Source organism: Acuticoccus mangrovi, from assembly GCF_016411865.1.
Taxonomy (GTDB): Bacteria; Pseudomonadota; Alphaproteobacteria; order Rhizobiales; family Amorphaceae; genus Acuticoccus; species Acuticoccus mangrovi.
In genome coordinates this window covers 56,699-102,474 of record NZ_JAEKJA010000018.1, presented here as the reverse complement: position 1 = coordinate 102,474, position 45,776 = coordinate 56,699, and the positions used below count along the sequence as shown (strand labels likewise).

Sequence of the window (45,776 nt, the reverse complement as noted above, 5' to 3'; positions counted from 1 at the left end):
GCCGCCTCCCATGCCGATACCAAACTTTGACACGAGAACGGCAAGGAAATGGTTAGGGCCGGAGCCTAAGGCAGAGGCGGGCGAGGCTGCGGTCGATTGCAGTCCTGCCGCGCATTGCCCGCCCTCGACGGCGGGCCTTTGAGAGCACATGTTCGCAGGATGTCGAAAACTGCCGTCCCCACCCGCGAAGAGATCCTGCGCTTCGTCGCCGAGAGCCCCGGCCGCGTCGGCAAGCGCGAGATCGCGCGCGCCTTCAATGTGAAGGGCGACGATCGCGTCGAGCTGAAGACGCTGCTCGCCGAAATGGCCGACGAGGGCCTGCTCGCAAAGTCCGGCAAGCGGCTCAGGAAGCCCGGCGAGCTGCCCCGCGTGACGCTGCTCGCCGTGACCGGCCGCACCGCCGACGGCGACCTCGTGGCCGAGCCCACGAGCTGGGACGAGGACGGGCCGCGCCCCAAGGTGACGCTGATCGGCAAGGGTCCGGCGCCCAGCATGGGCGATCGCCTCCTCGCCCGCATCTCCTACGACGACGACGGGCACCCCGTCGGCAAGGTCATCAAGGTGATCGAGCGGCGGCCGGCGGCGACGCTCGCCGTGCTGGAGCGCATCGGCGGCGTGCCGATGCTCGCGCCGATCTCCAAGAAGGAGCGCGACAGCTACACGATCGACCCGAAGGCGGTGCAGGACATCGCCGACAACACGCTGGTGCGCGTCGAGGTCGACCGCGGCCGCCATGCCCGCATCGTGGAGGTGATCGGCCCGGTGGGCTCCGAGCAGGCGGTGTCGATGCTCGCGATCCACGCCCACGGCATCCCCAACCGCTTTCCCGACAGGGTGCTCGCCGAGGCCGAGGCCGCCGAACCGGCGACCCTCGCCGGCCGTGAGGACTGGCGCGACGTCGCCTTCGTGACCATCGACCCGCCCGACGCCAAGGATCACGACGACGCCGTCTTCGCCGAGCCCGACCCGCACAACGAGGGCGGCCACGTCGTCACCGTCGCCATCGCCGACGTCGCCCACTACGTGACGGCGGGCTCGGCGCTCGACGACGAGGCGCGCCTCAGGGGCAACTCGACCTATTTCCCCGACCGCGTCGTGCCGATGCTGCCGGAGCGCATCTCCAACGACCTCTGCTCGCTGCGCGAGGGCGAGGCGCGGCCGGCGATCGCCATCCGCATGGTGTTCGCGAAGGACGGGCGCAAGACGCGCCACTCCGTCCACCGCGTGCTGATGCGCTCCGCCCGCCGCCTCGCCTATGCCGAGGCGCAGCGGATCGCCGACGGAGCGGAGAGCGACATCGCCCTCCGCATCGCCGATCTCTGGGCCGCCTACGCCTGCCTGAAGCGTGGCCGCGACGCACGCGAGCCGCTGGAGCTCGACCTTCCCGAGCGCAAGATCCTCCTGACGCCGGAGGGCACCGTTTCGCGCGTGACGGTGCCCGAGCGCCTCGAGGCCCACCGCCTCATCGAAGAGTTCATGATCCAGGCGAACGTCGCCGCGGCGGAGACCTGCGAGAAGGCGAAGATCCCCCTCCTCTACCGCATCCACGACGCCCCGGGTCCGGAGAAGGTGGACGCGCTCGCCGAGTTCCTGGCGACGCTCGACATCCGCTTCGCCAAAGGCACCCGCATGCGGCCCGACCACTTCAACTGGATCCTCGACAAGGTGCAAGGCACGCCGCACGCCCAGCTCGTCAACGAGGTGGTGCTGCGCACCCAGAGCCAGGCCGAATATGCGCCGGACAATCTCGGCCATTTCGGCCTCAATCTGCGCCGCTACGCCCACTTCACCTCGCCGATCCGCCGCTATGCCGACCTCGTCGTGCACCGCGCGCTGATCCGGGCCGAAGGGCTCGGCAAGGACGGGCTGAGCGACGAGGAGATCGCCGAGCTGCCGGAGATCGGCGAGGCGATCTCGGCCACCGAGCGACGCTCGATGGTGGCCGAACGCGAGACGCTCGACCGGCTCATCGCGGGATGGCTCGCCGAGCACGTCGGGGCGACCTTCGCCGGGCGCATCGGCGGCGTCACCAAGGCGGGCCTCTTCATCCGCCTCAGCGAGACCGGCGGCGACGGCTTCGTGCCGATTTCCACCCTCGGCGCCGAGTTCATGATATACGACGAAGCCGCCCACGCCCTCGTCGGAGAGCGGACGGGAACCACCTTCCGCCTCGGCGACGACGTGACGGTGCGGCTTCTCGAGGCGGCGCCCTTTTCCGGGGCGCTCCGCTTCGAGATCATCGACCACGAGACGAGCGCCCCTGCGGCCCGTCGCCCCCGGCGCAACCCGCGTCCGGCGCCGCGACGACATCCGGGCGGCGGCCGCCACGCGAAACGGGGACGCAGATGAACGACCGATCCATCGTCACTGCCATGGTGAACGGCTTCAAGGGCCGCTGCCCGCACTGCGGCGAGGGGGCGATGTTCAACGCCTTCCTCAAGGTCAACGACGTCTGCCCCCATTGCGGCGAGGAGCTGCACCATCACCGCGCCGACGACGCGCCGCCCTACATGGTGATGCTGATCGTCGGCCACGTCATCGTCGGGCTGATGCTGTCGATCGAGGTGGCCTTCCACCCTGCGATGTGGCTGCAGGGGGCGATCTTCCTGCCCTTGACGGCGGGGCTCTCGCTCGTGCTTCTCCAGCCCGTCAAGGGCGCCCTCGTCGGGCTGCAATGGGCGAACAGGATGCACGGATTCGGGGCGGAGAGCGAAGCGGGACTATGACGACTGCCGAAGAGTTGACGAAGCGACTGTCGGCGGCGGATCGCGACCGCAGTCATGCCCCGGTCAAGGTGCGCGACGCGGCGAGCCTGATCATCCTCGATCGCGAGGGACCGAGCGTGCTGATGGGCCGGCGCAGCATGAAGCACGCCTTCATGCCGGGGCTCTTCGTGTTCCCGGGCGGCCGGGTGGACCCGGCCGACGCGCGCGTCCCCGTCGCCACCGACTACGTCCCCGCCACCCTCGACAAGCTCACCACCAAGATGAAGGCCGGCCAGGGCGAGGCGCGCGCCCGCGCCCTCGGCATCGCCGCCCTGCGCGAGACCTACGAGGAGACCGGCGTCCTCATCGGCAAGAAGGACGCCGACCGGCTGCCCCAGGGCCCGCTGTGGGACGCCTTCGCAGCGCGCGGCCTCGGCGTGGACCTCTCGCCGCTGCGCTTCGTCCTGCGCGCGGTGACGCCGCCGGGCCGCCCCCGCCGGTTCGACACCCGCTTCTTCGTGGTCGACCGCTCGGCGATCGCCGACATCGACCCGGACCGGGTCGGCGAGGATGCCGAGCTCGAGGAGATCGCCTGGGTGTCCATCGCCGAAGCGAAGACGATGAAGCTGCCGCCGATCACCCTCACCGTGCTCGACGAGCTGCTCCTGAAGCTCGCCGAGACTCACGAGCTGCCGGCCGACGGCGACGTTCCCTATTATCGCTGGCAGCGCACCCACTTCACCCGTGTGACCCTTTAGGCACCCGCTGCCCCCCTCACACCGGCGAAGCTGACGCGAGGGCGCGCGAAGCCTTTGAGGGATCTAGTCTTGGACCCGAAATTGGGTCAAAGACAGCGAGTCGACGATCCTCTGATGCTCGGAGCCATGGACCAGACGTCTTCCCCTTCGCTGGCTACGCCGCGCGGCGCATCCGCCCCCGCGGCCTCCCGGCTCGGTGACGCAGTGGCCGCCGACCGTCCGATGGACGTAGCCGCCCTCGCCGCGGTGATCAGCGGTATCACCGGTGTCGGCCTGTCGCTCAGCCTCAGCCTGCCGCTGTTGTCGATCGTGCTCGAGGACCGGGGCGTCGCCCCTTCGCTGATCGGCCTCAACACGGCCGTCGGCGGCGTCTCCGCGCTGACCGTGCTGCCGTTCGTCGCCGTCATCGCCAAGCGCTTCGGCACGGCGCGGGTGATCATCACCTGCTTCCTGACCGTCGCGGTCACGCTGATGGGCTTCTACTACGTCCACTCCTACGCGCTGTGGTTTCCCCTGCGCTTCGTGTTCACCGCGGCGATGACGCTGATCTTCGCTTTGACCGAGTTCTGGATCAACTCGCTCGCCCCGCCGGCGCGGCGCGGGCTGGTGCTCGGCATCTACGCGACGTTCCTGTCGATCGGCATCTCGGTGGGACCGGTGATCCTCGCCCTCGTCGGGACCCAAGGGGTGCTGCCCTTCCTGATCGGCTCGCTCGCCCTCGTGAGCGCCGCCGCGCCCGTCATCATCGTGCGCACGCGCGAGCCCGCCCTGCCCGACCACGGCGAGCGCAACCTCCTGCGCTTCGTGCGCATGGCGCCGCTCGCCCTCTTCGCCGTCCTGGTGTTCGGCGCGGTGGAGTCGGGCGGCACGGCCATTCTGCCGCTCTACGGCACCGCCATCGGCCTCACCGGCGGGCACGCGGTGGTGCTGGTGTCGGCGATCGCCGCCGGCAACGTGCTGTCGCAGATCCCCATCGGCTACCTCGCCGACCGGGTGAGCCGGCGCCTGCTCCTCGTCGCCTCCGCCGCCATCGGCGCCGCCGGGGCGCTGATGATGCCGCTCGTCGCCGACATCTACTGGCTGCTCCTGGCGCTGCTCTTCATCACCGGCGGCATCGTGGCGGGCCTCTACACCATCGGCCTCACCCATCTCGGCGCCCGCTACACCGGCGCGGAGCTCGCCTCGGCCAACGCCGCCTTCGTGATGATGTACTCGATCGGCATGCTGATCGGCCCGCTCGCCCTCGGCAGCGGGCTGGACTTCTTCCCGCCGCACGGCTTCCCGATCGCCATCGCGCTGATCTTCGGCGCCTACGTGGCGATGGCATGCGTCCGAATCAGCCGGAGCGGGCTTGAGACTTGACTTCCCCCGTCCGGGCCCCCATTGGCAGGGTTTGGATCATTTCCCCACAACGCAGGCCGCCCGCGCGGCCCCGGAGACAGCACCATGGCGAAGGCCACCACCATCAAGATCAAGCTCGTGTCGACCGCCGACACCGGGTACTTCTACGTGACGAAGAAGAACACCCGCACGATGACCGACAAGATGACGAAGACCAAGTACGACCCGGTCGCGAAGAAGCACGTCGAGTTCCGCGAAGCCAAGATCAAGTAATCACGACGACGGCAGAAACGCCTTCACCGTGGAGATGAAACGGTCGATGGAGATGGGCTTCGAGAGATAGGCTTCGCAGCCTGCGGCGCGAATGCGCTCCTCGTCGCCCTTCATCGCAAAAGCGGTCACGGCAATCACCGGGATCGGCGCCAGATCCGGATCGGACTTGATCCGCTCCGTCACTTCCAGGCCGGACATTTCGGGGAGCTGGATGTCCATCACGATCAGGTCGGGTCGCTCGCGCTTGGCGACCTCCAGCGCATCGATCCCATTGCGCGTTTGCAAGATGTCCATCCCGCTCGCTTCGAGCAGGTCGTGGAAGAGCTTCATGTTGAGTTCGTTGTCCTCAACGATGAGCACCCTGTGGCCCATGCCGACTCCCGATCCTATGGCGCCCGTTCGACGCCTCCCCGTGTGTGTGAGGGTCTGAGGATGCCGTCAAGACGTCTCGACGATCTGCCCGACCCGGGCGCCATCGCCATCGCCGCTTTGTCGCATTTTGCGACCGAGCCGAAAACGCTCGATCGCTTCTTCGCCTTGACCGGCCTCGATCCCACGAGCCTGCGCGACGCCGCCGCCTCGCCGAGCTTCATCGCCGGCGTGCTCGACTTCGTGCTGGAGGACGAGAAGGTGCTCCTCGCCATCGCCGCCGCGCAGGAGACGACGCCCGAGGCGATCATGGCGGCCCGCCGGCGCATGGACCGCAAGACCATCGCGGAGGACGACTGGCCGCCCCGCGCGCACGACGACTGGGCGTGAGCCCGACGCTCTGCCGCGACTGCGCCACCCTCCTGGTGGCTCCCCTGCCCGCACGGGGCCGCTGCCCCCGCTGCAACAGCCCCCGCCTCGTCAGCCACCCCGAGCTCGCCCGCCTCACCATCGCCCACGTGGACTGCGACGCCTTCTTCGCGGCCGTGGAGAAGCGCGACGACCCGAGCCTCGCCGACGTGCCGCTGATCGTCGGCGGCGGGCGGCGCGGCGTCGTCTCCACCTGCTGCTACCTCGCCCGCATCCACGGGGTGCGCTCGGCGATGCCGATGTTCAAGGCGCTGAAGCTCTGCCCGGACGCGGTGGTGCTGCGCCCCAACTTCGAGAAATATGTGACGGTCGGGCGCGAGGTGCGCGAGCGCATGCGCGCCCTCACCCCGCTGGTGCAGCCGCTGTCGATCGACGAGGCGTTCCTCGACCTCGCCGGCACCGAGCGCCTGCACGGCGCGCCGCCCGCCGTGGTGATGGCGCGCTTCGCCAAAGCGGTGGAGACGGAGGTCGGCATCACCGTGTCGGTGGGGCTCGCGCCGAACAAGTTCCTCGCCAAGTTCGCCTCCGACGCGGAGAAGCCGCGCGGCTTCACCGTGATCGGTAGCGGCGACGCCGAGGCCCGGCTCGCCGACGAGCCGGTGACGCAGCTCCCGGGCGTCGGCCCCGCCGCGGCGAGCCGCCTCGCGAAGGCGGGCATCACCCACGTCCGCCAGCTGCAGCGCGCCGAGGAGGTGGAGCTGATGCGCCGCTTCGGCGAGACCGGGCAGCGGCTGAAGCGCCTCGCTCACGGCCGCGACGACCGCGCCGTCGACCCCGCGAGCGAGCGCAAGAGCGTCAGCGCGGAGACGACGTTCGAGGAGGACATCGCCGACCGCGCCGAGCTTCTCGCCCTGTTGCGCCATCTCAGCGAGAAGGTGTCGACGCGGCTGAAGGCGGCCGACATCGCCGGGCGGACGGTGACGCTGAAGCTCAAGACGCCGGACTTCCGCACCCACACCCGCGCCCTGTCGCTGCCGGCGCCGACGGCCATGGCCCATCGCATCTTCGCCGCCGGCAAGGCGCTGCTGGCGGGCGAGGCCGACGGCCGCCGCTTCCGCCTCATCGGCATCGGCGTGTCGCACCTCGTCCCCATCGCGACGGCCGACGCGGAGGAGCTGTTCGACCCCGCCCGCGGCCGCCTCGGCAAGGCGGAGAAAGCGATGGACGCGTTGCGCGCCCGCTTCGGCAACGACGCGGTGATCTATGGGCAGACCCTGTCGGACCCGCGCCGCCGCTCCGGCACCCCACCGCGCCGCACCGGCGAGTGAGCGCTCCCGCCGCCGCAACGCAGGCGGATCGCCGACGCGCCGTTTGGCAAGCCTCTATCGCGCCTCGCGGAGGGTGCCATTTGCGCGCAGAGGCATCCCACCACGGTCCACGCAAGCTTATGATGGAATATGTCTGGAGTCAGCTTCGTTCACAGTACGGGAGTAATGGTCTCCCGGCGAACGGTGCGGGAGGGCTCCATGCCGATCATCCGCTTTCTGAAGCCACGGCTCGACTACTGCGCCGCCGGCTTCCTCACCGCGGCGACGCTGGCGTCGGCGCTCGCGACTGTCTGGCATTTCGGCTGACCGGCCGCGACGGCCGCCGGTACCCTTCGGCGTCGTCCGCTCGGTTCGGACCGAACCGAGCGGATCGTTCGTGAGACGTCAGTTGCGCTCCTTGTCGACGAGCGCCTTCTCCTTGATCCACGGCATCATCGCGCGGAGATCGGCACCGACGCTCTCGATCGGGTGCGCGGCGGCTCTCGCCCGGGTCGCCTTGAACGAGGTCTGGCTGACCTTGTTTTCCAGCATCCAGTTGCGCGTGAAGATGCCGCCCTGGATGTCGGCCAGAACCTTCTTCATCTCAGCCTTGGTCTCCGGCGTGATGATGCGCGGCCCGGTCACGTACTCGCCGTATTCGGCGGTGTTCGAGATCGAGTAGTTCATGTTGGCGATGCCGCCCTCATAGATGAGGTCGACGATCAGCTTCACCTCGTGCAGGCACTCGAAATAGGCCATCTCGGGCGCGTAGCCGGCTTCCACCAGCGTCTCGAAGCCGGCGCGGATCAGCTCCACGAGGCCGCCGCACAGCACCACCTGCTCGCCGAAGAGGTCGGTCTCGCACTCTTCCTTGAAGGTGGTCTCGATGATGCCGGCCCGGCCGCCGCCGATCGCCGACGCGTAGGCGAGGCCGAGGTCGTGGGCGTTGCCGGTGGCGTCCTGGGCGATGGCGATGAGGCAGGGCACGCCGCCGCCACGCAGATATTCGGAGCGCACCGTGTGGCCCGGGCCCTTCGGCGCGACCATCAGGACGTCGAGGTCCTTGCGCGGCTCGATGAGGTTGAAGTGGACGTTGAGGCCGTGCGCGAAGAGGAGCGCGGCGCCCTCCTTCATGTTGGCGGCGAGCTGGTCGTTGTAGATGTCGGCCTGCAGTTCGTCCGGCGTCAGCATCATGACGACGTCGGCCCACTTGGCCGCGTCCTCGACGGTCATCACCGTGATGCCTTCCGCCTCGGCCTTCTTGGCCGAGCCCGATCCCGGCCGCAGACCCACCGCGATCTCGGCGACACCCGAGTCGCGCAGGTTCAGCGTGTGGGCGTGACCTTGGCTGCCATAACCGATGACGGCGATCTTCTTGCCTTTGATCAGGCTGATATCGGCGTCGCGATCGTAATAGACGCGCATGCGTGCTCCCTTTGTAGCGGGGTTCGGTGGGAGCTCTCGTGCCTCCCAGTTGCGCTTCGTCATAGACGGTTTGCAACAGGGATGTGAATGGCCCTTGGGCACGTTGGCGCGTCTGCGATCACGATTTGCGTCATCTGAGGCGATGACGCGGGGTCGCAGAGACAGATTGTTGCCGGAAGCGGCGATCCGTCAGGCGGTCGCCGCGACCTCGGCCGCCCCGACATGGGCGCGAAGGGCGTCGAGATATTCAGCCTTCTTGCGCGGCGTCGGCGCTTCCTGGAGCACCTCGGCGGCGATCACCTGAAGCTCGGGTACGCGCACCTTCTTATCCTTGCGCAGCTTCTCCACGAGCCCCACGCCGTCCGCCGGCGAACCGCAGGCACCGAACTCGGCCACGTAGAGACTCACCACCTCGCCGCGCACGCCCATCGGCACGATGATCGCGCCCGCCTCCTCCGCCGCAGCGGGCTCCACGGCGGCCGGTGTCGCCTCGGCGACGGCCATCGGCGCGGCCGGGGCCGGCTCGGCGCGGGGGCTGTCGTGCTCGTGTTTCGGCGCCGCCGCGGCGTCCTCGCGCGGCGGCGATGCGTCGGGGGCCGCGAACCGCAAGAAGGTCTTGGCGACGCTGCTCGTGTACCTCTCAAGGAGATCTGCGATGAACCACATGTCGTCCGCCGTCTCGAAATTGCAGGGAGCGCGCGGGCGACAGGCCGCCCGCCACACCCTCGACGATCCGCGCAAATGGTTAAGAATGTGTTGAGGTTACCAAGTTCAACCGTTGACGGTCACAATTGTGACGACCTCGCCGCTGCCGAAATCGAACCGTTATTGGAATTGATCTTGCGTGACGGCCCGATGCTGGAGAGTGAGAATTCGCACTCGCCGTCAACACCTTGACGGCCGGACGGGCGAAATCGATCAGCCGACCATCGTCCAGGCGATGATCAGCAGCGACAGCGCGCCGATCCACAGGGCGATGGTGGAGGCGACGGAGCCGCGACCGCTGCGCGACAAGAGGGTGACCTGCTCCGGCGACAGCGTGACGCCGCGCTCCAGGCTGTTGCCGAGGTCCTTCGACAGCCGGTCGACGCGGCTCGCGAGGTCGGGCGCCTGCAGCGCCGCGCGGGCGATGGCGGTGAACGAATCCTGCGCCTTGCGCAGCGTGCCGGCGGGACCGAGCTCGCTCGTCATCCAGTCGCGCACCACGGGCTCGGCCGCACGCCACATGTCGAGGTTGGGGTCGAGCGAGCGGGCGACGCCCTCCACCACCACCATCGTCTTCTGCAGCATGATGAGCTGCGGCTGGGTCGACATCTGGAAGAGCTCGGTGATCTCGAAGAGCTGGGTGAGGAGCCGCGCCATGGAGATGTCGGCGGCCGTGGAGTCGCGAATCGGCTCGCCGACGGCCCGCAGCGCCTGGGCGAAGAGGTCGACATCCTGCGATTCCGGCACGTAGCCGGCGCGGAAGTGCGCCTCGGCCACGCGATGGTAGTCGCGCACGATGAAGCCGTAGAGGATCTCGGCGAGAATCTCGCGCTCCTCGCGCGGCAGGCGGCCGGTGATGCCGAAGTCCACCGCCACCAGCGTGCCGTCGGGCTCCACGAAGAGATTGCCCTGGTGCATGTCGGCATGGAAGAAGCCGTCGCGCAGGGCGTGTCGCAGAAAGGTCTGGAGCACATGGCGGCCGAGCTCGGGCAGGTCGAAGCCCGCCTCGCGCAGCTCCCCGACGCGGCTCATCTTGATGCCGTCGATCCACTCCATGGTGAGGACGGTGCGCGCGGTGCGGGACCACTCCACCCGCGGCACGCGGAAGCCGGCGTCCTCGGCGGTGTTCTCGGCCATCTCCGAGATGGCGGCGCCTTCGAGGCGGAAGTCCATTTCGAAGCGGACCGACTCGGCGAGCGTCTGGACCACCGCCAGCGGCCGCAGGCGCCGCGTCGCGGGCACGCGCTTTTCGAGGAAGCGCGCGGTGACGAAGTAGCTTTCGAGATCCCGCTCGAAGCGGCGGGCGACGCCGGGGCGCAGCACCTTGACGGCGACGATGCGATCGCCGTTGGCGTCGGTGATGGTCGCGCGGTAGACCTGCGCGATGGAGGCGGCGGCGACGCAGTCGCCGAACTCGGTGAAGAGCGCCTCCACCGGGCGCCCCAGCGCCTCGGCCACGGCGGCGCGGGCGAGATCGTCGGGGACCGGCGGCACCTGATCCTGCAGCTTGGCGAGCTCGCCCGCCACCTCCTCGCCCACCACGTCGGCGCGGGTGGCGAGGAACTGGCCGAGCTTGATGTAGGACGGCCCGAGCCGGTTGAGCGCGAGCGAGAGACGGGCGGCCATGTCGCGCTTCTGCGCGCTGCGCCGCTCCACGAGACGGACGAGGCGGATGGCGAACTTGGCGGAGGCGGGCGCCTCCTCCAGCGGCACGATGGCGAACACCCCCTCGCGCGCCAGCACGAAGCCGGCGCTGAGCAGGCGCAGGATCGGCGTGATGGGCATCAGATCTTGTAGCCGGAGTGGATTGCCGCGACGCCGCCCGACAGCATGCGCACCTTCACCTCCGAGAAGCCCGCGCGCTCGATCTCGGCGGCGAAGCGGCCGGAATTCGGGAAGGTGCGGATCGATTCCACCAGATAGCGGTAGGGCTCGGCGTCACCCGCGAGTACCCGGCCCATGGCGGGGATCACGTTGAACGAATAGACGTCGTAGATCTTCTCCATCGCCGGCACGTCGACGTGGCTGAACTCCAGGCACATGAAGCGGCCGCCGCGCTTCAGCACGCGGTAGGCCTCGGCGAGGGCGACCTCGCGGCGGGCGACGTTCCGGATGCCGAAGGCGATGGTGTAGGCGTCGGCGGTGCCGGAGGGCATCGGCAGCGCCTCGGCGTTGGCGGCCACGAAATGGCAGGGGGTGCGCGGTCGCAGCCGTCGCGCGTCGCGCTTGGCGCCGACGAGGAGCATCTCCGGGTTGATGTCGCACACCATCACGGTGCCGTTGACCTCGATGCCGCGGGCGATGCGAAAGGCGATGTCCCCGGTGCCGCCGGCGACGTCGATCACGCGGTAGGGTCGCTTGGGCCGCCGCGGCGCGCCGAGCCACGACACCATCGCGTCCTTCCACAGCCGGTGGAGGCCGCCGGACATGGCGTCGTTCATCAGATCGTAGCGGCTCGCCACCGTGTCGAAGACGCGGTTGACGAGACCCTGCTTTTCCTCGATCGGCACTGTCTTGAAACCGAAGGATGTCTCGCTCATGCCGCCGCCTTTCCTCTTCAACGGCGTCACACATAGCGGCAGATTGGAGCCGCGGCCATGTCCTGGTGGGACGCAGCCACACGACGAGAGTGCGGGACGAGACGATGCCTGAGCTTCCCGAAGTCGAGACCGTACGTCGCGGGCTGGCGCCGGCGATGGAGGGAGCGCGGATCGCCGCCGTCCACCTCGCCCGCCCGGACCTGCGCTTCCCCTTCCCCGAGCACTTCGCCGAGCGCCTCACCGGCCGCCGCATCGAGCGGCTCGGTCGTCGCGCCAAATATCTCATCGCCACGCTCGACGACGGCACGGCGCTGATCGCCCATCTCGGCATGTCCGGTGCCTTCCGCGTGGAGGGCGAGACGGTGGGCCAGTTCGTCTATCCGCGCGGCAAGAGCGCGGCGCACGACCACGTGACGATCGATCTCGGGACGTGCCGCATCGTCTACAACGACCCGCGCCGCTTCGGCTTCATGACCCTCGCCGACGCCGCCACGCTCGAGGCGCATCCCTATTTCGCCCATCTCGGGGTGGAGCCGATGCCCGGCGCGCTGACGGCCGACGGGCTGGCCGCCGCCCTCGCCGGCAAGATGACGCCGCTCAAGGCGGCGCTCCTCGACCAGCACATCATCGCCGGGCTCGGCAACATCTATGTATGTGAGGCGTTGTGGCGGGCGCGCCTGTCGCCGCGGCGGATGGCCGGGTCGATCGTGCGGCGCGACGGGACGGCCGGCGATCGCGTCTCCCGCCTGGTGGCCGCGATCCTCGCGGTGATCGAGGAGGCGATCGCCGCCGGCGGCTCCTCGCTGCGCGACTATGTGGCCGCCGACGGCTCGCTCGGCCGCTTCCAGCACACCTTCGCCGTCTATGGCCGCGAGGGCGAACCGTGCGCTCGCAACAGCTGCTCTGGAGTGGTGACCCGCATCGTCCAGTCGGGCCGCTCCACCTTCTTCTGCCCCACCTGCCAGCGCTGAGGGGCCCGTCGGCTCAGTCGATCGAGGCGGCCGCCGGAGCGGGAGAGCCGGTGGTGGCGGTCGCCTCACCGGATTCGCCGAGAGCGAGGGCGAGACAGAGGGCGATCCCGATGGCGAGGCGGAAGATCATGGCGGGCTCCTGGCGTGTTCGCATCGCTGCGTGTTCTTGTCGTTGCGGCGGTCGTTGCCGCCGCGTCGATGAAGCAACGCCGCAGCCCGCGTTCTATTCCGAAAATTCTGCAAACTTTTGCGGGAAAGAGCTTTCGAGCCGCCGCGGATCGGCGCCGGAACGAAAAATGGCCCGGCGAGGAGAGCCGGGCCATTCGATCGGTATCTGAGCGTTCGGTGGGATGGATGCCCGCGGCGGGTTCCGCAGGACCACGGCATGGGACGCACCGTGCCATCGCCGAAGAGAAGATCTTGGAGTGAGAAGGGTTGGGGTTGAAAGGTCGTGAAGTGGTCCGAGTCGTAAAGTCCTGTCGCTCGGGGCGGCCCTGTCTCCTCCGGCCGTCCCATGTGAACAACGCCCCGGCTCCGCGCCTATTCCGCCCCCCTCCGATTTTTTTTCGGCGCCGTCGTCAGTGGCGGAAGTGGCGCATGCCGGTCATCACCATGGCGATGCCGGCGGCGTCGGCGGCGGCGATCACCTCCTCGTCGCGGCGTGAGCCGCCGGGCTGGATCACCGCCGTGACGCCCGCCGCGGCGATGGTCTCGAGACCGTCGGCAAAGGGGAAGAAGGCGTCGGAGGCGGCCACCGCGCCCTTGGTGCGCGTCTCGGCCTCGCCGGCCTCGCGGGCGGCGTCCTCCGCCTTCCAGGCGCCGATGCGGGCGGCGTCGACGCGGCTCATCTGGCCGGCGCCCACCCCCACCGTCGCCCCGCCCTTGGCGTAGACGATGGCGTTGGACTTCACGTGCTTCACCACGCGCCAGGCGAAGCGGAGGTCGGCCCACTCCGCCTCGGTCGGCGCGCGCTTGGTGGCGACCTTCACGTCGCCCGCCTCCAGCGTGCCGGCGTCGATGTCCTGCACCAGGAGGCCGCCGCCGACGGAGCGCACCATGGTGCCCCCCGGCGTCGGCAGCGTGTCGGCGAGGAGGACGCGCACGTTGGGCTTCTTGGCGAGCACGGCGAGCGCCTCGTCGGAGGCGCCGGGGGCGATCACCACCTCGGTGAAGATCGCCGCGATCTTCTCCGCCGTCGCCACGTCGAGCGGGCGCGACAGGGCGACCACGCCGCCGAAGGCCGACACGGGATCGGCGAGGCGGGCGGCCTCGTAGGCCTCGGCCAGCGTTCCGGCGACGGCGATGCCGCAGGGGTTCGCGTGCTTCACCACCACGCAGGCGACGTCGTCGGCGAAGTCGGCGACCGCCGTCCACGCGGCGTCGGCGTCGGCGACGTTGTTGTAGGAGAGCGCCTTGCCCTGGACGACGCGGGCGGCGGCGATGCCCTCGCCACCGGCGGAGCGGTAGAAGTCCGCCCTCTGGTGCGGGTTCTCGCCGTAGCGCATCTCGGCGACGCGCTTGCCGCCGAAGGCCTGCCACACGCGGTGATCGATGGCGGTGTCGTCGGCCGCGGTCACCCCGCCGAGCCACGCCGCGATCGCCGCGTCATAGGCGGAGAGGCGGGCGAACGCCTTCGCCGCGAGCCGGCGGCGCATGGCGAAGGGCACGGCGCCACCGTTCTGCTCGATGGCGTCGGCGACGGCGCCGTAGTCGTCGGTGTCGACCACGATGGCGACGTGGGCGAAATTCTTGGCGGCGGCGCGCGTCATGGACGGGCCGCCGACGTCGATGGTCTCCACGAGATCGGCCTCGCCGAGACCCTTCGCGATGGCGCTCTCGAACGGATAGAGGTTGGAGACGACGAGGCCGATGGGACCGATGCCGGCCTTCTCGATCGCCGCCACGTGGTCGGGCTTGGACAGGTCGGCGAGGAGGCCGCCGTGCACCCCGGGGTGCAGCGTCTTCACCCGCCCGTCGAGCATTTCGGGGAAGCCGGTGAGGCTGGCGACGTCGATCACCGGCAGCCCGGCGTCGGCGAGGGTGCGGGCGGTGCCGCCCGTCGACACCAGCTCGATACCGGCGGCGTGGAGACGCTCGGCGAAGGGCACCAGGCCCTCCTTGTCCGACACGGAAAGAAGGGCGCGGCGCACCGGGTGCGAGGTGGTCATGGCGTGTCCGATTTATTGGCGTTCCCGGCGTCGTTGTCGAGCGGCGCCGCATGGCGTGCGATGTGCCAGCGCACGGTGTCGTCGGTCAACGTGTTGCCGGCCATCACGAGCTGCACGGTGCGCCGAGCCCGACGCGGCCCGCTCAGCACGATACTCTCTTCAACACTGATCGGGGGCCCCTGGTCGAGACCAAAAAGCCATATGGCGCCGTCGGGTAGGCTGAAAAGGGCGCGTTTTCGGGTGCGCTCCACCCGCACCTTCACGTCGGGGTCGAGGTGGAAGCGCACTTCGAAGGGCATGCCTGCCAGTCGCTCGCGGCCCACCAGGCGATCCTCGCCTTCGAGCCACAACCCGTCCTCCGAGAGAGTGAGGCGGCGCTCGTGCAGGAGGCCGAAAGGGCGGCGATAGCCGTCGTGCACGGCGCGGGCGGTGAGCTTCTCCCGCTCCACCTCCACGCTGCGCGGGCCGCGATAGAGGAGCGCCCCCAGCCAGCCGGCGAGCGGCCAGCGTTCCAGGATCCGCGCCGAGGAGGTCTCGGCGACGACGAGGCTCGACTGGGCGGCAGTGGTGCGCGCCGCCCCCTCCCACTCCGGCCGCACCCGGTCGAGCGCGCCGCAATTCACCACGAGGCGATGCGGGCCATGCGAGAACTCGAACGCGAGGGCGCTCGCGTGGGCGTGCAGCGAATGCGCCGGCGGCGGGACGCGCCCGGTGTCGAAGATCACCGCCGAGGCGCCCGCCTCGATGCGCTGAAAGCCCGTGTAGCGGGCGTTGGCGGCCGGCTGGCCGGCGACGTCGTCGTAGGCGAGCACGGCTTCGACCGTCGCGGCGGACACATGGCCGGCACCGTGGAAGTGGGCGAGACCGCCGTCGCCGTGGCGAAAGAAGCGAACCATCGGCATCATGCGGTCGATGGCGTCGCGCAGCGGCGGCGGGGTCGGGAGCTGGCGGCGGGCGAGCGCCTCCGACAGCGGGATCAGTACCTCGAGCACCTTCACCAGCGCCTCGGGACTGCGCGAGGCGTGGCCGCCGTCGGCAAGCACGTTGCCGGGCAACTCGTCCGCCACCACGCCGAGCGCCCAGCGCAGAAGCTTCGCCTGGTCGGCGATCACCGCGCCGGCGATCCCGAGCGTCGCCGCCCCGAGCAGGCGCTGCATGCCCTTCGGCGAGAGCACCACCGCGCGCTCGAGCTGGCGCATATGGCGGGCGATCGCCCGCATGTAGCGCTGGCGGAAGGCGGCCTCGGCGCCATTCAGGAGGAGCGGCGACTGGACGAGCCAGACCGCCAGCCGCTCGGCGACCACCTCCATCTCGTCGGAGACCGGATCGGCCTCGCCGCGGGCGGCGAGCCACTCGTCGAAGAGGGCGCGGGCGTTGGAGTGGGAGAGTTCGGTGGCGTTGGCCTCGAGATGATGGAGCCAGGTGAAGCCGTGCAGCGCGCGCGCCCAGGCCTCCGACGGCGGCCGCATCAGGAAGGGCGAGCCGCCCGAGACGTCCACCACGTCGCCGGCGAGGGCGAACACGCCGGCATAGATGTCGGCGGCGACGGCGGGGTCGGCCTCGGCGAGCGTCTCCGGGGCGAAGAGCACCCGCGCCGGCACGCCCGACACCGGCCGTTTCCAGAGCAGCAGGGCGACGTTCGCGAGAGCCCGCGCGCCGAGGCGCCGCGCGCCGAAGCCGATCAGCGCCGGAAGGGTGGTGACGGTGGGGGATCGGCCGGATTGGGGCAACGGGTTCTCGTCGAGGCTCCTCGGCAGCGGGCGAATCGCATTGGATGACCTATCGCCTCACAATGGATTCGCTGCAACGCCCGATATGCGCCCGCCCATCATCAATGCGACGATGGGATGTCAGCGGCGGCGGAAGCGGGCGGCGAAGAAGCCGTCGAGGCCGGCGAGGTCGGTGCCGGGGATCGTCATCGACGGCAGGGTGCGCATCGCCCCCTCCGGCGTCGCAAAGCTCGCGGCGGGGCCCTCCGTCACGGGGTCGAGGGAGAGCTCGGGCAGCGCCTCGGCCACGAAGGGAAGATGCGCCTCGCCCTCCTCCGGCTCCATGGAGCAGGTGGCGAAGACCAGCGTGCCGCCGGGCGCGACGCAGCGGGCCGCCCGGCGCAAGAGGTCGCGCTGGACGTCGGCGAGCGCCTTGATGTCGGCGGCCGACTTCGACCAGGCGACGTCCGGCTGGCGGCGCATGGTGCCCGTCGCCGAGCACGGCGCATCGAGGAGCACAGCGTCGTAGGTCCCCTCGGCGGCGAGAGCGTCGCCCACCGTCACGCGCACATGCTCGGCAAGGTGGGTGCGGGCGAGGTTCTCGCCGATGCGGGCGGCGCGGTCGGCGTCGAGCTCCAGCGCCGTGACCCGCGCTCCGCGGGCGGCGAGCTGCATCGTCTTGCCGCCGGGAGCGGCGCACATGTCGAGCGCGGTGGCACCGGCGACGTTGCCGAACAGCGTCACGGGGAGCTGGGCGGCGGCGTCCTGCACCCACCAGCCGCCCTCGGCGTAACCTTCGATGGCGGTGACGGCGCCCGCCTTGAGCCGCGCGCCGCCCGTCGGCAGGGCGACGCCCCCTTCGGGCAGGAGGGCGACGGGGTCGGCGAAGGCGATGTCGAGCCCCGGCTCGGCGCGGTGGGCGGCGGCGATCGCCGCCGCCGTCTCGGCGCCGTAGTGGGCGACCCAGCGATGCCACAACCAGCCGGGGGTGTTGGCCTCCACCGGTAGCGCCGCGAGCAGGGCGTCACGCTCGCGGATGAGGCGGCGCAGGACCGCGTTGGCGAGGCCCGCGAAGCCGCCCGTCGCCCCCTCGCCCTTGAGGAGGGCCACGGCGACGTTGACGGCCGCGTGGTCGGCCTGCCGCATGAACAGGATCTGCGCCGCCGACACCCGCAGCACCGCCCGCACCTCGGCCGCCCGCTTGGGCAGCGGCTTCGCGAGCATCTGGGCGAGACACCAGTCGATGTCGCCCCGCCGCCGCACGGTGACGCGGCCGATGGCGCGGGCGAGCGCCTGGTCGCGGTCCGACAGGCGCGCGAGGGGGCCGTGCGCCGCCTCCTCCAGCACCCCGGCGAGCGGCTGATGGCGCTCGCACACCTCCGTTACGATGTGCTGCGCCGCGGAGCGGGCCGCCGCGCCCTCGATGGCGGGACCACGACGGCGTTGGCGCGCAGGGGCCGTCATTGGCAAGGGGTCATCCCCACGGCCCGCGCGGCCGGTTCGAGCGGGGGGCCGCGCCGCGGTTGCCCCACGGTCCGCGCGGCTGACGGGTCGGGAAGGCCGGCGCGAACGTCGCCGGCTGCACGCCGGTCATCTCGGCGGCGAGGTCCTGCAGCGCCGCGATGCGGTTCTGCGTGTTGGGGTGGGTGGAGAAGAGGTTGTCCATCCGTGCGCCCGACAAGGGGTTGATGATGAACATGTGCGCCGTCGCCGGCACCGCCTCGGCCTCCTCGTTGGGCACGGCGCGCCCGCGCTCCAGCTTGGCGAGGGCGGAGGCGAGCCACATCGGATCGCCGCAGATCTCCGCGCCGCGCCGGTCGGCGGCATATTCGCGGGTTCGGCTGATCGCCATCTGCACCAGCATCGCGGCGAGCGGCGCCACGATCACGGTGACGAGCACGCCCACGAAGCCCAGCGGATTGTTGCGGTTGCCGCCGAAGAAGAAGGCGAAGTTCGCCAGCATCGAGATGGCGCCGGCGATCGTGGCGGTGATCGTCATGGTCAGCGTGTCGCGGTTCTGCACGTGGGCGAGCTCGTGCGCCATGACGCCCGCCACCTCCTCCCGCGTCATCGAGCGCAAGAGGCCGCGCGTCGCCGCGACCGCGGCGTTGTCCGGGTTGCGGCCGGTGGCGAAGGCGTTCGGCTGGTCCTCGTCGAGAATATAGACGCGCGGCATCGGCAGCTGCGCCCTGGCAGCGAGCTCACGCACGATCTGATAATATTCCGGTGCGCTCCGCTCGTCGACCTCGCGCGCATTGTGCATGCGCAGAACAAGCTTGTCGGCATTCCAGTAGGAGAACGCGTTCATGCCCAGCGCGATCACGAACGCGATGATCATGCCTTGCTGTCCGCCGATGACGAAACCGACGCCCATAAACAGCGCCGTCAGCCCCGCGAGCAGCAGGGCTGTCCGAAAATAGTTCATCAGCCCTCTCGCCAGTTCAGGTCCTCTCAGACCCTAAAATATTTGCTGCGGCTGGAAATTATCAACGGGCGAGGGCGCGGCATCGACGTCGCAGCGGGTTCAGGCGGCGCGCTCGGCCGCCTCCGTCGGCGCCTCCCAGACGAGCACGACGAACTTGTGGCGGTCGAACACATGGCCGAGCGGGCCGAGCGAAACGGTCTTCACCGGCTTGGCGCCGACGCTCTGGTAGACGCGCATCGCCGCGTCGGCGGTGATCGAGGCTTCGGTGCGCCAGGCGCGCTTGCCGCGGCGGATCACCTCCGAGCCGAGCCAGTGGAGGAGCGAGGTGCCGATGCCCCGCCCGCGCGCCTTGGGGTCGACCTTGAAGCCTTCGAGGTAGAGCTCGTCCGGCCGCCCGCGGCGCAAGGTCGCCTCGGTCAGCCAGTAGCGGGCGGTGCCGCCGATGGACCCGAAATAGTCCCGGTAGCGGGAGGGGTCCGGCCACACCGAGCCTTCCCCGTCCATCCGGTAGGAGATGAGGCCGGCGATCTCGCCCTTGACGAGGGCGACGCAGATGCGATCGGGCCGCAGGCGGTTGCCGAGCACCTTCTCGCGCACCTCCGGCAGTCCCACGATGCGATTGAGCGTCGCGCGCTGCGCCACCGAGTAGGCCGCCGCCTCGGCGGCGAGGTGCTCGGGAACGGGCGAGACGAGCATCCAGTCGTCCCCTTGCTTCACGATGCACTCGGGCGGGATGTCGGGCGTGGCCCTCTCGGACGGGATCGCTTCGGACATGGCATTAACCTTCGAGTGCGATGGCGTGACGGGGAAGCGTTGCTTTACGACACCCCTGCCCACGGCTCAACAAAGCCGGCGGCACCATCAACGTCAACGTGCAACCTAGTTGTTGCCGGCGATGCCTTCGCGGTCGATGGCGAGCAGCGTCTCGCGGTCGAGGGTGAAGTCGGTGTCGCGCCAGATGCGCTCCAGCCGGTCGAGCCGCTCGCCGAGGTCCGGTCCGCCCTCCCCGCCTTGGCCGAGGAGATCGTGGCCGCTGACCGGAAAGCGGGGGCGCTGCCAGCGCCGCGCCTCGCCGAGGAGGTGGGGCACGTCGATCACGTCGACGCCCTGCGCGACGGCCACCAGGAGGCCGTCGGCGAAGGCCTTGGCGCCGTGCTCGTAGAGCAGGGCGCGCACATGGGGCACCGAGCGCGGCGGCATGGAGCGGGCGGCATCGATCGCCATCAGGCCGCGGCTCTTCTGCTTGCGCGAGAAGCGCAGCCGCGCCGCCACGTCGGCAAAGCGCGAGGCGGAGAAGCTAACGAGGGCGGCGATGCCGAGGACGGGCGTCGGCGTGCGCCCGGTCGTCCGCTCCGCCGCGGCGAGGGCGCGAAAGGCGGGAATGTTCACGGGCGGCGGAATGTAGGCGTCGAGCATCCCGTCGCCGGCGAGAATCTCCAGCATCGGCGCCGCGCCTTTCGCCGCCAGCAGCGACAGGATCTCGGTGTGGACCCGCTCGACCGCCAGGTCGCCGAGGAGGCGGCCGTGCGCGCGCACCGCGGCGAGGCTCTCGGCATCGGGCTCGCCGCACCCATAGGCGGCGTGGAAGCGGAAGAAGCGCAGGATGCGCAGATGATCCTCGTGGATGCGCGCCTCGGGGTCCCCGATGAAGCGCACCCGATGGGCGAGGCAGTCCTCGTAGCCGCCGACATAGTCGTAGCCGACGCCGCGGCGGTCGAGATAGAGGGCGTTCATGGTGAAGTCGCGCCGCCGGGCGTCGACGGCCCAGTCGGTGGTGAAGCGCACGCTGGCGCGGCGGCCGTCGGTCGAGACGTCCTCGCGCAGCGTCGTCACCTCGAAGGGGATGCCGTCGGACACGAGGGTCAGGGTGCCGTGGAGGATCCCGGTCTCGTGCACCCCGAGGCCGGCCGACTTCGCCGCGCGGGCGACCACGTCCGGCACCACGGTCGTCGCGATGTCGATGTCGCCGATCGCCTCGCCCAGCAGCGTGTTGCGAACGGCGCCGCCAACGACCCGAGCCTCGCCAAAGCGCTCCAACGCATCGAACAGGCGCACGATGGAGTCGCTCTTGAGCCAATAGGATGTGAGCTCGAACCGCTCCGTCACGCCATCCGCCGCCGATTGTTTTACCTACTTCTACATAACTAGGGAGCTTGAGAAAACTCGCCGGACCGCCGCCGCGCCAAACGGACGGCCGGCGCCGTCGGGCGCCGGCCGATGATCAGCCTCGGTCGAGCCGGAAGCTCCGGATGCTCAGCGCGGCTCGATGTCGATCTCGTCGAAATAGATGAGGTCGACGAGGTCGCCCGGCTTCAGGCCGGCCTTCTTCAGCATGCCGGGCGTCATCACGGTGGCGGTGCGATCGTCGCCCGCCGCCGCGAGGAAGACGATCTGATCGATGTCTTCCTCGATGTCCTTCACGGTGGTGGTCACCGTGATCTGGCGCACCAGCGTGTCCTCGGGGATGCCGTCGAGCACCTCGGTGTCGTCGAGCACGGTGTAGCTGAACGCGGGCGCCGGGCCGCCTCGACGGACGTCGGCGACGATGCCCTGGGTGATGACCACGTTGACGAGATCGTTCTTGCGCCAAGCGGCGAGGTCGGCGGGATCTGCGACCGGTACGGCGTACTGGTTGTCGTTGGGCAGCTTCACGAGCAGCTCGGAGCGCTCCTCGTACGTGCCGGCCACCTGCACCGGAATCACCACCTCCGTCGCATCCGCGAAGACATCCTCATACTTCAGCTTGCTCTCGGCGGCGTGCGCCGCGACGCCGAGCGACAACAGCGCGGCGGTGGCAATCAGGAAACGCTTCATTAGAGATCCTCTCACATGGCGGCACATCACCCGATGCACCGGAGACAGTGGCGTCGGACAGCCGGAGTCCGCGCGCCGTCGCACCGACCAATTGGAGCGGCGGGGCCGAAGTCAAGCGATCTTTCGCCTTGCGCTACATCCAGCGCCGCCAGCGAAAGAAAATCGCCATCAGGACGGCCGAGCCCACCATCAGCCCGACGGCGAAGACGAAGCCGTCGTGCCATCGCAGCTCCGGCATGTTGGTGAAGTTCATTCCGAAGATCGAGCTGATCAGCGTCGCCGGCAGGAACAGGGCGGCGAGGATGGAGATGATCTTCATGATCTGATTCTGGTCGAGATCGATGAGGCCGAGCATGCCGTCGAGAAGGAAATCGACCTTGCCGTCGAGCGCCTCGGCGAGCTCGTTGAGGATGCGCACGTCCTCGATCATCGCGTTGAGGGTGGCGATGTCGTGACGATCCTTCGCGAGGCGGTCGGAGTGCTGCTTCATGAAGGTCACGAGCCGCCGCAGGCCGATCAGGCTGTCCTCCATCTTGAGGAGCTGGCTGCCGTGGAAGCCGAGCGCCTTGATCATCGCATGGACCTCGCGCCCGGTCCGCGGCTGCGCGTCCTGCTCGCCGAACACCTCGATGAGGATCCGGTCGATCTCGTTGCGCAGCTGCTCCAGCCGGTCGGCGAGGTGGTCGATGTTGGCGCTGAGGAGGGCGAAGAAGACCCGCCGGGGGTTGGGGATGGCACCGGTCGCCACCAGCGCCTTCGGGTCGAGGCCGTCGAAGCTCGCGCAGCCGGCGGGGCGGATCGTCAGGATCTGCTCGTCGTCGAGCACGCAGGTGATCGGCACCTGGGCGACCCGGTCGCCGTCGTCGGCGATGGTGCTGTAGCCCATCATCAGCGCCGCATCGGTGGCGACGAGCCGGCTCGCGATGTCCACCCGGTCGAACTGGTCGCGGGTCGGCACGTCGACGCCGAGATAGCGCTCCACCCGCGCGATCTCGTCGAACGGCGGTGCCACGAGGTCGATCCACACCACACGGTCGCGGTCGAGCCCCGACAGGTCCGGGTCGACGAGCCGGTCGATGTGGGCGCCATCGTGGATATAGGCGGTGATCATGCTGGCTCCCTGCCCGACCGGCCGCTCGCGCGCGGCTAGTAGACGCCCTCGTCCATCAGCGACACGTGGGCGGCGACGATGCGCCAGCCCTCCGGCATGCGCACCCAGGTCTGGGTCTGCCGGCCGAGCCGGGCGTTGCCCTCGCGCACGAACTCGGTGTTGGCGGTGGCGAAGTCGCGCCCGTAGGTCATGATGGTGGTGTTGCGCAGCGTCCGCTGGGGGATGGTCTTGCGCGTCCGGCGATACGCGGCGATCGCCTCGTGGCCGTAGAGGCACTCGCCGGCGCCGTAGCGCAGCACCTGCGGATCCTGCCAGAAGTAGGCGTCGAGATTCTCGAGATCGTTGGCCATCAAGGCCGCTTCGTAGCCCTGGAAGGCGGCCTCCACTTCCTTCACGATCTCGGGGTCGTTGATATCGGCACGGTCCATGGGGTCTTCCAACGTGGCGGCGGCAGGATCGGCGCTACCCTAGCCGCCTGCGGCGTCGACGCAACCGCCGAAGCCCGTCGATCTGGAGCGCGTCCCGCTCGAGGGGAGCCGCCTGAGCGGGACGGACGGGCTGCCACTCGACGAGATCGGGCATCCTGTCCGCGCACGACGGTGCGCCGGGGGCTCTATGCCTCGGCGCGCAGCGTGGTGGTGTAGGTGAAGCGGCTCGCCGGGAAGATCTGGACCGAATATTCGAGCGGCCGGCGACCGGACCCGAAATAGCGCCGGGTGATCTGCATCGCGAGCTCACCGTCGTCCACCGCGAGCTTGGCGGCGATCTCGCCGTGCAGGACGGTGGGCCGAATCTCCTGGAAGATCTCCTCGATCTTCTCGCCGCTCTGCTTCTCGATCAGCGAGAAGATCGCGGTGCGGGCGCTGTCGATGTCCTTCACCGCGGCGCTGTAGCGGGCATCGATGTAGACCTGATCGTATGACAGCGGCGTCTTCTCGTCGGCCGGGAAGCGGGTGCCGGCGAGGCGCAGGAAGCGCCGCCCGGGTCGGCAGCCGAGCTCGGCGGCGAACTTGCCGCGGGCGCCAATCTCCTCGCGCTCTTCGATGAAGAGCTCGGTCTCGCGCGCGAACTCGAAGAGCTCCGCGCGCGAGGCGGCAACGAACTTGCGGCGCGATTCGGTTATGTTCGCCTCGACCTTGGTGCCCACGCCCTTGCGGGCGGAGAGTCGGCCGCCGCTGCGCAGCACCGCGATCGCCTGGCGCACCGTCTGACGGCTGACCGAGAGATCGCTCGCGAGATCGTTCTCGGTGGGCAGCAACGAGCCGACCGGATAGCGCCCCTCGCTGATCTGCGTGTCGAGGTGATGCGCGACCTGCAGATAGAGCGGCGCGGTGGAGATTGTCGGCCTCCAGTTCGCCTTCACCTCTTCCCGGCTCGACATGCGCGCTCTCCTCCTTTTCTTGGCCGCATCGGCGCGTCTTTGGATAGAAGCTAACGCGTTTCGCTCGCCGTTGCACCAGCCTGAATGACGGCGGCTCTGCACATCCCGTCTTATCTGTCGATTTTGCGAATTGCCACACCGCTCTAGCGCCGGTATGCATGGACAAATGCTGAGAAAGTGCGACCCATGATGCCGTCCCTGCCGGGCCTCGCGCCGGGGTCCAGGACCCTCTCTCCCGGCCTTTGGACGAGCCTCACGATCGTCACCCTCATCCAGATCGTGGCGACGGCGACGCTGCTCGCCCTCACCGCCCTCGCCCCGGCGGTCGCCGAAACGCTCGGCATCGGCGCCTACACCATCGGCTACCAGATCAGCCTTCTCTACGTCGCCGGGACGGTCGCCTCGGCCGTCGCAGGCACCCTCGTCGCGCGCTGGGGGGCCACCCACGTGCAGGCCCTCACCCTCGTCTGCTTCGCCGTCGGCTATCTGGGGCTCGCGTCGGCCAACGTGCCCGCCATCATCGCCGCCTCGATCATCATCGGCTTCGGCTACGGCCTCAACAACCCGGCGTCCTCGCAGCTTCTGAGCCGCGTCACGCCGTCCCGCCTGCGCAACCTGGTGTTCTCCATGAAGCAGAGCGGCGTGCCGCTCGGCGGCATCGTCGCGGCCTTCGTGTTCCCGGCCATCGCCAGCGTGGCGGGATGGCGCTGGGCGCTGATCGCCGGGCTCGCCGGCCCGGTGCTGATGGGCGTGGCGCTCGCCCTCACCCATGCCGACGCCCCGGAGGAAATCGACCGCACCGCGCGCCTGCGCACCGGCCTCGTCGCCGACCAGAAGCGCATCTGGCAAACGCCGGCGCTGCGTGCCCTCTCGCTCGTCGGCATGAGCTTCTCGGCGCTGCAGCTCTCGATCTCGGCGTTCGCCGTCGTCACCCTCGTCGAGGTCGCCGGATGGGGCATCGTCGCGGCCGGCTCCATCGCCGCCGCGATGCAGGCCGCCGGCGCCATCTGCCGCGTGGTATGGGGGGCGGCGGCGGACCGGATCGGCGGCGGCTTCATCGCCCTCGCCATCATCGGGGTCCTGAGCGCGAGCGCCACCGCCAGCCTCTCCATGATGGCCGAGCTGCCGTCGGCGGTCACCGTCGTGCTCTTCATCGTCGTTGGCACCACCGCCATCGGCTGGAACGGAGTGCTCCTCGCCGAGACCGCCCGCCACGCCCCGCGCCAGTCCGTCGGCGCCATCACCGGCGGGGTGCTCGTCTACACCTTCATCGGCGTCATCTTCGGGCCGAGCGGGTTCGCGGCGATCTACAGCCTCACCGACAGCTACCCCACGGCCTTCCTGGTGTTCGCCGCCTGCGGGCTGATCGGGGCCAGCGTCGCGCTCGGCGCCCATCTCGGCGAACGCCGCCGCGCCGCCATCGAGGACGGCGAGCGACCCGCCTAGGCCGGGATGGCGCTAGATGCGCGCCGCCGACGCCAGCATGGCGCGCGGCGCGATCATCGCCCGCTCCTCGTCGCGGCGCTTCAGGACCTGCCACATCGCCATGCCGTAGCGCGTGCTGTGCTCCTCGGCGAGGCGGGCCGCCCGCGGGGCGTCGCCCAGCAGGATCGCCGCGACGAGCTCCTCATGCATCGTCACGTGATCCTCGAGCGGCATGATCTCCTCCGCCAGCCAGTGGTAGAGGCGGATCTGCCCCTCGATCAGCCGATAGTGCTCGCGCAGCTGCCGATGGCCGGAGGCCTCTATGATCGTGAGATGCAGGCGGAAGTCGGCCTCGATGGCGGCGGCCCGATCGCGCTGGCGCACCGCCTCGCAGATGCGCTCGAAGGCGGCGAGCACGGCGGCCTTGCGCGCCGGCGTCGGATCGGAGGCGACGATGCGGGCGGCGAGAGCCTCGAGCGCATGACGCAGCGTCGACAGCTCCATCATCGCGTCGGCCGAGACGCTCATCACCGCGTAGCCCTTGTTGGGGATCTTCTCCAACAACCCTTCCTGGGCGAGGCGCCACAGGGCAGCCCGAACAGTGCCGCGACTAACCGCCAGCCGATCGGTCAGCGCCGCCTCGCGGAGGCGCGCGCCGGGCCCGAACTCTCCGGCGAGGATCTGCCCCCGCAGGACTTCGGCAACCCATTCGTCCATAGTCTGGTATGCGCTCGTATTCCCCGTGTAGCCCATGGACCCGCTCCCCGCCCCCGGCCCGGACTTTCGACTAATTCTAATACATGCCTCAGCCGATGTGCCTGCGCCAGGGGGTGGTCATCGAATTGTCATCAACGGCCCGCCATCCTATGAAGTTCCATGCTTAGGCGCCGTCTGAAGCCGCGGCGCCCGATCCTCGCCAATAGACCGTCACCAAACGGGACCAGCGCCACGCCCTCCCTCCTCGCCTCTCCCCGCCCCGCGGCACGGCCGACGCCGAGGACCCGCCCCCTCCGCCCGTGCGAGGCCATCCGATGAAACGCACCGACGTCGTCCGCGCTCTCCTCGCGGCGACGAGCATCGCCGCCTTCCTCCACGTGGTGCTGCCGTTCCCCTTCCTCGGAGATGCGGCAGCGGTGGCGCTCTGCGGCGTGATCGTGTCCGGAGCGCCGGGGCTGCGGCGGGGAACCGCCATCCTGTGCGCCGTCCTCAGCCTCGTCACGATCGGGGCGCTGGTGGCGGGCGCCTCCCCCGCCGCGCTGTGGCATCAGCTCATCGGGGCGGCGATGATCGCGGCCTTCTTCCACTGCTTGGTGGTGCTGCGCGCGACGGTGGAGAACCACCCGCGCCTGCCGGAGGTGAAGCAGCGCTTCTCCGCCATCGCGGACGGGGCGGGCGACGGCGGCATCGTGCTGATGAACCATATTCTCGGCGGCGTGATCTCGGTCGGAACCTTCACCATCTTCGCGCCGATCGTCGCCGATGCCGACGAGCCGCACCGGCGGCGGATGGCCGAGCTCTGCCTGCGCGGCATGGCGTCGATCGTGCTCTGGTCGCCGCTCTCGGTGGCGATGGTGACGGTCACCTCCAAGCTGCCCCAAATGCCGCTGTGGTCGGTGGTGCTCGTCGGCATGACCATCGCCTTCTCCACCTTCGCCATCCAGTCGATCGCCGGCGTCTATTCGCTGAAGGGCAGCGTGCTGAAGGCGGTCATCAACGCCATCATGCCGCTCTTCGGGCCGATGCTGATCCTCATCCTGGCGATCTTCCTGGCGGTCGGCGTCACCGGCGCGTCGGCGATCGCGGCGATGATCGTCTGCGTGCCGGCCTTCGCCCTCCTGTGGGCGACGCGCTGGGGCCAGCGCGCCCCGCGCCAGGTGCTGCGCGGCGCCTATCTCGCCGGCAACGTGCTCGTCAACGACGTCGCCCTCTTCACCGCCTCGCTGGTGACGGCGGGCGTGCTCGTCGACCTCCTCGGCGCGCCCGACGCCGTCGGCGCGGCAGGCGGGACGAGCCACCTCTCCTTCCTGATGATCGCGGCCGCCGCCTCCACGGTGGCGCTGCTGCCGCTCGCCGGCATCCACATGGTGCTGCCGGCCACCATCGTGCTCTCCTTCCTCGGGACGCAGGCCGACCTTGCGACCCAGCTCGCCCTCGGCACGCTGGTGATGACCGCCTGGGCCGTCGCCTCCATGTCGAGCATCGGCTCGATCTCGATGCTGTCGGCCTCGAGCCTCTTCCGCGTCTCGCGCAAGGAGCTCCTTCTCGGCTCCAACGCCCTGGTCACGGCCCTCACCGTCGCCGTCGCCCTCACCGTCGCGGGGCTGATCTTCGTGACCGCGGGCATCTTCGCCCCCGACGCGTGACGCCCCTCGGCCGCCGACGAGCCGCCCAGCCGTGCGCGGTGATCAGGCCTCGGACCGCAAGCCGTCGACCTCGATCACGCCGGGCGAGCCGATGATCGACACGGCGAGGTGGACGCGGTTGCGACCGAGCCGCTTCGCCGCATAGAGGGCGTCGTCGGCGCGGGCGAGAGTGGTGGCGACGTCGGCGCCCAGCCCGTCGGCCACCGGCACCAACCCCGCGCTGAAGGTGTGCTCGATGCGCTCCTCGCCGAACGCGGTGGGCGTCTCGGCAAAGCGGCGACGCAGCCGTTCGAGCCGGGCGGAGGCGTCCATGCCCGACGGGCTCGCGAACACCAGCAGGAACTCCTCGCCGCCGAAGCGCACCGCGAGGTCGCCCTGCTGCCTCTGCCGCTGCATGAGCCCGGCGAGATGCACCAGCACGGCATCGCCCGCGGGGTGGCTGTGACGGTCGTTGATCGACTTGAAGCGGTCGACGTCGATCATCGCCAGCCACAGGTCGCCGGGCCAGCGTCCGTCGGACATCAGCAGCGCGACGCTCTCCTCGAACCCCCGCCGGTTCATCAGGCCCGTCAGCGCGTCGCGGGCCGCGGCCTCCTCGGCGATGAGAAGGCGCTTGTCGAGCCCCCTCAGCCACTGGGCCAACGAGATGCTGAGGAGAATGCTCTCGCACACGGTGCAGACGAAGGTGAGCCGCACATAGTCGGTCGGCGTCAGCGCCATCCCCGGGACGACGAAGAGGCCGCCGAAGACGGCGAGCAGCAGGCTGACCGCCACCGCCGCCCAGCCGATCACCATCCAGCGGGCGTAGGCGATACCGTCCCGCCGCCACGCCTGCCAGCTGAGGAAGGTGATGTAGAGCGGCACGACGGCGAAGAGGGCGAAGGTGATCGGCGCCTCGATCTCCGGCCGCCGGGCGACGAGGGCGAAGATCATCGCGGCGAGGCAGAGCCGCACGCCGGCCTGCAGCACGAGATTGTGCCGCGGGTGGAGGCGGCCCACCTCCAGATGACGCCGGGCGAATTCGAGCGCCGCCGCGAGGGCCGAGAACATCGTCCAGTGATAGCCGAGGTCGCACAGCCACGACTGGTCCGGATAGAGGAGCGGATAGCCGATGCCGAAAAAGCTGCCGTAGGTGTAGGCGATGCTCAGCATGTAGAGCGCATAGAACAGCAGCCGCCACCGCCACATGACGATGCCGTAGAGCAGCCAGAAGAGCGCGTTGGTGAGGAGCGAGGCCGTCCAGAAGGCGTAGAGGGCGACTTGCCTCACCACATGCCGCTCGAACGCCCGCTCCGTCCACACCCGCACGCCGATGTGCATCGGGACGGCGAAGTCGTTGCGCAGCTTCACCACGACATCGCGCGCCTCGCCGGCCGGAATCGCGACCGGCGCCGCCGATCCGCCATAGGCGAGCGGACGCGATTCGAGCGGCATCGCGGGGGTGATCTCCATGCCCGCGCGCGTGCCGTCGTCGGCGATGGCGTAGACGGCGAAATGGGACAGCTGGGCGAGATCGTGGCTCACCACCAGCCTGCGGGCCATCGGCGTGTCGTTGACGAGGCGGAAGGCGATCCAGAAGGCGTCGGCGGAAATGCCCTGATTGAGCTCGGGGTGGGCGAACGGCTTCCATGCGCGGGACCGGAGCACCCCGGCAAGGTCGAGCCGATCCTCCGAGTCGCGCAGATAGACGGCCTCGCCGAAGAGGTCCGCCGCCCCGTCGAGAGTGCCGATGCGCACGGTGGGCAAGGAGAGCGGGAGCTCGTCCGCCGTCTCGGCGGACGCCGACGGCAGCGCCAGGGCGCTCACCCACCACACCAGTGACACGAGCGCAATCGTCCGGATCAGCATCGTCGCCCTCGTCGGCTTGGCTCCCAGTCGTCCTCATTCGTGCGAGCCGCCGACGCGGGATCAAGTCCTTGCCCGGACTGGCCCACGCCCTAAGAGGTCACGTCCTCGCGCGGTCGGACGCCTCCTTTTCGTCTCGGCACCCTTTCCTCTCGCCGCTCTTTCGTCCCGGCACCGGCGCCGACCTTGCGGGCCGGCGCCCAGTCGTCGTTCGCTCGCTCAGGCCGCGCCGGTCAGGAAGGCCATGCCGGCGATGGCGATCGCCCCGCCGGCGGCCCGCACCGCCACGCGCCCGGCGTTCCACCGCGCCGCGCTCCCCACGGCGATGCCGAGAAGATGGAGCAGGCTGGTGCCGACCACGAAGCCGAGCGCATAGGCGGTGGCATCCGCCGCCAAGGGCAGCTCGGCGCCGTGCGCATGTCCGTGGAAGACGGCGAAGATCGCGACCGCCGCGCCCGCGAGCCACAGCGGCGCCCGCCAACCCGACGCCACCGCGAGGCCGAGCACCACCGCGCTCATCGCGATGCCCACCTCGACGCCCGGAAGCGGCACGCCGGCGACGCCCGCCGCCCCGCCGAGCGCCATCACCAGCGGAAACACGATCGGCAGGACGAAGAGCGCCGGCGGGCCGAGCAGCGCGCCGAGAAGGCCGACCGCCACCATCGCCGCCACGTGGTCCCAGCCGAAGAGCGGGTGAAGGAAGCCGCTCGCGAAACCGCCGCTGAGCCCGACGCCCTCGACGTGCGCGAACGCCGGCCCCGCCGCCGCCACGACGACGCCCGCGATCACAAGGGCAGACGCCCGCCGAACAAGACAATCCATGGAAATCTCCTTCTGCCGCCCGGGCCTACCGGCTCCGTGTCTTAGTACTAGCAAACCGATACGCCGAGCGCGCCCCCCCGCCTCGCGCCATTCTGAGTGGGCCGCCGACCGTGCGTGACGAGTGCGCCGCCGCCGGGCTCCGACCGGTCACGGCGGGGATTCCGCGAGCCGGGGGAGGCGCTTGGCCCGTCATCAAACCGCAGCATCGGCGTCAGGAAGGTGTCACGGAGCGCCGCTAGGGTCCGCCCCAATCGAAGAAGGGGCGGCAAAGATGACGGCGATCTCGGTCGAGCACGTCTCCAAACACTTCGGTGCGCGCCATGCGTTGAACGACGTCAGCCTCACCATCGCGCCCGGCGAGATGGTGGCGCTGATCGGCGCCTCGGGCTCGGGCAAGTCGACCCTCATCCGCCACATCGCCGGGCTCGACCAGGGCGACACCGGGTCCGGCGTCACCACGATCTTCGGCAACGTCATCCAGAAGAACGGCCGCCTCGCCGCCGACGCGCGGCTCCTGCGCCGCGACATCGGGGTGATCTTCCAGCAATTCAATCTCGTCGGCCGGCTGCCGGTCATCGTCAACGTGCTCGTCGGGCTGCTCGGCCGCATCCCGGTCTGGCGCGGCACGCTCGGCCTCTTCACGCGGGCGGAGAAGTCTGCCGCCCGCGCCGCCCTCTCCCGGGTCGGCGTGGGCGAGGTCGCCTGGCAGCGCGCCTCGACCCTCTCGGGCGGCCAGCAGCAGCGGGCGGCCATCGCCCGCGCCCTCGTGCAACGCGCCCGCCTCCTCCTCGCCGACGAGCCCATCGCCTCGCTCGACCCGGCCTCCGCCCGGCGGGTGATGGACACGCTCGCCACCATCTGCCGGGAGGACGGCATCACCGTCCTCATCTCGCTCCACCAGGTGGAATATGCGCGCTTCTACTGCCCGCGCACCATCGCCATGCGGGCGGGCCAAGTGGTGTACGACGGCCCCTCCACCGCCCTCACCACCGATTTCCTGACCGAACTCTACGGCGAGGCCTCCGACGAGCTGGTGCTCCCGGAAGCCCCCCTCGCCGAGACGACGCCGGTGCGCTCCGCCGCCTCCGAGCCGTTGGGCATACCCGCCCCGGCGACAGCGGCGGCCACCGCCTGAAACCCCCTCCACACCGAAAGAGGATCCCCATGAACAAGACCGTGCAGGCGCTCGCCGCCGCCGCGATCGCCGCCGCCCTCGCCGGCCCGGCCGTCGCGGACGACATCGAGACGATCAACTTCGGCATCATCTCCACCGAGTCGCAGCAGAACCTTCGCGGGCAGTGGGATCCGTTCCTCGCCGCCATGGAAGAGAAGACCGGCTACAAGGTGAAGCCGTTCTTCGCCTCCGACTACGCCGGCGTGATCGAAGGCATGCGCTTCGGCAAGGTGGACGTCGCCTGGTACGGCAACAAGTCCGCCATGGAAGCCGTCGACCGGGCCAACGGCGAAGTGTTCGTGCAGACCGTCGACGTCTCCGGCAACCCCGGCTACTGGTCGCTCATCCTCGCTCCCGCCGACAGCAAGCTCGAGAGCCTCGACGACCTCCTCACCTGCGACGGTACGCTGAACTTCGGCATCGGCGACCCGAACTCCACCTCCGGCTACCTCGTGCCGATGACCTTCATCTTCGCCAAGAACGGCATCGATCCGAAGACCTGCTTCAAGACCGTGCGCAACGCCAACCACGAGACCAACGCTCTCGCCGTGGCGAACGGCCAGGTGGACGCGGCCTCGAACAACACCGAGAACCTCGCCCGCATCGAGCAGAACAACCCCGAGGCCTTCAAGAAGATCAAGATCATCTGGAAGTCGCCGCTGATCCCGGCCGATCCGATCGTGTGGCGCAAGGATCTGCCCGACGCCGCCAAGGAGAAGATCCGCACCTTCTTCCTCACCTACGGTACCGACGACAGCGACGGTGACGTCGAAGCCGAGCGCGACGTGCTCGCCGGTCTCGCCTGGGCCCCCTTCCGCGCCTCCAGCGATGCCCAGCTCCTGCCGATCCGCGTGATGGAGCTCTCCAAGGAGATCGCCCTGACGCAGGGTGACGGCAGCCTTTCCGACGAGGCGAAGGCCAAGAAGGTCGCCGAGCTCGAAGCCCAGCAGGCCGCCTATCAGGACGAGATCGCCGCTCAGCCGCAGAACTGAGCCGGCATCCGCCCACTTCTGAAGGGGCTTCGGCCCCTTCTCTTCTCGTCAGCCCGGAAGAGACCCGAATGAGCGACTCCCACGCCGCGCCCACCGCGACATTCGAGGTCGCCCGCGATCGCAGCCGCGACGTCTTCCGCTACCTCGTGTGGGGTGGCCTGATCCTCGCCCTCGCCTGGAGCTGGTACCCGGCGGAGATGGACCGCTGGACCTACCTCTTCACCGACGCCTCGAACATGGCCGAGTACGCGTCGGGCTTCCTCCACCCGAGCTTCCGCGAGTTCGACTACTACGTCAGCGAGATGATCCTCACCGTGCAGATCGCCGTGTGGGGCACGACGCTCGCGGTGGTGTTCTCGGTGCCCTTCGCCATCCTGTCGTCCAACAACATGGTGCCCTGGTACGTCTACCAGCCCGTGCGCCGGCTGATGGACACGTTCCGAGCGATCAACGAGATCGTCTTCGCCGTGCTGTTCGTCGTCGCCGTCGGCCTCGGGCCGTTCGCCGGGGTGATGGCCCTCTTCATCCACACCACCGGCATTCTCGCCAAGCTCTTCTCCGAGGCGGTCGAGGCGATCGATCGCGGCCCGGTGGAGGGGATCCGCGCGACCGGCGCCACCAAAGTGCAGGAGATCGTGTTCGGCGTGATCCCGCAGGTGCTGCCCCTGTGGATGTCGTTCGCCCTCTACCGCTTCGAATCCAATGTGCGCCAGGCGACGGTGCTCGGCCTCGTCGGCGCCGGCGGCATCGGCCAGGTGATGTTCGAGGCGATCCGCGGCTTCTACTACGCCGAGACGGCCACCATCCTGCTCGTCGTCATCGTCACCGTGACGATCGTCGACCTCATCTCCCAGCAGCTGCGCCGCATGGTGATCTGACGTCGCGGATCCAACGCACCCGTCGCCGGCCGCGCGCGGCTGGTCAGCGCGTTCGGCAGGGAGTAAGGCGTCGGCCGATGCGCACCGCCGACCCCGACCGCGCCCACGACTGGCGCGATGCCCTCGCCGTCTATCTGACGCGCCGTCAGCTCGTGATCTTCCTCATGGGATTTTCGAGCGGCCTGCCACTGCTCTTGGGCTTCTCCACCCTCTCCTTCTGGCTGCGCGAGGCGGGGGTGAGCCTCGCCGCGATCGGCGGCCTCCTCACCGTCGCCACCCCCTACAGCCTCAAATTCCTGTGGGCGCCGCTGCTCGACCATGTGCGCCTGCCGGGCGTCTGCCGGCTGCTCGGCCTCCGCCGGGGCTGGCTGCTGACGATCCAGATCCTTCTCGCCGGCGCCATCCTCCTGGTGGGGCAGGCCGATCCCACGACCTCGCTCGGCGTCCTCGCGGTCGCCGCCCTCGCCATGGCCTTCCTGTCGGCGAGCCAGGACATCGTCATCGACGCCTACCGCATCGAGATCCTCGACGAGCACGAGCAGGGCGCGGGGGCGGCGATGACCCAGGCCGGCTACCGCGTCGGCATGCTCGCCTCCGGCGCCGGCGCCCTCGCCCTCGCCGACGTCCTCCCCTGGTCCGCCGTCTACGGGGTGATGGCGGGGCTCATCGCGGTGGGCGTCGTCGCCACCCTCATCGCCGACGAGCCGGAGAGCCGCCGGCCGCCGCCGCCCGACCGCCCCCTCGCCTTCCTGCGCCACGCGACGCTCGACCCGCTGAAGGACTTCGCCACGCGGCGGGGGTGGCTCGTCATCCTGCTCTTCGTCCTCCTCTACAAGTACGGGGACTCGGTCGCGGGGGCGATGGCGAACCCCTTCTACGTCGATCTCGGCTTCTCCGGCACCGAGATCGCCAGCGTCACCAAGGTGCTCGGCGTGGTGATGACGATGGTCGGGGTGTTCGCCGGCGGCGCGCTGGTCGCCCGGCTCGGCATCCTACCGGCGCTCGCGGTGGGCGGCGTGGCGCAGGCGATCACCAACCTCACCTTCGCCTGGCTCTCCACCATGGGGCACGATCTCGGCGCCCTCGCGGCGGCCGTCGGCATCGACAGCTTCGCCGGCGGCCTCGGCTCGGCGGCGTTCGTCGCCTACCTGTCGGCGCTCTGCAACGTCGCCTTCACGGCGACGCAATACGCCCTCCTCACCTCGCTGATGGCGTTCGGGCGAACGGCGCTCGCCAGCACCTCCGGCCTCCTCGCCGAAGCGCTCGGGTGGCCGGGATTCTTCATCGCCACCACCCTCATCGCGGTGCCCGCGCTCGGCCTTATCGCCGTCATCGCCCGCCTCGAGCGAGCGGAGCGGGAGCAGGGCGAAGAGGCGCCGCACTGAGTGCGGCGCCCGTCGTCCGTCAGCGCGGCTCGTCCATCAGTCCGCGGATGATCGAGTAGCACGCGAGGAGCAGCACGATGGCGAAGGGGAAGCCCGTCGACACCGCCATCGCCTGGAGCGCGGCGAGGCCGCCGCCGACGAGCAGCACCATCGCCACCAGCCCCTCGAAGGTGCACCAGAACACGCGCTGTGACACCGGCGCATCGACCTTGCCGCCGGCGGTGATGGTGTCGATCACCAGCGATCCGGAGTCCGATGAGGTCACGAAGAACACGATGACGAGCACCACGCCCACCAGCGAGGTGACGGCCGACAGCGGCAACCCTTCGAGCATCACGAAGAGCTTCAGCTCCAAGGCCGCGTCAGCGATCTCGGTGAGGCCCGCCTGGTTGATGAGCGTGATCGCGGTGCCGCCGAACACCGTCATCCACAGCACCGACACGATCGCCGGCACGATCAGCACGGCGATGACGAACTCGCGCACCGTGCGCCCGCGGCTCACCCGGGCGATGAACATGCCGACGAACGGCGACCAGGAGATCCACCAGGCCCAGTAGAACGACGTCCAGCCCTGGCGGAAGTTGTCGTCGGCCCGGCCGAACGGCATCGACAGCGGCACCACCTCCTTGGCGTAGGCGACGAGATTGGCGCCGAAGCCCGACAGGATCGACAAGGTCGGCCCGACGAGGAGGACGAAGAGGAGGAGGAGCGCGGCGAGACCCATGTTGATCTCCGACAGCACCTTCACCCCGCCGTCGAGGCCGCGCAGGACCGAGATCAGCGCCATCGCCGTGATGATCACGATCAGCACGAGCTGGGTGTCGAGACCCGCGGGCACGCCGAACACGAAGTTGAGGCCGCCGGCCGCCTGCTGCGCCCCGAGGCCGAGCGAGGTGGCGAGGCCGAAGAGCGTCGCGAGCACCGCCAGAATGTCGACGATATGGCCGGGCCATCCCCAGATGCGCTCGCCGAAGATCGGATAGAACATCGAGCGGATGGTGAGTGGCAGCCCCTTGTTGAAGGAGAACAGGGCGAGCGCCAGCGCCACGACGGCGTAGATCGCCCAGGGGTGGAGGCCCCAGTGGAAGATGGTGGCCGCCATGCCGAGACGCCGCGCCGCATCGGCGTCGCCGACGGCCGCGCCGAGCGGCGCCCAGTCGGTGCGGACCCCGTCCTCGACCGCCACACCGCCGAGCGAGGAGGTGAAGTGGGAGATCGGCTCCGACACGCCGAAGAACATCAGCCCGATGCCCATGCCGGCCGCGAACAACATCGAGAACCAGCCGATGTAGCTATAGTCGGGCGTGGCGTCCTTGCCGCCGAGGCGGACCGCGCCGAGCGGCGTCACGATGAGGACGACGCAGACGAGCACGAACACGTTGCCGGCGATGAGGAAGAACCAGTCGAAGTTCGACGTCAGCCAGTTGCGCAGCGCCTCGAAGTAGGGATCGATGCTGCCGGCGAACAGCGCGCCGATGATCACGAACGCGACGATGACGAGCGCGGATACGACGAAGACGGGGTTGTGAATGTCGAGCCCGATCGGACCGAGCCGGGGCTGAACGTTGTCTTGACCGATCGAATAGTCGGTCTCGATGAGGGCCACCTCGCCTTCGGGGGCCGGAATTGAGGACTCGGGTGCGGCGTCAACCGACATCGGGGTCTCCTTGTTCGATGGGCGTGTCTCTCCGGGTGGATGCGATGCGGCTAGCGCACGAGAAAGATCGAAGCGTCGGTATGGCCGGCGAGAGTGGCCCCGTGGGAATGCCACAGGCGGTCGAGGAAGCCGGGCACGTGCGAGGCCATCACCACGAGGTCGCCGCCGAGCTCCTTGACAAGCTTCGGAAGCGCCTCGTCGAGGTCGATCGCGGGGTCGTGACTGAAGAAGGCGTGGGCCGACGCGGCAACGCCGTGGGCCGCGGCCTCGGCTTCGGCGAAGGCGGCGAGCTTCGCCTCGAACTCCGCGGGGCTATGGGCGACCTCCGTGGGCACGTTCGGCGACACGCCCACATAAACGATCGGCGCGTCATAGAGTTTTGCGAGTTTCCCGGCCACCTCGAGGGCGCGTGAAAGTCGATCCGCATGCGTCAGGTCGACCGGGACGATAATCTTGCTGAACACGATAATGATACCCTCAATCGATCGAGGAAAAGGGGCGCAGGGCACGCCCGCAATGGTGTCGCGACCGCTGCGCGACGGGGGCAAAACGCACTGATGCATGGCGCGTCGGCCGCTCGGTGGGTCAGCGTAACACAGAATATTGCAGAATGTTCAGATAGCCCGGCACCGGAGCGCAGCGGTCGGCGGCGCCGTCACGGCGCCGAGACGGGCTCCAGCGCGGTTTCGGCGAGCGCCGCGGCGGTGATGTTGTCCGTCACCAGCACGGAGATGAAGCCGCCGCGCATCGCCGCGCGGATGGCCGGCACCTTGCGCAGCCCGCCGGCGACCGCCACCACGCGCGGAATGCGCGCGAGCTCCGGCAGGTCGATGCCGATGATGCGCTCGTCGCAGGAGGAGCGCACCTGGCGGCCCTCCGCATCGAAGAAGCGCAGCCCCATGTCGCCGACGGCGCCCATGGCGCCAAGCTCGGCGAGCTCGGCCGGCGTCAGGCGGTTGCCCGAATCGGCGATCATCGGCGAGGGCTCCAGCGCACCGATGCCCACGAGGGCGAGGCTCACGTCGGCGAACTGGTCGAGGATGTCGACCACGAAGGGGTCGGTGATCAGCGCCGCGCGGCTCTCGACCGACTGGGTGATGCCCGGTGCCGTCAACAGCTGCGGCGCGGCCCCGGTGATCTGCGCCATGCGCAGCGTCAGGTGGGTGGCGTGCTTTTCCACCGCCGGATTGCCGGTCCCGCCGAGGAGCTGGATCACGCGGTCGGCCGGCACCTGCGGCGGCATCATGTTGTCGACGAGGCGGAGCAGCGACGCGCTCCAGGAGGAGAGGCCGATCACCTCGCCGCGCTTCAGCGTGGTGGACACATAGTGCGCCGCCGCGGCACCGATGGCGGAGAGGATCGCCTCCTCGCTGTCCTCCGTCGCCTCGACCACGATCGCTTCCGACAGGCTATATTGCGCCCGCAACGCGGCCTCGAGGTCGAAGAAGGTGCCGCGCGGCGCCTGGATGGTGATGCGTACGATGTCGCTGTCCTGCGCCCGCTTCAGGAGGCGCGACACGGTGGCCTGGCTGATCGACAACGAGCGCGAGATGGCCGACTGGGTCTGCCGTTCCATGAAGTAGAGCTGCGCCACGCGGGCGATCAGACGAACATCATGAATGCGGGCCATCGAACCCCTTTATGGTTGCTTTTGCCGGCGGACTAGCCGATGCCCGCCGCTCCCTGTCCGGACCTTAGCAAGCCGCGACCCATCTCCGCCATGTGGCGCTTCTGCAAGGGACCCTTCTGCAAACCGCGCGCCATGCCTCCGCCCCGCCTCAACGACGCCGGAAGAGATCGACGAGGATCGCGATCAGCACCACCAGGCCGACGATCACCCGTTCCCAGTAACCCGATACGTTGAGAAGAACGATACCGTTGGCGAGCACCGCCATCAGCAGCGCACCGAAGATGGTGCCGATGATGGTGCCCTGGCCGCCGCGCAGGCTGGTTCCGCCGATGATGGCGGCGGTGATCGCGCCCATCAGCCACCCCTCGCCCACCGAGGGCTGCGCCGAGTTCATGCGCGCGGCGTAGAGGATGCCGGCGAGCGAGGCGAGCATGCCGGCGAGGCCGAAGACGATGAACTCTATGCGCCAGACGCGGATGCCGACGAGGTTCGCCGCGTCGCGGTTGCCGCCGATCGCATAGATGTTGCGGCCGAAGCGGGTGCGGGCGAGGACGTAGGAGAGGATCAGCCCCGCGGCCAGGAAGATGACGACCGGCACCGGGATGCCGAAGATCTCGCCGCGGCCGAACCACTGGAAGGCGTCGCCGAGGGGGCGGATCGGGTAGCCCTTGGTGATGACGAGCGTCGCGCCGGCGAAGATCTCCCACGACGCCAGGGTGACGATGAAGGGATTGAGGCGGAGCCGGGCGGTGAAGAAGCCGTTGATGGTGCCGAGCAGGAAGCCGAAACAGGCGGTGAGCGGCACCACCAGGTAGGGGTGGATGCCGACGCTCGTCAGCATCAGCCCGCCGACGATGGCCGAGAGGCCCGCCGCCGCTCCGAGCGACAGGTCGATGCCGCCGATGAGGAGCACCAGCGTCTGGCCGAGCGCCACGAGGCCGACGAACGACGCCTGCCGCGCCACGACGCTGAGATTATATTGGGAGAGGAAGGCCGGCGCCGCGACAGCGAGCACCAGGCACAGCACGATGAGGGCGACGAAGATGCCGCTCGCGTCCCACTGGCGGAACTTCGCGAGGGCGCCGGCGAGACCCTGCGGCTTCCGACGCACGGACGATACGGCCGCTTCGCTCATTTCATTCTCCATCAGCTCATGGCGAGAGCGAGCAGCGACTCCTGCGTCGCGCTCGCGGCCGGTTCGATGCCCTTCACGAGACCCTCGTGCATCACGAGGATGCGGTCCGACACGTCGAGCACCTCCTGCAGCTCGGAGGAGATGTAGACGATCGACAGCCCCTCGTCGGCGAGGCCGCGCAACAGGTCCTGGATCTCGAGCTTGGCGTTGACGTCGATGCCCCGGGTCGGCTCGTCGAGGATGAGGATTCGGCTCTCCTTCATCAGCCAGCGGGCGAGAATCACCTTCTGCTGGTTGCCGCCCGAGAGGCTGGTGATGGGGTCGGACGGATCGCCGACCTTGATGGGGATGCGGCGGATGTAGGTCTCGACCTCGCGCACCATGTCGGAAAAGCGCATGCCGAAGACGCCGCGCCACTTCTCCATCGTGGCGATGCCCATGTTCTCGGAAATCGAGAGGAGCGGGAAGATGCCGTCCTGCTTGCGCTCCTCGGGAAGATAGACGAGGCCCGCGGTGATCGCGTCGGCCGGGTGATGCAGCTGGCGCGCCTTGCCGAAGATCTCGATGGTGCCGGCCTCGGGGCGCGTCACACCGAAGACGCAGCGCCCCACCTCGGTGCGACCGGAGCCCACGAGGCCGGCGATCCCCAGAATCTCGCCGCGCCGGAGCGAGAAGGATACATTGCGGAACTCCCCGGTGCGGGTCAGCCCGTCGACCTTGAGCACCACATCGCCGCGCTCGGTGGTGGCGCGGGTGGCGCTGCGCTCGGCGACCGCGCGGCCGGCCATCGCCCGCACCATCGCGTCCTTGTCGGTGGTCGTCGGATCGAGCTCGCCGACGAAGGTGCCGTCGCGCAGCACCGAGATGCGGTCGGACAGGTCGAGGATCTCGTCGAGGCGGTGGGAGATGTAGAATACCGCGCCGCCCTCCTCGCGAAAGCGGCGGATGAAGGCGAAGAGCCGGTCGGCCTCGCGCTGGGTCAGCGCGGCGGTGGGCTCGTCGAAGATGAGGATCCTGGCGTCCGTCGCCACGGCCCGGGCGATCTGGACGAGCTGCTGCTGGGCCTTCGAGAGGGTGAAGACCGGCACGTCCGGATCGATGGTGTCGTCGATCTGGGCGAGGCTCTCGAGGGCACGGGCGCGCGTCGCCTTCCAGTCGATGCCGAAGCTGCCGCCGCTCTGGGCGCCGAGCACGACGTTCTCCGCCACCGAGAGGCGCGGCACGAGGTTCACCTCCTGCGGAGCGATGGCGATGCCGGCGCGCTGGGCGTCCATCGGCGTCTCGAAGGTGACCGGCGCCTGATGGCGATAGAGGCTTCCCTCCGTCGGCTTCAGCCGGCCGCAGAAGAGGTTCATGAGGGTGCTCTTGCCGGCGCCGTTCTCGCCGATCACCGCGTGGACCTCGCCGGCGGCGATGCCGATCGACACGTCGTTCAGCGCGGTCACCACGCCGAAGCGCTTGGACACCCCACGGGCTTCGAAGTCGAGCTGTTCCATCGGTCCACCGCGCTGGCGGGCGCGGGACGAGCCTGCGCCGCGCGAAGGGTCCTGGCCGCCTATTGCTGGGCCAGGACGTCCTTGGTGAGGATCTGCGAACCGGTGGCATGCTCCATCGGCACGGTGTGGTTCTGGTTCATGGCGACGAGATATTTCACCGCCCAGTAGCCGATCTCCCACTGGCGCTGCGCCTTCACGCCGGCGATCACGCCGTCCTCGATGAACTGCAGCGTTTCGGGCAGATCGTCCATGCCGACGATGGTCACCTGATCGGTGAGGCCGGCGTTGTCGACGGCCCGGGCGGCGCCGATCGGGTTCGAGGCGTTGGAGCCGAAGATGCCGACGAGGTCGGGATTGGCCTGCAACGCGTTCTCGGTGAGGCTGACGGCCTTTTCGAGGCTGTCGTCGTCGGGCTGCTCGAACACGATGTCGATGTTCGGATGCTTCGCCATCTCGTCCTTGAAGCCCTGCACCCGCGCGGCGTGGTTCGCCGCCGTCAGGCTGCCGGCGAGGATGCCCACCTTGCCCTTGTCGCCGATCTTCTCGGCGAGGAAGGCGGCGAGATCGGCGCCGTCCTGCGCGTCGTTCTTGTGGCCGACGAAGTGGAAATCGTCCGAGCAGTAGGTGTCGAAGGTGATGACGTTGATGCCCGCGTCCACCGCTTCCTGGAGGAGCTGCACGTTGGTGGAGGGGTCGAGGCAGGAGACGGCGAGACCGTCGGGGTGACGGCCGATGTTGGTCTCGATGCGGCGGTTGTGGTCGGCGACGTCGGCCTGGGGCGGCTCGTCCCACCGCACGTCGACCTCGATGCCCTCTTTGGCGAACTCGTCGGCGGCGGCCTGCGCGCCGGCCTTCACCACCTCGTACCAGGGGTGAATCACCTTCGGGATGAACACCAGGGTGAGCGGCCCGTCGATCGGCTTGATGAGGCTGCCCTGGTCGAACGCGAGCGCCGAGCCTCCCGCCATCGCGAGCCCGGACGCCACCGCGGCGCCAAGAAGTGTTCTGGAGAATGAGCCCATCCGCGTTTCCTCTTCGATGCTTGATCGCGCAATGAATAAAAATTCATCGCAGGAAGTTTATTCACTATCGATATTCGAGAGGGCTTCGCGTTGTCAAGAATGTCCGTCGCCTCGATCGGTAGGCGCGACGGTGACCCACTCGTCGCCGATGAGCTCGGGGCGGTCGAAACGGCGGATCGCGTCGAGATGGGCGGGCCAGTCCTCCACGAAGAGGCGGCGCACGATGTGCTCGGCGACGCGCCCCGCGCCCACGCTGATCCCCGGAATGTCGCCGGCGATGCGGCCGTGGGTGGGGTCCGCGGTGTTGTTGAGGCAGTAGACGCGGGCGGGCCAGGCGGCGGGATCGCCGTCGTCGTCGCAAAACTCCATGCCGGGGCCGAGGGCGGGGGGTGCCGCGTTGGGCGGGCCCTCGCCGGAGCGGGCCGCGCGCGCCGCGAGCCGGGCGAGCTCCGGACGCAGCGACCAGTCGATCGCGAAGCCGGTGGCGAGGATGAGGACGTCGAACACCAGGCGCCCATGCGAGGTCTCGAGCACCACCCGGCCGGCCTCCTCCCGCGCCGCCGCGACGGTGCAGCCGACGCGCAGCGCGAACGCCTCGTGCCGGCTGCAGCGCAGCACCGAGGGGCGCGGCGGTGGCACGCCCGCGGCGGCCATGACGGCCTCCATCTCCCGATGCGCGCCCGCGGGCAGGTCGGCGTAGCCCTTGGCGTAGCCGGCGTGGTTCGCCCCGAGCGTCTTGTTGACCCGGGGGATGTCCGGCCGGCGCGCCAGCATGGTGACCGAGGCGCCCGCCTCGAGCGCCGCGCCGGCGTTGTCGAAGGCGGAGGAGCCGACGCCGATCACCCCGACCCTGCGACCCGCTAGGGCGGCAAAGTCGATGAAGTCGCTGGTGTGGGCGACGAGGCGGGGCGGCAGACCGGCATAAAGCGGCGGGCGGCGCGGACCACCGAGCCCGTCGCGCCCCATGGCGAGCACCGCGAGACGGCTGCGCACATGCCGCACGCCCTCGGTCCCAGCGTTGGCGTCGGTGAGGGTCAGGGAAAGACCGTCGCCGTCGCCCGCGAGGTCGCTGAGGGCGGTGCGCGAGGTCACCCGGATGCCCATCACGTCGCGATACCAGTTGAGATAGTCGTTCCACATCAGGCGGGGGATGCGGTCGAGCTCGTCCCAGGCCGCAGCGCCGAACCGCGCTTCGTGCCAGGCGCGGAAGGTGAGCGAGGGCAGACCGATCGCCGGCCCCGCAAGGTGCTTGGGCGAGCGCAGGGTGGGCATGCGGGCGTAGGTCGCCCATGGCCCGGCCCGGTCGGGCTCGCTGCGATCGACGACGAGGACGTTGTCGACACCGTCCCGAGCAAGGCTCGCCGCGAGCGCCAGCCCCGCCATTCCCGCCCCGACGATGACGACGTCGAGGATGCGCGTGCCGTCGGCCGCATAGCGCGGCGGCACCCAGGGTTCGGCGGGCTCCTGCAAACGCTCGAGATCGCGGCGCACCTCCCGCTCCAGCGCGAGGAGGCCCGCGCCGTCCGTTTCCGGCTTCACATTCAGGCTCCTGGTCAGGATCTCGCACTTGCGCGAACGCGCAGGCTCCCGCACCGTCAAGCAAGAAACATGCAATCGCGCGCCTCGCCGCCGGTGTGCGGTTTCATCCTCATTTTGGCGAGAATCGCGAGACCATGACCCTCGACGCGTTCGATCGGAAGATTCTGGATCTCCTGCAGGAGGACGCGACCGTCCCCATCGCCGAGATCGGCGAGCGGGTGGGTCTGTCGCACACGCCATGCTGGCGGCGCATTCGACGGCTGGAGAAGGAGGGCTACATTCGCGCCCGCGTCGCCCTCGTCGACCGCAAGAAGGTGAACGTGGGGATGACGGTGTTCATCCAGGTGAAGACGCCGATCCATCGCGTCGGATGGATCGACGAGTTCAAGCAGGCGGTCCACGATATTCCGGAGATCGTGGAGAGCTACCGCCTCGCCGGCGAGATCGACTATCTGGTGCGCCTCGTGGTGCCCGACATCGAGCGCTTCGACCAGGTCTACAAGGCGCTGATCTCGCGGCTGGAATTCCTCGACCTCACGTCCTCCATCGTGATGGAGGAGCTGAAGTTCACAACGAGTGTTCCAACGCGCTACGCCTGACGGCCGGCGCGCCCGCTGGAGCGCCGAGGGCGAAGTCCACCGCGGCCTGGGCGTGCAGGAGGGTGGAATCGAACACCGGGACGGCGGCGTCCTCCGCCCCCACCAGCATGCCGATCTCGGTGCAGCCAAGGATCACAGCGTCGGCGCCCTCCGCGATGCCGCGCCGGATGACATCGCGATAGCGCTCCCGGCTCGCCTCTTTCACGACGCCGCAGCAGAGCTCGCCGAAGATGATGTCGTGGACGTCGCCGCGATCCGCCTCGGCGGGCACCATCGGAGCGAGGCCGAAGGTGCGCATCCGGTCGAGATAGAACGGCTTTTCCATGGTGTAGCGGGTCGCGAGGAGGAGCGGACGCTTCAGCCCGGCGGCACGGATCGCCACCGCCGTCACGTCGACGATGTGGAGGAGCGGCACGTTGGTCGCCGCCTCGATCTCGCCGGCGAGGATGTGCATGGTGTTGGTGCAGATGAGCAGCGCCTCGGCGCCCGCCCCCTCGAGCCCCTGGGCAACGCCCTCAAGCAGCCGCGCCGCCTCGTCCCACCGGCCGGCCTGCTGCAGTGCCACGACCTCGGCGAAATTGACCGAGTGGATCAGAACGTCGGCCGACACCAGCCCACCCTCGGCGTCGCGCACCCGGCGGTTGATCTCCTGATAGTAGATGGCGGTGCTTTCCCAGCTCATTCCGCCGATGAGGCCGATGCGTCGCATGAGGCTCCCCTCCTCCGTTTGGTGACGGAAAGATGCCAGCCCGCGCCGGCACTTTGAGCCCATTTTCATCGCCGATTAGCGCCTCGTTGCGTTTTTTCATCCCAATTTTTCAGATAAATGTGTGATGAAATCATGTCTTTTACGTAACCAGATAGGACGAGATGGTTCGGTGAAAACCGACGCTTGACCGATCCGGGTTGGGCGCGTCACCAATCGGCGTTGGCGCGCGCTGCTTCGGGCGCGGCGCCGGGAGAGGCCGATGACCTTGACCGCCGAGCACGCTGTCGTCCTCGCCGGAAGCGCCGGGCCGATGACGGTGCACGTCCGTCGCCCGGCGGGCACGGCGCGAGGCACGCTGATCCTCGCGCACGGCCGCAACGGCGCCGCCGCGGCTCCTCACCTCGTGCCGATCCTCGCGGCGGCCACCGAGCGAGGCCTCGTCACCGTCGCCCCCGATCTCTGCCATTCGGCCAACAACGACAGCGCCGGCGCGGCCTGCGACTTCACCATGGCCGCTCACCTCGCGGACGTCGCGACCGTGGTCGAGTGGGCGGAGGCGGCCGAACCCGCGTGCCCGCGGCTTCTCGCCGGCCACTCGATGGGCGCCTACGCCGCGCTCCGCCTCGCGGCACGGCACCCGGCCCATCTGCGCGGCGTGCTCGCCGTGGCGCCGGTGATCTCCGGCACCGCCCTCTTCGCGGCGCGGCAGGCGATGGGACCCGACGCCCTCCCCG

43 protein-coding genes (1 of these 43 cut by a window edge) are annotated in these 45,776 nt (G+C 69.5%); 16 read left to right on the top strand and 27 right to left on the bottom strand.

The genetic code is table 11. The features are described from left to right. Positions 1-159: 159 nt before the first annotated feature. The 5 genes from rnr (at position 160) to rpmG (ending at position 5,077) form a co-directional block, all read left to right on the top strand. Positions 160-2,349, top strand: a complete 2,190-nt coding sequence (rnr, locus tag JCR33_RS18265) for a ribonuclease R (RefSeq protein WP_198883557.1) — start codon at positions 160-162, stop codon at positions 2,347-2,349. Beyond that, the gene (locus JCR33_RS18260) at positions 2,346-2,726 is read left to right on the top strand and encodes a DUF983 domain-containing protein (protein WP_211110400.1); all 381 of its coding nucleotides are present in this window, start codon (positions 2,346-2,348) and stop codon (positions 2,724-2,726) included. Before rnr ends, JCR33_RS18260 begins: the two co-directional genes overlap by 4 nt. Continuing rightward, complete coding sequence (locus JCR33_RS18255; protein ID WP_198883556.1) at positions 2,723-3,463, top strand: NUDIX hydrolase; 741 nt, start codon at positions 2,723-2,725, stop codon at positions 3,461-3,463. The genes JCR33_RS18260 and JCR33_RS18255 overlap by 4 nt, the downstream gene beginning before the upstream one ends. Positions 3,464-3,685: 222 nt before the next feature. Then, positions 3,686-4,825, top strand: coding sequence for an MFS transporter (locus JCR33_RS18250; RefSeq protein WP_198883555.1), 1,140 nt, complete (start codon positions 3,686-3,688; stop codon positions 4,823-4,825). An 84-nt stretch (positions 4,826-4,909) separates the two neighbouring features. Next, on the top strand, positions 4,910-5,077 hold the full coding sequence (gene rpmG / locus JCR33_RS18245; RefSeq protein ID WP_198883554.1) for a 50S ribosomal protein L33: 168 nt from the start codon (positions 4,910-4,912) through the stop codon (positions 5,075-5,077). On the opposite strand, the gene JCR33_RS18240 is transcribed toward rpmG, so the two are convergent. Next, positions 5,078-5,449, bottom strand: a complete 372-nt coding sequence (locus tag JCR33_RS18240; protein ID WP_198883553.1) for a response regulator — start codon at positions 5,447-5,449, stop codon at positions 5,078-5,080. It abuts the gene before it with no gap. Positions 5,450-5,509: 60 nt separating this feature from the next. On the opposite strand from JCR33_RS18240, the gene JCR33_RS18235 reads away from it, so the two are divergent. Beyond that, a complete protein-coding gene (locus JCR33_RS18235; protein WP_198883552.1) occupies positions 5,510-5,836 on the top strand; it encodes a DUF3572 domain-containing protein in 327 nt (108 codons plus the stop codon). Beyond that, on the top strand, positions 5,833-7,143 hold the full coding sequence (locus JCR33_RS18230; RefSeq protein ID WP_198883551.1) for a DNA polymerase IV: 1,311 nt from the start codon (positions 5,833-5,835) through the stop codon (positions 7,141-7,143). Before JCR33_RS18235 ends, JCR33_RS18230 begins: the two co-directional genes overlap by 4 nt. A 384-nt stretch (positions 7,144-7,527) precedes the next feature. Here JCR33_RS18230 and ilvC read toward each other — a convergent pair whose 3' ends face one another. From ilvC to ubiE, 4 genes are all read right to left on the bottom strand, one after another. Continuing rightward, entirely contained in the window at positions 7,528-8,547 is a 1,020-nt protein-coding gene (gene ilvC / locus JCR33_RS18225; RefSeq protein WP_198883550.1) for a ketol-acid reductoisomerase, read from the bottom strand. Positions 8,548-8,736: 189 nt separating this feature from the next. Beyond that, the gene (locus JCR33_RS18220) at positions 8,737-9,213 is read right to left on the bottom strand and encodes a hypothetical protein (protein ID WP_198883549.1); all 477 of its coding nucleotides are present in this window, start codon (positions 9,211-9,213) and stop codon (positions 8,737-8,739) included. Positions 9,214-9,465: 252 nt separating this feature from the next. Continuing rightward, positions 9,466-11,037 carry a 2-polyprenylphenol 6-hydroxylase gene (gene ubiB / locus JCR33_RS18215; protein WP_198883548.1) on the bottom strand — a complete coding sequence of 524 codons (1,572 nt, stop codon included), beginning with the start codon at positions 11,035-11,037 and terminating at the stop codon, positions 9,466-9,468. After that, entirely contained in the window at positions 11,037-11,792 is a 756-nt protein-coding gene (ubiE, locus tag JCR33_RS18210) for a bifunctional demethylmenaquinone methyltransferase/2-methoxy-6-polyprenyl-1,4-benzoquinol methylase UbiE (RefSeq protein WP_198883547.1), read from the bottom strand. The genes ubiB and ubiE overlap by 1 nt, the downstream gene beginning before the upstream one ends. 104 nt (positions 11,793-11,896) lie before the next feature. Here ubiE and mutM point away from each other — a divergent pair, with 104 nt between their 5' ends. After that, on the top strand, positions 11,897-12,763 hold the full coding sequence (gene mutM, locus JCR33_RS18205) for a bifunctional DNA-formamidopyrimidine glycosylase/DNA-(apurinic or apyrimidinic site) lyase (protein WP_198883546.1): 867 nt from the start codon (positions 11,897-11,899) through the stop codon (positions 12,761-12,763). 13 nt (positions 12,764-12,776) lie between these two features. On the opposite strand, the gene JCR33_RS18200 is transcribed toward mutM, so the two are convergent. The 11 genes from JCR33_RS18200 to JCR33_RS18150 form a co-directional block, all read right to left on the bottom strand. Then, positions 12,777-12,917: a hypothetical protein gene (locus JCR33_RS18200; protein WP_198883545.1), complete on the bottom strand. Its 141-nt coding sequence runs from the start codon at positions 12,915-12,917 to the stop codon at positions 12,777-12,779. 424 nt (positions 12,918-13,341) lie between these two features. Beyond that, positions 13,342-14,931: a bifunctional phosphoribosylaminoimidazolecarboxamide formyltransferase/IMP cyclohydrolase gene (gene purH / locus JCR33_RS18195; protein ID WP_198883544.1), complete on the bottom strand. Its 1,590-nt coding sequence runs from the start codon at positions 14,929-14,931 to the stop codon at positions 13,342-13,344. Next, positions 14,928-16,661 (bottom strand): heparinase II/III family protein, encoded by a 1,734-nt coding sequence (locus JCR33_RS18190; RefSeq protein WP_198883543.1) that lies wholly within the window; start codon positions 16,659-16,661, stop codon positions 14,928-14,930. Before JCR33_RS18190 ends, purH begins: the two co-directional genes overlap by 4 nt. Positions 16,662-16,781: 120 nt before the next feature. Further along, complete coding sequence (locus tag JCR33_RS18185; RefSeq protein ID WP_198883542.1) at positions 16,782-18,104, bottom strand: RsmB/NOP family class I SAM-dependent RNA methyltransferase; 1,323 nt, start codon at positions 18,102-18,104, stop codon at positions 16,782-16,784. Positions 18,105-18,114: 10 nt separating this feature from the next. Beyond that, positions 18,115-19,065, bottom strand: coding sequence for a zinc metalloprotease HtpX (gene htpX / locus JCR33_RS18180; protein WP_198883541.1), 951 nt, complete (start codon positions 19,063-19,065; stop codon positions 18,115-18,117). Between the two features lie 99 nt (positions 19,066-19,164). Beyond that, the gene (locus JCR33_RS18175; protein WP_198883540.1) at positions 19,165-19,839 is read right to left on the bottom strand and encodes a GNAT family N-acetyltransferase; all 675 of its coding nucleotides are present in this window, start codon (positions 19,837-19,839) and stop codon (positions 19,165-19,167) included. Between the two features lie 105 nt (positions 19,840-19,944). Beyond that, positions 19,945-21,171, bottom strand: coding sequence for a CCA tRNA nucleotidyltransferase (locus JCR33_RS18170; protein ID WP_198883539.1), 1,227 nt, complete (start codon positions 21,169-21,171; stop codon positions 19,945-19,947). 147 nt (positions 21,172-21,318) lie between these two features. After that, complete coding sequence (locus JCR33_RS18165) at positions 21,319-21,879, bottom strand: hypothetical protein (RefSeq protein ID WP_198883538.1); 561 nt, start codon at positions 21,877-21,879, stop codon at positions 21,319-21,321. A gap of 133 nt (positions 21,880-22,012) precedes the next feature. Beyond that, positions 22,013-22,990 carry a CorA family divalent cation transporter gene (locus tag JCR33_RS18160; RefSeq protein WP_198883537.1) on the bottom strand — a complete coding sequence of 326 codons (978 nt, stop codon included), beginning with the start codon at positions 22,988-22,990 and terminating at the stop codon, positions 22,013-22,015. Positions 22,991-23,025: 35 nt separating this feature from the next. Then, the gene (gene hpxZ, locus JCR33_RS18155; RefSeq protein WP_198883536.1) at positions 23,026-23,418 is read right to left on the bottom strand and encodes an oxalurate catabolism protein HpxZ; all 393 of its coding nucleotides are present in this window, start codon (positions 23,416-23,418) and stop codon (positions 23,026-23,028) included. A 185-nt stretch (positions 23,419-23,603) separates the two neighbouring features. Beyond that, the gene (locus JCR33_RS18150) at positions 23,604-24,371 is read right to left on the bottom strand and encodes a GntR family transcriptional regulator (RefSeq protein ID WP_198883535.1); all 768 of its coding nucleotides are present in this window, start codon (positions 24,369-24,371) and stop codon (positions 23,604-23,606) included. Positions 24,372-24,557: 186 nt separating this feature from the next. Between JCR33_RS18150 and JCR33_RS18145 the strand changes: the two genes are divergently transcribed. Next, positions 24,558-25,817: an MFS transporter gene (locus tag JCR33_RS18145; protein WP_198883534.1), complete on the top strand. Its 1,260-nt coding sequence runs from the start codon at positions 24,558-24,560 to the stop codon at positions 25,815-25,817. A 12-nt stretch (positions 25,818-25,829) separates the two neighbouring features. On the opposite strand, the gene JCR33_RS18140 is transcribed toward JCR33_RS18145, so the two are convergent. Further along, a complete protein-coding gene (locus JCR33_RS18140; RefSeq protein WP_198883533.1) occupies positions 25,830-26,513 on the bottom strand; it encodes a GntR family transcriptional regulator in 684 nt (227 codons plus the stop codon). 314 nt (positions 26,514-26,827) lie between these two features. On the opposite strand from JCR33_RS18140, the gene JCR33_RS18135 reads away from it, so the two are divergent. Further along, on the top strand, positions 26,828-28,159 hold the full coding sequence (locus tag JCR33_RS18135; RefSeq protein WP_198883532.1) for a hypothetical protein: 1,332 nt from the start codon (positions 26,828-26,830) through the stop codon (positions 28,157-28,159). A gap of 42 nt (positions 28,160-28,201) precedes the next feature. Here JCR33_RS18135 and JCR33_RS18130 read toward each other — a convergent pair whose 3' ends face one another. Next, positions 28,202-30,007 (bottom strand): diguanylate cyclase, encoded by a 1,806-nt coding sequence (locus tag JCR33_RS18130; protein ID WP_198883531.1) that lies wholly within the window; start codon positions 30,005-30,007, stop codon positions 28,202-28,204. Between the two features lie 216 nt (positions 30,008-30,223). Continuing rightward, positions 30,224-30,826 (bottom strand): HupE/UreJ family protein, encoded by a 603-nt coding sequence (locus tag JCR33_RS18125; protein ID WP_198883530.1) that lies wholly within the window; start codon positions 30,824-30,826, stop codon positions 30,224-30,226. A 271-nt stretch (positions 30,827-31,097) separates the two neighbouring features. Between JCR33_RS18125 and phnC the strand changes: the two genes are divergently transcribed. The 4 genes from phnC to JCR33_RS18105 all read left to right on the top strand — a co-directional run bounded on the left by phnC (position 31,098) and on the right by JCR33_RS18105 (position 35,255). Next, positions 31,098-31,961, top strand: coding sequence for a phosphonate ABC transporter ATP-binding protein (gene phnC / locus JCR33_RS18120; RefSeq protein ID WP_198883529.1), 864 nt, complete (start codon positions 31,098-31,100; stop codon positions 31,959-31,961). A gap of 29 nt (positions 31,962-31,990) precedes the next feature. Further along, positions 31,991-32,992, top strand: coding sequence for a phosphonate ABC transporter substrate-binding protein (gene phnD / locus JCR33_RS18115; protein WP_198883528.1), 1,002 nt, complete (start codon positions 31,991-31,993; stop codon positions 32,990-32,992). A 68-nt stretch (positions 32,993-33,060) separates the two neighbouring features. After that, complete coding sequence (gene phnE / locus JCR33_RS18110) at positions 33,061-33,870, top strand: phosphonate ABC transporter, permease protein PhnE (RefSeq protein ID WP_198883527.1); 810 nt, start codon at positions 33,061-33,063, stop codon at positions 33,868-33,870. 77 nt (positions 33,871-33,947) lie between these two features. Then, a complete protein-coding gene (locus tag JCR33_RS18105) occupies positions 33,948-35,255 on the top strand; it encodes an AmpG family muropeptide MFS transporter (protein ID WP_198883526.1) in 1,308 nt (435 codons plus the stop codon). A 19-nt stretch (positions 35,256-35,274) separates the two neighbouring features. On the opposite strand, the gene JCR33_RS18100 is transcribed toward JCR33_RS18105, so the two are convergent. The 7 genes from JCR33_RS18100 to JCR33_RS18070 form a co-directional block, all read right to left on the bottom strand. Next, positions 35,275-36,912 (bottom strand): BCCT family transporter, encoded by a 1,638-nt coding sequence (locus JCR33_RS18100; RefSeq protein ID WP_198883525.1) that lies wholly within the window; start codon positions 36,910-36,912, stop codon positions 35,275-35,277. Between the two features lie 50 nt (positions 36,913-36,962). Further along, positions 36,963-37,376 carry a universal stress protein gene (locus JCR33_RS18095; protein WP_198883524.1) on the bottom strand — a complete coding sequence of 138 codons (414 nt, stop codon included), beginning with the start codon at positions 37,374-37,376 and terminating at the stop codon, positions 36,963-36,965. A gap of 191 nt (positions 37,377-37,567) precedes the next feature. Beyond that, on the bottom strand, positions 37,568-38,542 hold the full coding sequence (locus JCR33_RS18090) for a sugar-binding transcriptional regulator (protein ID WP_198883523.1): 975 nt from the start codon (positions 38,540-38,542) through the stop codon (positions 37,568-37,570). Positions 38,543-38,690: 148 nt separating this feature from the next. Continuing rightward, a complete protein-coding gene (locus JCR33_RS18085) occupies positions 38,691-39,677 on the bottom strand; it encodes an ABC transporter permease (protein WP_198883522.1) in 987 nt (328 codons plus the stop codon). Between the two features lie 11 nt (positions 39,678-39,688). Then, entirely contained in the window at positions 39,689-41,173 is a 1,485-nt protein-coding gene (locus tag JCR33_RS18080; RefSeq protein ID WP_198883521.1) for a sugar ABC transporter ATP-binding protein, read from the bottom strand. 59 nt (positions 41,174-41,232) lie between these two features. Next, positions 41,233-42,195, bottom strand: a complete 963-nt coding sequence (locus JCR33_RS18075; protein ID WP_232372667.1) for a substrate-binding domain-containing protein — start codon at positions 42,193-42,195, stop codon at positions 41,233-41,235. 93 nt (positions 42,196-42,288) lie between these two features. Continuing rightward, positions 42,289-43,734: an FAD-dependent oxidoreductase gene (locus JCR33_RS18070; protein ID WP_198883520.1), complete on the bottom strand. Its 1,446-nt coding sequence runs from the start codon at positions 43,732-43,734 to the stop codon at positions 42,289-42,291. 134 nt (positions 43,735-43,868) lie between these two features. On the opposite strand from JCR33_RS18070, the gene JCR33_RS18065 reads away from it, so the two are divergent. Further along, positions 43,869-44,333, top strand: coding sequence for an Lrp/AsnC family transcriptional regulator (locus JCR33_RS18065; protein WP_198883519.1), 465 nt, complete (start codon positions 43,869-43,871; stop codon positions 44,331-44,333). On the opposite strand, the gene JCR33_RS18060 is transcribed toward JCR33_RS18065, so the two are convergent. Beyond that, entirely contained in the window at positions 44,302-45,042 is a 741-nt protein-coding gene (locus tag JCR33_RS18060) for an aspartate/glutamate racemase family protein (RefSeq protein ID WP_198883518.1), read from the bottom strand. The two genes, JCR33_RS18065 and JCR33_RS18060, sit on opposite strands and share 32 nt — an antisense overlap. Positions 45,043-45,301: 259 nt before the next feature. On the opposite strand from JCR33_RS18060, the gene JCR33_RS18055 reads away from it, so the two are divergent. Beyond that, positions 45,302-45,776 carry the 5' portion of an alpha/beta hydrolase gene (locus tag JCR33_RS18055; protein ID WP_198883517.1) on the top strand. The gene runs 260 nt beyond the window's last position, so the window shows 475 of its 735 coding nt (coding positions 1-475); it begins with the start codon at positions 45,302-45,304; its stop codon lies off the right edge, out of view.

What these genes read in the sequence shown, in the direction of transcription:
- rnr (WP_198883557.1), top strand. Translation starts at nt 160, where the DNA reads ATGTCGAAAACTGCCGTCCCCACCCGCGAAGAGATCCTGCGCTTCGTC.
- JCR33_RS18260 (WP_211110400.1), top strand. Translation starts at nt 2,346, where the DNA reads ATGAACGACCGATCCATCGTCACTGCCATGGTGAACGGCTTCAAGGGC.
- JCR33_RS18255 (WP_198883556.1), top strand. Translation starts at nt 2,723, where the DNA reads ATGACGACTGCCGAAGAGTTGACGAAGCGACTGTCGGCGGCGGATCGC.
- JCR33_RS18250 (WP_198883555.1), top strand. Translation starts at nt 3,686, where the DNA reads ATGGACGTAGCCGCCCTCGCCGCGGTGATCAGCGGTATCACCGGTGTC.
- rpmG (WP_198883554.1), top strand. Translation starts at nt 4,910, where the DNA reads ATGGCGAAGGCCACCACCATCAAGATCAAGCTCGTGTCGACCGCCGAC.
- JCR33_RS18240 (WP_198883553.1), bottom strand. Translation starts at nt 5,449, where the DNA reads ATGGGCCACAGGGTGCTCATCGTTGAGGACAACGAACTCAACATGAAG.
- JCR33_RS18235 (WP_198883552.1), top strand. Translation starts at nt 5,510, where the DNA reads ATGCCGTCAAGACGTCTCGACGATCTGCCCGACCCGGGCGCCATCGCC.
- ilvC (WP_198883550.1), bottom strand. Translation starts at nt 8,547, where the DNA reads ATGCGCGTCTATTACGATCGCGACGCCGATATCAGCCTGATCAAAGGC.
- JCR33_RS18220 (WP_198883549.1), bottom strand. Translation starts at nt 9,213, where the DNA reads ATGTGGTTCATCGCAGATCTCCTTGAGAGGTACACGAGCAGCGTCGCC.
- ubiB (WP_198883548.1), bottom strand. Translation starts at nt 11,037, where the DNA reads ATGCCCATCACGCCGATCCTGCGCCTGCTCAGCGCCGGCTTCGTGCTG.
- ubiE (WP_198883547.1), bottom strand. Translation starts at nt 11,792, where the DNA reads ATGAGCGAGACATCCTTCGGTTTCAAGACAGTGCCGATCGAGGAAAAG.
- mutM (WP_198883546.1), top strand. Translation starts at nt 11,897, where the DNA reads ATGCCTGAGCTTCCCGAAGTCGAGACCGTACGTCGCGGGCTGGCGCCG.
- JCR33_RS18200 (WP_198883545.1), bottom strand. Translation starts at nt 12,917, where the DNA reads ATGCGAACACGCCAGGAGCCCGCCATGATCTTCCGCCTCGCCATCGGG.
- purH (WP_198883544.1), bottom strand. Translation starts at nt 14,931, where the DNA reads ATGACCACCTCGCACCCGGTGCGCCGCGCCCTTCTTTCCGTGTCGGAC.
- JCR33_RS18185 (WP_198883542.1), bottom strand. Translation starts at nt 18,104, where the DNA reads ATGACGGCCCCTGCGCGCCAACGCCGTCGTGGTCCCGCCATCGAGGGC.
- htpX (WP_198883541.1), bottom strand. Translation starts at nt 19,065, where the DNA reads ATGAACTATTTTCGGACAGCCCTGCTGCTCGCGGGGCTGACGGCGCTG.
- JCR33_RS18175 (WP_198883540.1), bottom strand. Translation starts at nt 19,839, where the DNA reads ATGTCCGAAGCGATCCCGTCCGAGAGGGCCACGCCCGACATCCCGCCC.
- JCR33_RS18165 (WP_198883538.1), bottom strand. Translation starts at nt 21,879, where the DNA reads ATGAAGCGTTTCCTGATTGCCACCGCCGCGCTGTTGTCGCTCGGCGTC.
- JCR33_RS18160 (WP_198883537.1), bottom strand. Translation starts at nt 22,990, where the DNA reads ATGATCACCGCCTATATCCACGATGGCGCCCACATCGACCGGCTCGTC.
- hpxZ (WP_198883536.1), bottom strand. Translation starts at nt 23,418, where the DNA reads ATGGACCGTGCCGATATCAACGACCCCGAGATCGTGAAGGAAGTGGAG.
- JCR33_RS18150 (WP_198883535.1), bottom strand. Translation starts at nt 24,371, where the DNA reads ATGTCGAGCCGGGAAGAGGTGAAGGCGAACTGGAGGCCGACAATCTCC.
- JCR33_RS18145 (WP_198883534.1), top strand. Translation starts at nt 24,558, where the DNA reads ATGATGCCGTCCCTGCCGGGCCTCGCGCCGGGGTCCAGGACCCTCTCT.
- JCR33_RS18140 (WP_198883533.1), bottom strand. Translation starts at nt 26,513, where the DNA reads ATGGACGAATGGGTTGCCGAAGTCCTGCGGGGGCAGATCCTCGCCGGA.
- JCR33_RS18135 (WP_198883532.1), top strand. Translation starts at nt 26,828, where the DNA reads ATGAAACGCACCGACGTCGTCCGCGCTCTCCTCGCGGCGACGAGCATC.
- JCR33_RS18130 (WP_198883531.1), bottom strand. Translation starts at nt 30,007, where the DNA reads ATGCTGATCCGGACGATTGCGCTCGTGTCACTGGTGTGGTGGGTGAGC.
- JCR33_RS18125 (WP_198883530.1), bottom strand. Translation starts at nt 30,826, where the DNA reads ATGGATTGTCTTGTTCGGCGGGCGTCTGCCCTTGTGATCGCGGGCGTC.
- phnC (WP_198883529.1), top strand. Translation starts at nt 31,098, where the DNA reads ATGACGGCGATCTCGGTCGAGCACGTCTCCAAACACTTCGGTGCGCGC.
- phnD (WP_198883528.1), top strand. Translation starts at nt 31,991, where the DNA reads ATGAACAAGACCGTGCAGGCGCTCGCCGCCGCCGCGATCGCCGCCGCC.
- phnE (WP_198883527.1), top strand. Translation starts at nt 33,061, where the DNA reads ATGAGCGACTCCCACGCCGCGCCCACCGCGACATTCGAGGTCGCCCGC.
- JCR33_RS18105 (WP_198883526.1), top strand. Translation starts at nt 33,948, where the DNA reads ATGCGCACCGCCGACCCCGACCGCGCCCACGACTGGCGCGATGCCCTC.
- JCR33_RS18100 (WP_198883525.1), bottom strand. Translation starts at nt 36,912, where the DNA reads ATGTCGGTTGACGCCGCACCCGAGTCCTCAATTCCGGCCCCCGAAGGC.
- JCR33_RS18090 (WP_198883523.1), bottom strand. Translation starts at nt 38,542, where the DNA reads ATGGCCCGCATTCATGATGTTCGTCTGATCGCCCGCGTGGCGCAGCTC.
- JCR33_RS18085 (WP_198883522.1), bottom strand. Translation starts at nt 39,677, where the DNA reads ATGAGCGAAGCGGCCGTATCGTCCGTGCGTCGGAAGCCGCAGGGTCTC.
- JCR33_RS18080 (WP_198883521.1), bottom strand. Translation starts at nt 41,173, where the DNA reads ATGGAACAGCTCGACTTCGAAGCCCGTGGGGTGTCCAAGCGCTTCGGC.
- JCR33_RS18075 (WP_232372667.1), bottom strand. Translation starts at nt 42,195, where the DNA reads ATGGGCTCATTCTCCAGAACACTTCTTGGCGCCGCGGTGGCGTCCGGG.
- JCR33_RS18065 (WP_198883519.1), top strand. Translation starts at nt 43,869, where the DNA reads ATGACCCTCGACGCGTTCGATCGGAAGATTCTGGATCTCCTGCAGGAG.
- JCR33_RS18060 (WP_198883518.1), bottom strand. Translation starts at nt 45,042, where the DNA reads ATGCGACGCATCGGCCTCATCGGCGGAATGAGCTGGGAAAGCACCGCC.